We start from the raw sequence: 57671 nt of genomic DNA, 5'->3' as shown, positions 1-57671 counted from the left end.
CGATTCGTGAGCACGTGCTGAAGGCGGGGAAGTGGAGGGACTCCGTCGTGCACGCGATCATCGACCGAGAGTTCCGCTCCCGCTTCTGAACCGGCAGGCACAATAGCCGGCTTGTGAAGTCTGCCTCCGTACGAGCGGGGAGTTGCACACGCGCATCGCGTTCCCCCGGTATCGGTGCTCGCCCATCAGTCGGGCCCGGGTGCTCCCCGGCTCAGTCAGTCGTGCATGGCTACGCGGTACAGAGCCGCAAGCGCGTCGTCGATGGGATGGGGCTGCGGCCTGCCGGAGGAGTCGAGTCTGTTCCATCGCTGCAGGTTCACCGCGACGGCCAGCTGCCGCTTGCCGTCGGCGCGGGTCATGGCCAGCGCTCCACCACCCCAGACCGTGCCGCCATGGCCCCAGAAGGTGCCCTGCCCGGGAACCCGCAGCGGGTGCAGGCCGAGGCCGTAGTCGATCGTCTGCCCCTCTTGGGAGACGATCGGGACGGTGCGTTGCATCTGCTCCAGCGACGACGGGCTGATGATCTCCCCGGCCAGCAGCAGGTGGTAGAAGCGGTTGAGGTCCGCGACGGTTGATATCAGCGAGGCCGACGGCCCCACCCATGACATGTCGTAGACGCTGTAGTCGCGCGGCGGGTCGATCATGCCGAACCACGCCTCGTAGAGCTGCGAGTGCGGCCCGTCGACGTGCGGTCCGGCGGGGAGTTCGGTGTGCTGGAGCCCGGCGCGCTCGATGACGTTGCGGGTGATGTACCGCTCGGCCGTATCGCCGGTCACCTCTTGCAGGAGTTGGACGAGGAGGAGGTAGTTGGTGTTGGAGTACACGCCCGGAGTGCCGCCCGGAGTGCCGACGGCAGGTGCGGTGACCCCCATCTCGATCAGTTCGGCGGGGTCGAACCGTGTGAGCCGGTGGTCGTCCAGGCTCTGGGGTCCGGTGTCCGCGAGGGCGGGGAACGCCTTGAGCGAGGGGTAGGCGTACGGGAGGTACTCGGCGAGGCCGCTGGTGTGGTTGATCAGCATCCGGACCGTGATCGCATCACCTCGCTCTCCAGGGACCAGCTTCGGAAGGTACCGGCCGATCGATGTGTCGAGACCGATCCGACCGCTCTCGACCTGTTGCAGGACCGCTGCGGCGGTGAAGGTCTTGGTGATGCTGCCGACGCGGTGTCGCATGTCAGCAGTGACGGGGCGGCCGGTGGCGACATCGGCGACCCCGGCGGCACCGCGCCAGACCTCGTCGTCGTCGCGCACCTCGGCGAACAGGCCCGGCATCCCGGCGCGGTGGACGTTCTCGATGGCGGCGTTCAGCGCCGCGGAATCCAGTGGGTTCTTCACGTCATGCGTCCTTCCGTGTTCCCCGGGGTGAGCTGCGCAGCAGCCGCCTGACCCGGGCAACGGGGCACGAGTGGCGTGCCGGTCCGTCCGGCACGCTCATGTCCTCATTATGCACGCAGTGCGTGCAACACCAAGTGCATAGGTAGGATGAGGTCCGGCGAGAGGAGCAAGATGGCAGGCCGAAGGCGTTGGTCGACCGAAGAGATCCTGGATGCGGCGGCGGAGCTGCTGCGCACGAGCGACGCGGATTCGTTCAGCGTGCGCAAGCTGGCTGCGGCCCTCGGGACCGATTCCTCCAGCCTCTACCGGCACTTCCGCAGCAAGACCGAACTGCTGCGCGCGGTCGCCGACCGGATTCTCCTGGCCGCGATGGACGGCTACCGCCCCGAGGGCGACTGGAAGCAGCGCATCACGTCCCTGGCCCTGCGCGCGAGAGAAGCCTTCGGGCAGCAGCCCCAACTGGCCGCGGTCTGGGGACGTTACGCATCGAGCGGAACCGGCTCCCGGCTGGTCATGGAAGAGGTGCTGCAGGCGCTGCGCGCATCGGGACTGCCCGACGAGGAGATCCCGGCGAGCTACCACCGGATCGCGGTCCTCATCGCGGCGCTGATCGCCTCCGAGGCCGGGGTCAGCACGGTCACCCCGGAAGAGCACGAGCAGGGCATGGAGCTGTTTCGCGTGGCGGTTCTGGGCGCCGACCCCGAACGCTTCCCGGCCCTGGCCCACTTCGCCCGCGACGTCCGTCCCCTCGGGACGGATCGCCGCGCCGCGTTCGAAGAGATCCTCGCCGCCCAACTCGCCCACATCGAGGCTGCGATCCGCCCGAGCTAGGGCGCGTATCGAGTTGCGATCAAGGAGCATCGCAGCTTCCGGGCCGGGTACTCCGTCTGAGGTACGGGGCCGGCGATCTGCGGCTGCGCAGGGTGGGGCGCGAGTGACCGGAAGCGATGCCGCAGGCAGGCAGCGGGGCTTGAGGGCTCCGGCCGTGTGCTGTCCGGGACGGTGCGTCAGAGCATGGCGAGCCGGTTCACCAGCAGTTCCGTCCTGCGCGCGGTGTCCTCCGGGGGGAGCCGTCCCGCTCGGGTCAGGGTGGCCAGTCCGTGCAGGGAGGCCCAGAACGTCTCGGTGAACAGCTCCGGGCGCACGCCGTCCCCGGCGACCTCGCTGAGGCACTCCAGCAGTGCGGCGAAGGCGTCCTTCAACGGTTCGGGGGTGTCCTCCCGCGCGTACGCCAGGCCGCCGTCGAGTTGGAACAGGGCGTCGTAGACCGCCGGATGGCGTTCGGCGAAGGCGAGGTAGGCACGGGCCAGCGCGGTGACCCGGGCGCGGGGGCCGTCGGCGGCTGCGGTCGCGGCCCGCATCGCCACGGCCATCTCGGTAGCACCCTGCAGAGCGACGGCGCCGATGATCTCGCGCTTGCCGCGGAAGTGGCTGTAGAGGACGGGCTGGCTGTATTCGATGCGTTCGGCGAGCCGCCGGGTGGTGACCGCGTCCCAGCCCTGCTGCTCGGCGAGTTCGCGGGCCGTGGCCACGATGAGGCGCTCGCGACTGGCCCGTTCGCGCTGCTTGCGTTCCTGTACCGACATGGTTTGATCCTAGCACCGCTAGACAATCGAGCGACAGCAGTGCTAGCGTCGCGTCATCATCTAGCGGTGCTAGATCCCAGGAGGGGTCATCATGCTCAACGCACTCGAGGTCGTCACCATCGTGGTCGTCGGCGTGCTGGTGGGGGTGGAGTTCTCCGTCCCCTTCTTCAGCAACCCGATCCTCAACGCACTCCCCGGCGACAACGGCCTGCGCGGCCGCGTCCACGGGGCCCGGCTGGGCGGCGCAGTGATGCCGTTCTGGTACATCGGCTCGCTCGTGCTCGTCGGAGTCTGGGCCGTCGCCGGACAGGACGACGGTGGCACCGGCCTCGTCGTGACCGCCGCCGCGCTGCTGATCGTCAGCGTGCTCATGTCGATCCTGGTACTCGTCCCGATCAACAACCGGGTCAAGACGTGGACCGACGGCAGCCGGCCGGCCGACTGGAAGGAGCAGACGAGGCGCTGGGACCGCTGGCACTACGCCCGCGTCGCCGTCATCATCGCCGCCTTCGCCTGCCTGGCGACCGCCCTCACCTGAGCCCGCGGGCCGGGTGAGTTCTTTTGATCCAGATCACGAGGCACGCAGGTGAAGCCCGGCGAGGTAGCTTTCCGGGGTCTCCTCGCGACGTATCCACAACCCTGATCCTTGCGGCGTATCCACAGCCCCGCTCCTTGCGGCGGATCTTCTGCGCCGTCCGGTCGGAGGCGCGCGGAGTCTTCCGGCACGGGCCGGGACGCCTCGAAGGCCGCCCTGCCCGCGGGACGCGGTCGCGCTCCGATCCGCGCGTCGCCGGCCGCCTGACGGGCGGTCTGCGCGTGGGCTCCACGACGGACGCGTTCACCACGCTGCGTACCCCGGACCGCGATCCGGCATACGACGGCGCCGGGAACACCCCCGACGGTTGCACCACCCGACAGGTCGCGGTACGCCGAGGCCGGGGGACAAGTCACGCCAGTTCATGGAGAAGGCTGCCGATGCCGAAGGAAATCGTACGGCTGAGCCACGGGTGACGGGCCCCCGTTCGGCCGGTCAGGACCCTTCCGTTCCGCCAGACTCCTGGACAGGGACGCTCCGGTGGGGCATGCGCATGGGCGCTACGGGGTGGGCGTGACCGAGCACGGTAGGGCGACCGTGCCGCTGAGGTGAGACGGGGCTGGGTGTGAGGGAGCAGGGTGTCCAGCGCGTACGCGCGGCGACGGGGGACCGGCCGGGTGGGCGACAGGACAGCGACGAGCAGCGGCGGGTCGACGGGCCGGTGCGTGCGGTGCCGCGGCATGTGGCCTGCGTGATGGACGGCAACGGCCGTTGGGCTCAGCGGCGTTCGCTTCCCCGGACGGCGGGCCATCGGGCTGCGGAGACCACCGTCATCGACATCATCGAGGCCGCGAGGTCGGCCGGCGTCGAGTGGCTCAGCCTGTACGCCTTCTCCACCGAGAACTGGAACCGTCCAGGTTCCGAGGTCGACTACCTGATGCGCCTGGTCCGCCGGGTTGTGCGCAAGCACGCGCCGCTGCTGCTCGCCCGCGGCATCCGCTGCCGCTTCCTCGGGGCCGCGGACCCGCGCATCCCACGTGGACTGGCTCAGGATTTCGCGGATCTGGCGACGCTGACCGCCGACAGCCGGGCGATGACGCTGACCGTCGCCTTCGACCACGGCGGACGCCGGGACATCGTGGAGGCCGCCAGGTCGCTGATCCGAAGCGGGACACCCGCCGAGGAGGTGACCGAGCGGCTCTTCGCGGACCATCTGCCGTTCCCCGACACCCCCGACGTGGACCTCGTCATCCGCACCTCCGGCGAGCAGCGCATCTCGAACTTCATGCTCTGGCAGGTCGCCTACGCCGAGTGGGTCTTCCCCGAGGCACTCTGGCCGGATTTCCGGGCCCCGGACTTCCACGCCTGCCTGCACACCTACCGGCGCCGTGACCGCCGCTTCGGCGGCGTGCCGCCCCAGACGAACGGAGACCCGTCTTGACGACTGGAACCACCACAGCGGCCGACGAAACACCTCTGTCAGGGACGGAGTCGCAGTTCAGCGCCTTCTTCGACGACCCGCGCTGGGCGCTGGCCATGATCCGCGCCACCGTGCTGGAGGCCGCCCACCCGCAGATCGGTGCCGCACTCGTCGACAACTCCACCTTCGTCGCCCACCCCTGGCGCCGGCTGCGCAACACCTTCCTCAGCATGCGGCGCATGTTCGACGCCGATCCGGCGGTACGCGAACGGGAGGCCGCCCGGCTCAACCGGCTGCACGCCCGCATGAGCGGCTCCGACTCCCGCGGTCGCGCCTACGACGCCATGGACCGCGGGGCCCGGGCCTGGGTGGTCGCCACCCTCTTCGAGAGCGCCGTCACCATGTGCCGGCTGAGTGGCCAGCCGCTCGACCAGGACACCATGGAGCGCATGTACGCCGAGTACCGCGTGTTCCTCGCCGCGCTCGACGGCGACGCCGGAGGACTCCCCGAAGACCTGAACGACTTCTGGCGGTACTTCGACAGGGTCGTCGAGGACGAGCTGGAGAACACCGAGGCAGCCCGCGTCATCCTCTACCGGCTCTTCGACCACCTGCCCGCCCCCGCGCTGCTCGCCGGCGCGCCGACACTGTGGGCCGCCGGCCGGGCCGTCGTCGGTCCGCTTCTCGGGGCGATCACCGTCGCATCGCTTCCCGAGCCGTACCGGCGCAGGGCCGGCCTGCCCGAGATGCCTGGCGCCCCGACCCTCATGCAGGGCGCCTACCTGGCCGCAGGGCTCACCCGATTCCTGCCCGAGGGCTGGATCAACGCCGAAACCATCATCGAGGCCCTCTCCCTCTCACCCGACAGCGACGACCCCCGCGCCCGGACCGTGGCCGCGCTGCGCGCCCGCATGAAGCGGGCCTCCGCCCTGCTCCGCCTCCTCACACCACTGGGCGACGGAACCGTTCCCGACCCGGTCCCGGCCACCTCGCGGGGCACGGGAGAGGGCCGGCGCTCGGCGGAGGATTTCTTCCGCCAGGTGCTGGACCAGACCGGCGACGGCCACCTCGACTGGCCCGACCTCGCCGCCATGGCACGCGAACTGGCCACCCGCCTCGACCTGGACGAACCCGAGGAGACCCGCCTCTACGACGCCTTCGCCGCCTGGTGGCGCGAACTCCAGGCCACCCTCGACACGGACGGCGACGGCCGCGTCAGCGCCGACGAGTACGCTGCCGCCGTCCCTACCCTCGCCGGTCCCGCGCTCATCCGCGTTGCCGAGGTGCTCTTCGACGCCACCGACAAGGACGGCAGCGGGACCATCGACGCGGACGAGCACAGGACGCTCTTCCGCACCGCCTTCCAACGCGACCTCACCACCACCCACGGCACCTACGGCCGCAGCGCCTTCGTGGGCGACTTCCTCTCCTTCATGTCGGGCCGCCGCCCGAACACCCCGTACGACCCGCTCCTCGCCGACGCCTGACATCCGTGGGGAGTGCCGCCATCGGGTACCGGCACTCCGCCCACGACATACGGCGCAGAGCAAGGCTCGGTCACGATGTGGCCGAACGCGCCGGGGCCGGCGGAGGGCGACGGCGGTCTGGGGCCGGACACGGGCCAGGGGTCTCCCGTGCAGGGAGATCTCGTAGTGGATCCTGGCCGGTCCGGCGGTGGCAGAGCGGCTGGAGGCCGTGGGCAAGTTCCGGGCTGCGGTGTCCCAGCGGTTCTTTTGGTCCGTCAGCTCCGCGGCCGGGGAGGCCGCTGGGCGGTGTTCAGGAAGAACCGGTGCTCAGGAAGAACGTCGTCAGGGCTGTGGCGATGCCGGCGGGGTCCTTCTCGGGGCCGAAGTGGTCGAGCTTGGGGAAGAGGGTCAGTTCGGAGGCAGGCAGGACGTCGTGGAGGCGGGGGGCGGCACGCCCGGCTCCGGTGCTCTCGACTTCCTTGCCCGCCATCAGCAGCACCGGCTGCGTGAGCCGGCCGTACTCGGGGAAGGTGTTGTCCCTGGCCGCGATCTCGGCGTGTTCGCGCATCGCGGCGGGCAGCAGGGTGTGCTTCTGCAGCCGCTCGGGCTTCTTGATGGCCAGCGGGAGGATGAGGCGCAGCAGCCAGCGCGGGGCCTTGCCGCTGGTCTCCGGGTTGATGCCCTGGACGAACGTCAAGAACGCTTCGGCGGGCTTGCCGGCGTCGAGTTGGCGTCGGCACAGGTCGGCCCAGCCGATGGGAATCGAGCCGTCGATGGATACGCCGGGCTCGTAGAGGGCGATGCGTTCGAAGGCGGAGCCGGCCAGCGCGGCCTCCAGGGTGAGGAAGCCGCCGAAGCTGTGGCCGAACACGAAGCGGGCACCGGTGGCCGCGCGTACGGCTTCGATGTCCGCGCACTCGGCCGCCGCACCGTACGTGTCCCCTTGCGGGCCGCTGGCTCCGCGCCCGCGCCGCTCGATGGTGTGCACCGTGAACCGGTCTGCCAGCGCGGCGGAGAGAGCGTCGAAGTCCGCCGCGAGCGCGAACGCGCCGGGCACCACGACCAGCCCCGGGCCGGATCCGACACTGCGATAGCTGATCGTGGTGCCGTCGGCGGAGTACACCGACCGGACCACCACATCCCGCTCTTCGGTACGAGCAGCCATGCTGTCCCTCTGGTCAAATGATCAATAGAGCCGCGCGCAGAATACGCGCCAACAGCGGAATCGGACATGGTCACTTGGACCGACGGAACAGTCATGGAGCCGTGTGTGCCGGGACCGTCCGCCCTCGGTCACGGCACGCCCGGCGGCCGGCCTCCGGTGTTCACCACGACTGGCAGCCGGCGCGGCAGCGGGCCGCCTGCGCGGAGCGCACTACGTTGGTCGCAATTGCGGAGCATGCTGGAGTACAAGGCTCAGTGGTACGGCCGTGAGGTGATCGCGGTCGACCGGTGGTTCCCCTCCTCCAAACTGTGCTCCGCCTGCGGCAGGCTTCGGCAGAAGATGCCCCTGCACGTGCGTACCTGGACGTGCGACTGCGGGACGACCCATGACCGGGACGTGAACGCGGCGAAGAACATCCTGGCCGTCGGGCTGACGGCGTCTGTCTGTGGAGCTGGTGTAAGACCTCAACGGAAACTCCGGGCGGGCAGTCGGCGACGAAGCAGAAACCCCTACAGCGCGAGCCGTAGGAATCCCCCTCTTTCAGGAGGGGGAGGAAGTCAAGTCGATTCCCGTCTGCGAGGAAAGAGGGAGACGCTGCCATGGCCGCCAGGATCTGGAGCATCTGGCCACAGGCGAACGACGCCTCCCGGACCGCTCGAAACTACACACCTCAACCACAAACTTCACACTTTGTCGAACTTGGCCAGAATCGGCGCCCGGCTCAGCGACCCTTCCGTAGCCCCCGCTGCAGGAAGTTGTTCGCCCGGGTACCCGGGCGCCGGGACCTTCGCTGCAAGCACCACACGTAGGACACACAAGCGAGGTCAGTGGTCGACGGTCCCTGCGGGACGGCCCCGCCTGCGATGACGTGCAGTCTCGCCTCGGTGGATCAACTTGACTCGCGGACCACGAGTTCGTTCGGCATGATCACCGGGTCTGTGGGGCCGCCGTCGATGAGGCTGAGGAGCAGGTGGACGGCGGCGGTTGCCTGGTCGGCCATCGGGCTGCTGACGGAGGTGAGCGCCGGGGTGGTGTAGGAGGCGGCTTCTATGTCGTCGAAGCCGACGATGGCGACGTCTTCGGGGACGCGTCGTCCTGCTTGGTGGAGTGTGCGCAGGGCGCCGATCGCCATCAGGTCGTTGGCGGCGAACACGGCATCGAGGTCGGGGTCGTCCTCCAGGAGTTGGCGCATGGCTTCGGCGCCGGAGGCCCTGGTGAAGTCGCCCAGCGCCACGATGGAGCGCCGGCCGGTGTCGCGCAGCGTGTGGCGGTAGCCGTCGAGCCGCTCGCGTGCCTCGTGGAGTTCGAGCGGTCCGGTGATGGTGGCGATCCGGCGCCGGCCGCGTTCCAGGAGGTGGCGCACGGCCAGTGCTGCTCCGCCGGCATTGTCCAGGGCGACGTACGGGACGTCCTGTGCGGAGGTCCGGTTGAAGGAGACGACCGGCAAGCCCTGTCTGGCCAGTGCGGCCGGCAGCGGGTCCGTGCCGTGCAGGGCGACGAGCAGCACGCCGTCCACGTGTGCGCCGGCGATGTACTGCTCAACTCTGGTTCGGCTCTGGTCCGATTCGGCGAGCATGAGCACGAGCCGTTTTCCGGCGGTCTCGAGCTCTCTGCTGACGGCGCGGACCACGGCCGAGAAGAGGGGGTCGTCGGAGACGACTCCCTGGGGCGGGTCGGAGACGACCACGGCAAGGGTGTCCGTGCGACGGGTGACGAGGTTGCGTGCTGCCCCGTTGGGGACGTAGCCCAGTTCGTGTACGGCTTGCATGACGACGTCTCGGATCTGGGGGGCGACTGTCGTCTCGCCGTTGATGACGCGGGAGACGCTTGATTTCGACACGCCCGCCCGGGCGGCGACCACTTCGAGAGTGGGGCGCTTCATACCTGTCCATCCCCTGCGCGGCAGCCCGGGTTCGTGCTCGGGGAGGGGATTCTCATCAGGGCGACCTCCGGCTCTGCGTGACGATGCGAGCAGCGTATCCGCAGGCCGGGGCGACGTGAGGTGCCAGGGACTCCTTCTGCGTTTGCGCTACCACTGCGGTGTGCACGTGTCACGAGGCTGATGAGAAATCGCTCCCCGAGAATGACGGACCGTTTTGAGAGCTGATTTTCCGAGGTGGCAGGAGTCTTGACAGCTTTTACCTACCCCTCCATTCTCCTTTGAGGGAGCGCTCCCTCACCTCGCCCCCACCTGAGGAGTCGCCCGTGCAAACGCTGTTGCGTCGCTTTGGATTACTTCTGGCTGTCGCGGCCTCATCGCTCGCGTTCGTGGCTCTGCCCGTTCCCGCTGCTCAGGCAGCGGAGGTGTTGCTTTCCCAGGGGAAGACCGCCGTCGCCTCGAGCACGGAGGGAGTCTTCAGCGCCGGCAGCGCCGTCGACGGCGACGCCGGGACCCGGTGGTCCAGCGAGTTCGCCGATCCGCAGTGGATCCAGGTCGACCTCGGAGCCACGGCCGAGGTCAGCCGTGTCGCACTCAACTGGGAAGCCGCGTACGGCAAGGCGTTCAGGATCGAGGTGTCGAACGACGCCGAGAGGTGGGCCGTCGTTCACGAGACGGCCGCCGGTACAGGCGGCGTCCAGAGCCTGGCTGTCGCGGGAACGGGCCGCTATGTACGGCTGTACGGCACCCAGCGTGCCACTCCATACGGGTACTCGCTCTGGGAGTTCCAGGTGTTCGGCACTCCCGACGCCGGCGACCCGGGAGGTGACACCGACAGGCTGCTCTCCTACGGCAGGACGGGCGCGGCTTCTTCGTCACAGAGCGACCAGAACTGCTGGGAATGCACGCCGGCCAGGGCTTTCGACCGCGATCCGGCTTCGCGCTGGGCGACGAGCTCGACCACGGGTTGGGCCGATCCGGGCTGGATCTCCGTCGATCTCGGCGCGACGGCGCAGATCAACAAGGTCGTCCTGCAGTGGGATCCTGCCTATGCGAAATCATTCCAGATCCAGGTCTCGCCCAACGGAGTCGACTGGACACCGCTCTACTCGACAACGACCGGCGCGGGCTTCAGGCAGACGCTGACCGTCTCCGGCAAAGGCCGATACGTGCGCATGTACGGCACCGAGCGCGCCACTCCGTACGGCTACTCGCTGTGGGAGTTCCAGGTGTACGGAACCGGCGGTGATCCCATACCGGCCCCGCCCCTGCCGAGCGACCCCGCGAACCCGCCGCGACTGGTGTGGAGCGACGAGTTCGACGGCGCCGCCAACACCAAGCCCGATGCCTCGAAGTGGAGGTCCGATCCGGGCACGGGACCCAACAACGAGCTGGAGTACTACACCGATCACCGCAACGCCGCCCTGGACGGGGCCGGCCACCTGGTGATGGAAGCACGCAGGGAGGCCACCGCCGGATCGTCGTGCCCGCGCGATCCGCTGAGCGGCAGCGGCACGTGCCAGTACACGTCGGCGCGGATGAACACCGGTGCCGCGTTCCAGTTCACCTACGGCCGGGTCGAGGCACGCATCAAAGTGCCCAAGGGCAACGGCCTGTGGCCCGCCTTCTGGATGATGGGCGCCGACTTCCTGACAGGGCGGCCCTGGCCGTACAACGGCGAGATCGACATCGTCGAAGTCCTCGGCAAGGACGTGAAGACCGCCTACTCGACCGTCCACGCGCCGGCCTACAACGGCGGGGGCGGGATCGGCTCGCCGTACACGCTGCCCGGGAACGCCGACTTCTCCGACGACTTCCACACCTGGGCCGCCGACTGGAACAGCAAAGGCATCACCTACAGCCTGGACGGCCGGACCGTGTTCTCCCTCGACAAGGACGAGGTGGAGCGAACCCGCGGACCGTGGATCTTCGACCACCCGCACTACATGATCCTCAACCTGGCGGTAGGAGGGGACTGGCCAGGCCCGACAGACGCCACTACACCCTTCCCCTCCAGGATGCTCGTCGACTACGTGCGGGTCTACCAGTAGCCGCCCGGCTCCGCGGAGTTCCCGTGCCGCCCCGGCACCTGACCCACGGCCAGGGCACGTTCCTGATCCTGTTCTTTCCCACTGCTGTGCTCACAGGGAGCCAGTCGTTCCCCTTGATCCGACGCTCGTGAGGAAGTGAGATGCGCAGATATCCCATCCCTATGTACACGCTGTTGACGGGCGCCTTAGCGGTCGTGCTGGCAGCCGCCCTGAGTTTGACGGTCTCGGCTCAGCAGGCGCGTGCCGCCACGGTCACCGTCCAGGCCGAGTCCTACGCGGCCCAGTCCGGCGTCGCGTTGGAGGCGACCGCGGACACCGGCGGCGGTCAGAACGCGGCGTTCCTCGCCAACGGCGACTGGATGCGCTTCGACAACGTCGACCTCGGCGCGACCGGCCGCCTGACCGTCTCGGCCCGGATCGCTTCCGCGGCCGGCTCGGGCACAGTGGAGTTGCGCACCGCCGGCCTGACCGGCCCGCTGCTCGCAGTCGTACAGACCTCACCGACCGGCGGCTGGCAGAACTGGGTCACTCGGGCCACCGACATCGCCACCCATCCCACCGGACCGCAGACGGTGTTCGCCGTGCTGCGCGGCGCGACGAACGACGACTTCGTCAACATCAACTGGTTCTCCTTCGTCGGCGAGGGGGACGGCGCAGCGACGGGATGGGTCCCTGTCGACCAGGCCAAATGGAATGCTCAGCTGACGCAGTTCCGCGCGATGACGCCGGCCACAGTGCCCGCCGACGTGGTCCGGGTCCCGGAGTTCAACGCCACCTGCTCCTACAGTCACTCCAAGCCGGACGACCCCATCGTCCTGCCAGGGCTGCCCGGCGCGTCCCACATGCACAGCTTCTTCGGCAACAAGAGCACCGACGCGTTCTCCACGACCGAGTCACTGCTGACCAACACTCCCACCAGTTGCACGCCGGCCAACGATCTCTCGGCGTACTGGATCCCCACCCTGTACGAAGGCGGCAAGGCCGTCGAGGCCGAGGGAATGATCGTCTACTACGGTTCGCGGCTGCCCGACCCGTCGGCGACCGTGCCCTTCCCCCAGGGATTCCGCATGATCGCGGGCGATGCCAAGGCACAGACGCCCACACCCGCGGGATCGCCCGGCCAGTTCTGGTGCGCCGGCGAGGGCGGCGAGATCGGCCGCAGTACCGACGGCAACTGGCCGGTCTGCGCCCCGAAGGCCCACCTCACCCACCAACTCGTCTTCCCCGACTGCTGGGACGGCAAGAACCTGGACAGTCCCGACCACAAGTCGCACGTCGCGTTCACCTACGACGGCAAGTGCAGCGGCGCCTACCCCGTCGCCATCCCGAACGTCTCCTTCGTCATCAGCTATCCCACCAGCGGCAGCGAGGCAGGCTTCCGGCTGGCATCGGGCATGGCATCGTCCATCCACGGAGACTTCTTCAACGCCTGGGACAACGCCGCTCTCGGGCAGCGTGTGAAGGACTGCATCACCCAGAGGGCCAAGTGCAACTCCGCCGGCGCCTTCTGACCCTGCGGTCGGCATGCGCCATGACCATCGCGCTGCTGGCTGTCGGCTGCACCACGCAGCCGACAGCCGGCACAGCGCCGACAGCCGGAGCGTCACAGACGACGGCCTTCAACGCCACCGACACCGCATGGATCCAGTTGATGATCCCCATGAACGAGCGCGCACAGCTCCTGACCGACCTTGCTCCCTCACGCAAGACAGACCCCGCCATGGCGGCCCTGGTGACCGAGACCGGATCGAGACTGCGTGAAGACCTGCGACGCCTGCGCGCCTTGCTGCAACTCTCAGGCGTCCCCGACACCCGCCCTCACGAGGGGCACAACATGCCGGGCATGGTCAGCCTCACCACCATCGAGAAGGCATCCGCCACCACAGGGCCGGCGTTCGACAGGATCCTCACCGCCGCGCTGCATGCCCACTTCACCCACTCCCGGATGCTCTGCGCCAGCGAACGCACCCACGGCCAGGCCGGCCAGGCCAAGGAACTGGCCACCCACATCGCGACGAACACAGCCGAACAGATCTCCTGGCTGGACAGGCTGCGCCCGCCACAGCCTGCGCCAAACGGCACCATCGCGGCAACGCGCCCCTGAGCGCAGCAGGCTGGGCAAGACACCGACGCCAGAGTTGCCCACGTAGTGCACGGTGCGCGGTCCTCGTCGTCAGCCAACGGAGGCCTCGCCCATCGACACGACCCACCTGAGCGGAGACCGGCGAAGTAGCGCGGGGGTCGCGATAGCGCGTGGTGTGTGGGGCTTGGTGTGGTGAGGTGCGCTTGTGGCGGAGCAGGAAGATGATGCCTGCGCCGATGGCAGGGCTGCCGTGACCAGTCCGAGGGGGAGTGGCACGATTGCGCCGGTGGTGGCGAGGTCGTCGCTGGCCCCGCGGTCGGATGGGCCGGCGTCGCGGTGGGCGCCGGTGACTCGCCGCGTCGAACGCCCCGGACTCCCAGAGCGGCCCTGCCCCCAAGGTTTCCTGCCGAACGCCCGCACAGCACGTAGCCGGCGCCAACGGCATCCCGTACCGAGCGATACCGCTCCAGGACGCGCCGGTCGCTGCGCAGCCAGTGTCGGCCACGCGTCAACGACTCCGCCAGGTCATGGACCGTACGCCGTGTCAACTGCTCGACCGATTCGACAGCCCGCAGGTCACCGGCGGTCGCGCGGTGCTGCCTGCCCACGGCCGGGGCAAGGGCCGGGAAGAGCTCCATCGCCGGACCGGGCCGACCGTTCTTGGTCTGGCCGCGGCTGTCCCGCGCGGCGTCCCGATTGGTTCACGAAGTTGTCCCGGTTGGAATGCGGCGCGGCGTGGGGGGTGTGGCGGCGGTTAACGTTCCTGGTCGCGGGGGTGGGTGTCTGTGTGGCATCGGCCCGCGCGCATTTGTGATCCGACGGATCCAGATGAATGCGGAAATCCAGATGAATTCAGATGAACCCACGGGGGTACGGCGACATGGCCATGGGACGAGACAGCGTGCCGGGTGACAGATTCTCTCGGCGGCGCGCACTGCGGCTGGCCGGCGGCGGTCTCACGCTGGCGGCGCTGGCGGTGGGCGCGGCAGGCTGCCGCGAGGACGGCTCCGAGGTCGGCGGCTCAGGGGGCTCCGGCGACGGGGCATCCGGCGGCGACAAGGCGACCACGGGTGGCACCGGAAAGGACGGTGCCGGCAAGGACGGTGCCGGCAAGGACGGTGCCGGCAAGGACGGGCAGGCTCCCGAGCCGCTGTGGACGAAGACGACATCCGCGCTGACGTACGGCGACAACGACGAACTCGTGGCCGCGGGCGGCGTGGTGATCGCCAGCGGGGAACCACTGGCCGCGCTGAACGCGACGTCGGGCAAGGAACAGTGGTCGTTGAAGGACGGCGCGGTCCCCGGAGCACCGATGCTGCTCGGAAAGGGCACGCTGTACCTGGCCAGCGCCGGCTACGACGGCACGGTCGCCGGCTATGACCCGGCCTCGGGCAAGGAGACCTGGCGCAGCCACCTCGGCAAGGAGTACCGGCAGCCGAGGCCGATCGCGGCGGACGACGAGCAGTTGTACGTCGTCGCGGAGATCCTGGAGGCCGACGGCTCGTCCAAGACCAATGTGATCGCCGCGCTGAACAGCACCACGGGCCGTCTGGCGTGGAAGGAACAGCGCGACCGCGGCACCGAGGAGAACGGCATCCACGCCCAGGTCGAGGGCCGCCACCTCGTCTACACCGACTTCAAGAAGAACCTCACGGTGCGCGACACCGCCACCGGCAAGCAGGTGTGGACCCACCGGACCACCAAGACCAACTACGGCTTCTTCGCCGTGTACAAGGACCTGGTGATCGTTCCGCAGGGGCCGAAGCTGCAGGCTTTCAGCCTGGCCGACGGCTCGGCGAAGTGGTCGGTGGAGACGGCCGAGAGCTACGTCGCCTTCAAGGAACCGGCCGTCCTGGACGACGTGCTCTACATCGCCGACAGCGACCGTACGCTGCGGGCCCTCGACCCTCATACCGGCAAGAAGATCTGGCAGTCGGATTCGCTCGCCGACGCCAAGCTCACGGTGCCGCGGCAGTACGTGAAGGCGGGCGGTCTCCTGTACGCGGCCACGGACCTCGACGAGCAGGGTGGCGTGATCGCCATCGACCCGAAGACCGGCGCCGTGCGCTGGACGTTCAACGACAAGTCCGGTGACTATCACGCCTGGTTGGTGGCCACGGACGGCAAGCACGTGTTCGCCCTGCACGGCACGAAGCTGCACGCGCTGCCCGTCTGACACTCACCGGTGGCGCGGGCGGCACGCCGGCTGGGGGCGTTGTCAGTGGTGACCATTAGTTTGGAATCGATGGAGGTCGGCCGTTCCGGTCGGCCCGGGTCTTTCGGGGAGGGGTGCGCTGTGTCCGCTGCGCAGGCACGACAGTCGGGGAACACGACGTATCTGGAGCTGTCTCAGGAGAACGGCAGCGCCCACAAGTTCTACGAGGTGACCGTCGAGGGGACCAGCGTCTCCGTGCGGTACGGACGGATCGGTGTGGACGGGCAGCGTCAGACCTCCTCCTTCCCGACGGTCGAGAAGGCGCAGGCCGCGGCGGCGAAGAAGATCACCGAGAAGGTGCGCAAGGGGTACGCGCCGGCCATTCGGGGGCAGCGAGCGGCCCGGTCCGTGACGCGCCGCCAGGTGACGTCCGCCCCGTCCACGGCGCGGGCGACCGCCCCGGTGCTGTGGCGGTTCCGTACGGGCGCCTCGGCGTTCGGCATCCATGTGGACGAGGACCGCTGCTGGGTCGGCAACCAGCACGGCGACGTCTACAACCTGAGCCACGACGGTGAGGTGCTGGCCCACTACTCCCTGCCCGACGGTGTGAAGTGCCTGGTGGCGGACGACTTCTGGATCTACGCGGGCTGTGACGACGGCCGGGTGTACGACCTCTCGGCGAAGGTGCCGTTCGCCGCCTACGACATCGCCTCCGAGGTGGACATCTTCTGGCTGGACATCCACGCGGGCGTCCTGAACGTCTCCGACCGCAGTGGCGGTCTGACGGTCATCGACCACGAGGACGAGCTCCAGTGGTCGCGCAACTCGTCGGGGGAGCACGGATGGATGGTGCGGGCCGACGGCCGCGCCGTCTACCACGGGCATGGCGACGGTGTGACGGCCTACGCGGCGGACGGCGCCCGTCAGCTCTGGCACACCCGGACCAGCGGCGACGTGCTCTTCGGATGGCAGGAGGAGGACGCGGTCTACGCCGGGACGGCGCGGCAGGTCGTCCAGCGGCTCGCCAAGTCCACCGGGGTCGTCGAGGCTTCCTACCGGTGCGACGCCGCGGTGTACTCGTGCGCCACGTCCCCCGGCGGGCGGTACGTCTTCGCGGGTGACTCCGCCTCCTCCGTCTACTGCTTCACCGCCGACGGCACCCGGCTGTGGAAGCTGGGTACGGGGGGCGGCTCGGCGCTCTCCATGCAGTACCTCGACGACAGGCTGTACCTCGTCTCCACCGACGGTTCACTCGCCTGCGTCGACGCGAGCGAGGCCGCGATCAAGGCCGCTCAGTCGGGCACCGTTCCGGTTGCCGCGGACATCAAGTTGGCGGCGGCCCTGCCGACGTACGCGCCGTTGACCACGGCCGCCTCCGTCGCTACGGTCAGCGCTGTTCCCTCGGCGGGCGGCGGAGTCGTCGTGGAGTGCTTCGAGCAAGGAGGCCGCGTGCGGGTGCGGGTGGTCTCCGAGGGCTACGAGCCGAGTTGGAACGTCCAGTTCCCGCGGGCGATACGCCAGCCGGGCGAACGCTACGTGGTGGACGCGTTGCACTCCTCGGAGGGGGGCTTCTACCGGGTTCGCGGGGAGATCAGGCGTCTGGTCTGACGAGTGGCGCGGCGGCGGTCTACGGCCTGAACTCCGACGGTAGGTTCGCCACCGTCGCGACCGGCAAGGTCTCCGTGATGGACGTGACGTTCGACGCCGGAACGCAGCGGATCATCGCGACCTGCGACAACACGTGCGGCGTGACGCACACCCTCATGAAGATCAACACCAGCGGTGCCATCGTCCCCGACGTCACCTGCACCGACCCGGCCGTCATGCCGACCGACAACCTGGAGGGCTTCGCGCTCGCCCCGGCCTCGACCTGCGTCAACGGCTTCCGCGAAGCGCTGTGGAGCGACGACGGCAACTACGGCTTCGGCTCCGGAAGCTCCTCCTACGGCCACACCTTGTACAGCGGCACGTTCACCTGCTGATCCGCCGTCCGCCCGGGAGGAGCAGGCCGTCCTGCTGTCACTCCCGGGCGGACGGACAGGGGCTCAACCCCCGGCGCAGACGGTGCCGTTGAGACGGAAGACCGTCGGGTCGGGGTTGGGGCCGTCGTTGGCGCCGACGAAGCCGAACGAGGCCGTCGACGCGCCGTCCGGGGCCAGCGGCCCGGCGTTCTCGGGCGCGGTCACCCGTACATGGCGGCCGCTCTGGTGGAACGTGGCGTTCCAACCGGAGGACACCGACTGGCCGGCGGTGGGCCAGTCCCAGTCCACGGTCCACCCGGTGATCGGGGTGTCCGAGAGGTTCCGGACGCTCACCGTGGCCACGAAACCGTTGCCCCAGCTCGTGTCGCGGTGGTAGTCCACCGTGCAGGCTGCGTCCGCCGGCGTGCCGGTGGTGAACGTCAGCGGATCGGACGGGGCGGCGAGCCGTCCCGCGGCGTCGGACGCGAGCACGTTGACCGTGTGGGTGCTGCCCGGCGGCAGGTTCCTCAGGGTCACGGACGTGCCGGTGGTCTCGCCCACGAGGTAGGTGTGCGCGCCGTCGCGCTCCTGGACCAGGTAGCGGGCGGCACCGGTCGTGCCCGCCCAGGACAGGCGCGCGGTGGTGTCGGTCACCGCCTCCAGCCTCGGGGTGCCCGGGGTCCCGGCGGCCGAGGCACCGGACCCGGTACCGGACTTCGGGGTCAGGGTGACCGTGAGCATCCCGTACGGCGGCACGGTCACACGGGAGGCGGACGCCCCGCTGTCGGTCACGTCGGTGATGTCGCTGTCACCACGGGCGTAACGGCTGACCTCGGGTGCGGCGGCGGACGGGGAGAAGCCCGCGTAGGCGAGGTCCACGGTCCGTGCGGCGTCCGGGTTCTTGTTGATGAGCAGGACGCTCAGCCGCCCGTCGCGACGGTGTACGGCGTGTGCGGAGAGGTCCTGCGCGGAGGACGCGGCGGCGACCATGGTGTCCCCGGCGGTGCCCAGTTCGCCGGTCATCTTCATGCCGTAGTAGGGGTGGAACGGCGTGTTCGGCGCCGGCTGGCAGACGTCGCCGGTGCAGGCACCGCTGGCCAGCATGCCCATGTCGCCGTAGTCGGTCTCACCGTCGACGGTGGTGATCGCGCCGGGGCCGTTGTGCGTGTTCCACCAGTCGACGTTGAACACGCCGTTCTCCAGGGCCGTCATGAAGGCGTCGGCGGCGAACAGGCCGTTGGGGCGGGCGGTGAGCTGGGCGCCGCCGGTGTTGGTGTTGACCTCGGTGAGGGCGATGCCGATGCGCGGGGAGTCGGCGCCGGCGTACCGGTCGATCTGGGCACGCACCTCGCGCAGTTCGCCGGGCAGCCGGGTCAGGCGGCTCATGGCCGTGTCGGCGCTGGTGTCGGAGCCGCCCGCGTACCAGTGGACGGTCACGAAGTCGATGACGTCGGTGACCTGGGACAGCACCGTGTGGTTCCAGTCGCCCGGATCGCCCTCGCCGGTGATGCCGTCCGGCCAGTTGCCCGGCGCCGTGAGGACCGCGCCGATCTTGACGGTCGGGTCGACGGCCTTCATCGCGGCGGCGTAGGCGCGGACCTGGCGGGCGTACTCCCGCGGGCTCTTGTCGGCGTGATCGTCGTGCTCCCAGCCGCTGCCGTAGTGGCCGTTGCCGTAGATCTCGTTGCCGATCTCCCAGTACTTGGCGCCGTAGTCCTTGGTGACGTTCGCGTACCGGACCCAGCCGGCCGCCTCCTCGGGCGTGCCCGAGCCGTAGTTGGCGATCAGGATCGGCTGCGCCCCGGTGGCGCGGACGGTGCCCATGAAGGCGTCGAAGCCGGTGCCGGGGGCGACGTATCCGCCGGGCGCGGTGTGCGTCTCCCAGTGGTAGATGTCGGCGTACGAGCCGCCCGGATAGCGCATCGCCCCGACGTCGGCCGTCTTCATGAGGGCGGCGACCTCGGGGTCGTTCATGTGCGAGTCCCAGACGGCGGCGTTGACACCACGGGCGGTGTCGGACAACCGGCCGAGCGCCGCCTGCGTGTTGACGTGTACGTCGACGTCCGCGGCGGGCACCTCCTGCGCGGACGCGCCACCGGCGGCGACGAGTGGGGGCAGCAGGGCGAGCGTGGCGGCCAGGGCGGCCGTGGTGCGGGCGAGTCGACGGGGGCGGCCGGTGGGGGCCGGTCTACCGGGTCTGTGGAGCAAGGCCATGGGGGTCCTCCCTCGGGTGTCCGGCGGCACGGGCGGACCGGGCGGCGCCGGGCCGTACGACCGGACGGACGGGCGTGCGGGTGACCGGACGGACGGGCGTGCGGGTGTCGGCGCGGTGCCGGATCTCAGGCCGCCAGGATGGGCGGCCTGTGGGAGCGCTCCCATGATGGGAGGGAGGTGATGCCCTGTCAACCGCACGGGGTGGCGGAGTGTCCCGCCCGGCGCTGGTGACCCCTTCCGTGTCCAACGGGGGCCGGATGGTCGCGGGAGGCGCGGACTTCCCCTGCGGTGATCAAGGGCTCGACAGCTCGTGATCACCTGGGAGTCGTACCTGCATCGGTTCTGTCCCTGTCGATGAACTTCTCGCCCACTTAGGTCACCTGCCCCCGCACCAGGCCGGACAGGATCTCTGAACGACGCTGCGCCGAGCCCCGGCCCGAGCGTCCAAGGTCGGCCGCGTGAAACGTGGCCGCGCGGGGACCATCACGCGGAGGAGCGGGGGTGGTTCGCCTCGCGCCAGGCCCGAGGCGAGATCCCGTATGCCTGCTTGAACATTTTGCTGAAGTGGGTCGCGTCCACGAAGCCCCACCTTCGTCCTATCGCTGCGATGGTCCGCAGCCGGCCGTTCGGGCCGGCCAGCTCTCGCCTGCATTCGGCCAGGCGATGTGTACGGATCCAGTCGCCGAGACTGATGCCCGAGCGGGACAGCACCACGTAGAGGTGCCGTACGGAGATGTCGTTCGCGGCGGCGATCCGTGCCGCCGTCAGATCGGGATCAGCCAGGTGTGCCCGGATGTAATGAGTGATCCGCAGGCTGAGTGTCGCCTCCAACGGTGCTCTGGCCAGGCCGGAGTTGCCGTGCTGGGACGTGAGGGCGGCGCGGAGCAGTTCGATGCTGGGTTCCACGATGGCGTCGGGGTACACACCCTGGTGCAACTCGTCGGTGACGGCCAGTTGAGAGAAGTACGTGAAGGCGAGGCGCGCAACGGGGTTGTCGGATCCCAGCGGGACCGCGGTGATGTCGCGGAGTAACCGGTCGGGGAGCGCGAGTGCCGCGCGGGGGAAACGGATGAAGCGGTAGTCGACTCCCTCGTCGAAGAGGTGCGTGTAGGGAGCGATCGATTCGTAGACGGCGAATTGCCCCGGCCGCAGCAGGCATTCGCGACCGTTCTGCACCATCACGCTGCTGCCCGTCGTCTGAACTCCGAGGGTGACGGCCGGCTCCTCGTCCTCCCGGGCGAGCCGCTCCGTGCGACGGAGGGTGACCGCAGTCGCCTGCGCCGAACAGATCCTGATGGGCCCCGCGCTGCCGAGTCCGATGCGAACGGATATGTCCTCAGCCGCGGGACGGTGGTCGATATCGACCGCCACCATCGATTTCCACACCGCGTTGCGGACCACTTCCTCTCGATCGCGCGGCGGTATGAACGCGGTGTCCAGGACCGGGCTCATGATGCAGACCTTCGTCTGCGTCGGTCGCAGAGCCGGCCTGGCAGTAGCTCGGCCCGTTCCCCCACAAGTCCCCCTCGACATGGATGGTTCCCGACATCAGTCTGGCGGGGTTTCCGCTCACTGCGCAACGGCTTCCACGGGCGCACACAGGGACCTCACCGGATGCGGCGCCACCTGGAGGCGGTGCACTGCAGACCAAGCTCCCTGCACGGATGACAAAGTCCGATGCCCACGATGACTCTGAAGTCCATGGGCGAGGCCAGGGAAAAGGGGCGCTGCGCACCCGCATCACGGGCTTTGTCGAGTTCATCATCTGCCTGCACCACCTATCTCGGACCAAGGATGGAAGAGGCTCACCGTGATCACGGGGCGCAAGAAAGAGGAAATACTTCCGACGTGTTCGGTCTGTCGTTGCCGCCTTTTATTCATGCAATTCCACGCCGGCTGCCCCATCGAGGCAAGGCTCGATGGGGCACATGGTGCGGCGCAAGAAGGCGTGAGGATCAGTCGGGTGTGCAGGCGAGGGCGATGACCTTCTCTCTGATGGCGTCCGCCCGCCGCGTCCGAGTACCCGTGGCCACCGGCGCGAGCTGCCCCGGCGGTGTAGGTGCCCACCTCTCCGGCCGTCTGAGGACGAACTTCACACGCGCGGCGAAGGCGGGCCATCTGCACGGTTGAGGGACTGGCCTTTCCCGCCAACGAAGTGGCAGCAGGGCGGCTGTCGGACGGCGCAACCAGAACGCCCGCCACCCCGACGTTCTGGCCGCCCAACGACGCGAACGTGCCCGAATCCGCAGCGGAGGTAGCCTCCGCTGGGGGTGGCAGACCCCTACCCGCGGGGGCCTGACCACTGAACCCGGTGAACCTTCCCGGTAACAGCACGAGCCGCGGGCCGGAACGTGACGGAGCCCGGGAGCATGTCCAGCTCCCGGGCTCCAGCTTGCCACCCATTTGCGCACACCGGCGGCGTTTAAGAGCCGCGGGTCATATTGAGATCGACGTGTTCTGCCTTTGAACTACAGCGCCACGAAAGAGGCGCCGAGGGGACTTGAACCCCCATCCGTCGATGTTCGCCCACGCTCGGTCGATCCGGTGTTCGGCGGCGAATACGGAGACTGGAGCGAGAATCTGAGTTTCACGGGGCCGCCTCTGCCAGGCTTGGGCCACCCCCGCACGTGGTGCGGGGAGAGGGATTCGAACCCCCAACTGACACCCCTTCATCAGCTTCAACATCAGTTTCAGCTTGCGCTCATCGCGCACCCTCCGCTCGCGACGGAGGGCGTGTGTGGGGCTACCGGAAGAGGTAGCCGAATACCGCGTCGCCGACCCGCTGGTCGGTGACCTCTGTGTTGTTCGCCTCCTCGCGAGCGAACTTGACGGACTGCTGGAGCTTTTCGACGCGGTCGAGGAGCTCGTTGACCCGCCGGGCCGGCAGCGCGCCGGAGAACTTCACCGTGGTCCAGTAGCCGACCGGGACGTCCTCGTAGTACACCTCGACCTGCGCCGGGTGCTTCTCCGTGGCCTCAGCCTTCACGTGGTTGCGCGGAACCTTCTTCGTGCGGATGGTCCGCACCGGGTCCGTCTTCCACGAGTCCGTCGAGGGGTCCAGGTTCCACGACTCCGAGGCGTCGAGCACTGGCAGCTTGCGCACGAACGTGTGCAGGTCGGTGAGTTGCTTCTCCAGGAACAACAGGTACGGGACGGGCACCTGGGGCAGCAGCACCGCACCGTCGACCACCACGTCCGCGACCGCGGACCGGTTCGCCCAGTCCTTCGTCGCGGTCACGTCGAAGAGCCGCGTCAGCGTCCCGGCGGTCGCCCGCAGAGCGTCCTCGGCCTTGATCTGCACCCGCGTGGACTCGGGCGGCAACTGCTCGCCCTCCTCGTCCTTGGGCTGATAAGTCCGGGAGATGCCGGCCAGCAGAGCGGGCTTCTGCACGTCCTGGTGAGCCTGGGTGAGCTCCTGAAGAGCCTTGGACTTGACGCCCTTTTCGACTGCGATGATCTGATTCAACTTCGGCACACAGTGAACCTAGCAACCCCGCGCCGCACGCACATCCGATTAAACGTCTACTCCGTCACTTCCGGCCGAGAGGGCGGGGCGGCGAGTGTGAGCCCGGGTGGGGGTCCGAAGGTCACCAACCATAAGGAGGCCGCCCGGCAGGCGGCCCGTGCGGTGCCTCGAAAGGCGGAGGGCCACGTCTCCTACCGGGCCTACCTCGGTGGTCTGACAACGCGTCGAGGCGCCGTGCCAGCCGTCGCGACACCGGAAACTCAGTCCGGGTTGAGCCAGACACGCAGGGGCCGCCGTCGGGACGAGAGGCCCCTGTCGTCCTCGTGGGCGTCGCTGCGGGGAACTCTGAGTGTGGTGTAGCCGTCGGGACGCCTCTCCGGCTTGGCCGCGTAAGGGTTGAGTGGCCCGTCCACGTCGAGGAACAGCAGCGGTCGGTTCACTCGGAAAGACGTCGTCGCCGAACAGGCGGATCGCCGGCCGACGGACGCACCGGTGATGCCCTCCAAGTCGTCGGTGGCGCGCTCCTCAGTCTCAACCAAGGGCAGCCTGCCGGTTTGCCGCTAACTCAGGGCCTGCCGCGTCCGCGCAAGAAGCAGTCGCCCCGATCACTACGGACCCTGCAGTTCTACTGATCGCTCGATCAGTCGGCCGGCTCGGAATCGTCGGCCGGCGTGGACCGTTCGATCTCGTCGCTGGTCGCGGCCCAGCTGTCCAGCAGGTTGAGGGCGTCCTGCGAGGGTGATGAGGGCTCGGCGGTGTAGGTGAGAAGGAACTGGCTGGGGGCACCGCCCACCGGAAAGGTCTCGAACGGTAGGTCGAGGTCGCCGACGACCGGGTGGTGCAGAAGCTTCACGCCGGTGGTGTGCATCCGGACGTTGTGGGCGGCCCAGCGGTGGCGGAATTCCTCGCTGCGGGTGGACAGTTCGCCGATCAGGTCCGTCAGCCGCCGGTCGTAGAGATCGCGGCCGGCCTCGGCGCGCAGCATGGCGACGGCGTCGCCTGCGACCTGGTCCCAGTCGCGGAAGAACTCGGTCGCGTGCGCGTTGAGGAAGATGAACCGGGCGTTGTTGGGAGGCCGCGCCGGGTCGGCGTAGACCGGGGTGAACAGGGCGCGTCCGAGGTGGTTGGCGGCCAGGATGTCCCCGCGTCCGTTGAGGATGAAGGCGGGTGTGCCGGTCATGGAGTCGAGGACGCGCTGTACCGCGGGCCGGATGCGCTGCTGGGCAGGCCGACGGCGGGGCGGGCGGGTGGTGCCGGCGCCGTGCAGGAGGTCGTTCAGGTGGATTCGTTCGGCTTCGTCGAGCTGCAGAGCTTGCGCGATGCCGTCGATGACGCTCTCGGAGACGCCGGTGGCGTTGCCGCGCTCCAGCCGGGTGTAGTACTCGCTGGAGATGCCCGCGAGGAGGGCGACCTCCTCGCGGCGCAGCCCGGTGACCCGTCGGCGCTCTCCGCCGTACAGGGGCAGTCCTGCCTGCTCGGGGGTGACCCTGGCCCGTCGGGTGCCGAGGAATTCCCGGATCTGCGCGCGGAAATCATCACGAATGTCCCGATCAGGGCCAAAAGGGGCGTTTATTCCTGGCATGTGCTCCACTCTACGAGCGCTTCCTCACGCGTGGGGGTCCCTGTCAGTGACCCCCTCATCAGGGACTCCCACACTCCCGTGACAAGCGGTTTTGTTGGTGGTGCGCCGTCCCACGACGGCGTGAACGGCCCGGATACGGCGGTGCTTGTGCCGCCTGTGTCCAGACCCTTCGCGGCGCCGCCGGCGCCGTGATCACCGGAGTCATAAGGACGATCATGCGTCGATACACGAGGCCGGCCCTCGTAGTCACCACGCTGGGAGCGCTGAGCCTCGCGGCCTTCGGAACAGGAGCCGCGGCCGATACGGCCGACGGCAACACCGGTTCCGGGTCGCCGTCTCGCGCCACGGCGGAATCCGTCTCCTGGAACCACGGCACCGCTCAGGTGAACAAGCGCGTCATGGAGCGCTACACCAGTGAGTATCTGCCCGGTCGCAACCCCGCCCTGGCGAGCGAGTTCGTCAGCCCGGACATCGTCGTGCACTCCGGTGGCCAGACGTGGCAGGGCCGGGACACCTATCTCGGCATCGTCGCGGCCAACCTGCGGGCGTTCCCCGACCTGAAGTGGACGGTGCAGGACATGCGGGCCGAGGGTGACACCGTGGCCGTCCGCTACACCATGACGGGCACCCACGAGGGGCCCTTCGCCGGAGTCGAGGCCACGGGCAGGGCGATCCGCTCGGAGAGCATGGCGTTCTACCGCCTCTCCCACGGCAAGATCGTCGAGGAGCGTGCCCAGCTCGACATGCTCGGCATCCTTCGGCAGATGGGCGCCGTCCCCGCCGCATAGCAGCGCAGCGCGGTACGCGGCCCCGCCACGCCTCCATGGCCGAGCTGCGGATCATGCCCACCGAACAAGGCTGACGCAGTCCGGCCCGTCCGGCCAGCTCGGCCGTTCCTCACCCGGTCGGCCGACGGGAAGGCACGACGTATCACCATCGCACACACCAGATGCCGGATACGGCGCCTGAAAGGAAATCTCTTATGAGCAAGGTCATTCTCGTCACCGGTGCCGGACGCGGGCTGGGCACGGACATCGCCCGCGAGGCCTTGGCCGCCGGTCACCAGGTCGTCGCCACCGGCCGCCGCCCCGAGGAGGTCGAGAAGAGTCTGGGCGGGCCGCAGGTCAACCTGCTGGTCACCAAGCTGGACGTCACGAGCCCGGATGATGCCGAGGGCGCTGCGCTGGCCGCCGTCGACCGCTTCGGCCGCATCGACGTCCTGATCAACAACGCCGGGAACCTGTTCACCGGCTACTTCGAGGAGATCTCGCCCGCGCAGATGCGCCGGCAGTTCGAGACCAACCTCTTCGGCCCGATGAACGTCACCCGCGCCGTCCTGCCGATCATGCGCAGGCAGCGCGCCGGGCACGTCATCACCATCACCTCGACCGCAGGCCTGGTCGGCATGGAGTTCACCTCCGCCTACGCCGCCTCCAAGTTCGCGGAAGAGGGCTGGATGGAGTCCCTGCGCTACGACGTCGAGCCGTACGGCATCCACACCACCATCGTGGAGCCCGGCTACTTCCGCACCGAACTCCTCGTGGACGGCTCCACCAACTGGCCCGAGCTGTCGATCGACGACTACGCCCCGCGCACCGCCCCGCGGATCGAGGGCATGAAGGGCATGAACGGCAAGCAGCCCGGCGACCCCGCCAAGCTCGCCCGCGCCCTGCTCACCATCGCCGACCAGGACAAGCCGTTGCAGCGTTTTGTCGCCGGCACGGATGCAATCGAGGCCGCCGAGGCCAAGGCGAAGGAACTGCTCGCCCAGGCCGAAGCCTCTCGAGAACTGGGCGACAGCCTCGCCCACGACGACACCACCGTCTGAGAGGGACACCATGCCTCTGAAAGGCGAGTACGAGCCGAGCACGGCGCGGTTCGTGGGTGACCAGGTCGAGCTGTACGAAAGCTCCGGCGGTACGCAAGGAACGACGCTGGGTGTCCTGGTGACACGGGAAGAAGACGAGGAACTGGAGGACGTCCCCGTCGTCATCCTGACCACGCTGGGCGCGAAGAGCGGCAAGATCCGCAAGTCCCCGCTCATCCGGGTGGAGCACGACGGCAACTACGCCGTGGTCGCCTCCGCCGGAGGAGCCCCCAAGGACCCGGTCTGGTACCACAACGCGGTGGCAGACCCCCGCGTCGAGCTCCAGGACGGCCCGGCTCGCCAGGACATGCTGGCACGCGAGGTGGCCGGGGACGAGAAGGCCGTGTGGTGGGCCCGAGCCGTCAAGGTGTTCCCGCCCTATGCCGAATACCAGAGGAACACGGACCGAGAGATCCCGGTCTTCGTTCTGGAGCCGGCGGTCAAGGAGCACTGACCCGGCCCAGCCGACTCAGCCCACGGATCCTCACCGCCTGTCACCGGCACACCGGTCGGGCATACGTCAACCCTGCGCCCTGAGCAACACACAACCCACAGTCCCATGCGTGCCGACCGGTGGCGCACCGCATTCATCGCGACCGCCCACCGGGCCTGACGGCCGCCACGACAAGGAGTACCTGATGAAGCACGTATCCCTGGGCGGGCTCGATGTCTCGCGTATCGGCCTGGGAGCCATGACCATGGCCGGCGTCTACACCACGGGCGGAGGGCTCGATGACTCCGAGTCGATCCGCACCATCCACCGGGCCCTGGACCTCGGGGTCACCCACATCGACACCGCCGAGATCTACGGCCCCTTCCACAGCGAGGAACTCGTCGGCAAGGCCATCAAGGGCCGCCGGGACGACGTCGTCGTGGCGACGAAGTTCGGTCTCGTCTCCCACGCCGGTGACGGCCCCGGCGTGATCGACAGCAGCGCCGGCAACGTGAGGGCCGCGGTCGAAGGTTCACTCCTGCGGCTCGGTACCGACCGCATCGACCTCTACTACCAGCACCGCGTCGACCCCAACACACCCATCGAAGAAACGGTCGGTGCGCTGGCCGAGCTGGTCGCCGAGGGCAAGGTGCGCCACATCGGCCTCTCGGAGGCCGGCCCCGACACGATCCGCCGGGCACACGCTGTGCATCCGGTGGCCGCGCTGCAGACCGAATACTCGCTGTGGACCCGCGATGTCGAGGCCGAGATCCTCCCGCTGCTTCGCCGGCTCGGCATCGGGTTCGTTCCCTACTCTCCGCTCGGCCACGGCCTGCTGACCGGCAAGATCCGCACCGTTGACGACTTCGCCGACGACGACTGGCGCAAGACCAACCCGCGGTTCACCGGCGAGAACTTCCAGCGCAACCTGCGCATCGTCGACGAAGTGCGGGCCATCGGCGCCGAGATCGGCGCCACCCCGGCGCAGACCGCGCTGGCGTGGCTGCTGACCCGCGGCGACGACATCGCCCCCATCCCCGGAACTCGCCGGGTCTCGCGCGTCGAGGAGAACACCGCCGCCGACAGCATCGAACTCACCCCCACGCAGCTCGACCGCCTCAACAACCTCACACCCGCCGCGGGCGAACGTCACGACGAGGCCAACATGGCCAGCGTCGACCGCTGATCACTGATCCCTTATCACTGAAAAGGTTTCTCATCATGCCCAAGGTTCTTCTTGTCGTAGGCCACCCCGACCTGTCCCGGTCGAAGGCCAACGCGGCGCTCGTGGACGCCGTCCGCGATCTGGCCCACGTCACCGTGCACGACCTCTATACCACCTACCCCGACTTCCGGATCGACGTCGCCGCAGAGCAGGCGCTGCTGGCCGACCACGATGTGATCGTCTTCCAGCACCCGGTGTTCTGGTACAACACCACCCCGCTGTTCAAGCAGTGGCAGGACAAGGTTTTCACCCTCGGCTGGGCCTTCACCATGGACGGCTCTCCCTCGCAACTGGCCGGCAAGAAGGCCGTCGTCGCCGTCACCACCGGCGTCCCCGGGGAGCACTACACCCCCGAAGGCGCGAACAAGGCCACGATCGAGACCCTCCTCAGCAACTGGCACGCGACCCTGCGGCTGTGCCAGTTCGACGTGCAGCAGCCGATGGTCAAGGTGTACGGCACTGCCTTCGGCCTCTCCGACGAGGACCTGGCCACAGCCGCCAAGCAGTACAACGAACTGCTTGCCTCCTACGCCGCCTGACGCGCTCACCACCGCGTCACCTTGCCCTCAAGGGGACGACGACTCGTTCAACCGGTGCCCGTGCCGCGGCGAGGGCCCGGTTGACGGTCTTCTCGGTGGGGGTGAGTTCCTGCAGGGGCCTGGGTTTGATGCCCGTGGTCAGCCAGGGGCCACGGCCTTGGTAGGCGAGATCCGCCATGAGGGGAACGCCCTGGCGCTCACAGATCCGGATGATCCGGTGGGTGCGGGCGGCGGTCAGGTCATGGGTACGGCCCGGCAGGGCGGGCGAGAGCCACAGCAGTCGGCCGCCAGGGTCCGTGACCACCTGCACGTTCACACCTTGGCGCCCGTGTTTGGGGGAGTGGTCGGCCCGGCCGTCGCCGACCCGGTCGCAGTCGGCGAGGGTGCCGTTGAGCACGACGAAGTCGGGTTCGTGCTCGCACAGCGTCTTCAACAGGCCCGGTGCACGTTCGGCGAGCAGGTCGACGACCGCGCTGGTGCAGGCGTGGGCAGTGGACTCGCTGATCCCGAATCCAGCGGCGATCCTCGCGAGAGTGGCGTGTTCGCGCAGATACACCAGTGCCACCATCGCGCGCTGGGACGGGCGGAGCTTGCGGCGTCGGTCGCCCTCACGAGTGATGATCGGCGTCGGCATGGTGACGCACCCCACGAGGGCATGCGGAAGGTCGAGTGCGGCACGATGGACGACCAACGAGGCCCCCGAGCATCGTGATGGAGACGTCAGACATCTCGATCAACGGCCCGGGGCTCGCTCGCGCTTCACGGCCCATCACCCGATCGGTGGCCAACTCGAAGAAGCTCAGTAAACCTCTTTCATCCTGGGTCTGAGGAGTGAAACAAGCTGGTCAGGTGGGGTGACGTGGCGAAGCCCCTCGTCGTTGGTGTGGTGATCTCACTCAACACGCCGACGGCCGGGGGCTTCGTTGGTTCCGTATCCTTCCACGCTCGACGGCCCGCACGAGCTGGTCGAGCATGTCTCCTGGCTCATCTACACCCGAAGGCGTGAACTTCGCTCGCCGTGGCGGAAGTTGAGCTGCTTCAAGCAAGCCCTGCTCACATTGGCTCACTTGCGGAAGAACGAGACGTTCGCACAGGTCGGCGCCGGGTTCGGGGTGTCGGAGGCGACGGCATGGCGCTACGTCGACGAGACGCTCGAAGTCCTGGCCGCCTGGGCGCCGGGCCTGCACGAGGCCCTGGTGGGCCTGGGCGAGGGGGACTTCGTCATCGTCGACGGGACGCTCATCCCGACCGACCGCATCAAGGCGGACGAGCCGTACTACTCGCAGAAACACAAGCAGCACGGCATGAACGTACAGGTCATCGCAGCCCCGGACGGCACACCACTGTGGTTCTCACGCGCGACACCGGGACGGACCCACGACCTCACCGCGGCCCGCGCCCACGGCATCCTCCAAGCGTGCCTGACCCGGCAGATCCTCGTGCTCGCCGACCGGGCCTACCAGGGTGCCGGCGCCACCGTCCGTACCCCCTACTACCACCACCACGAACAGCCCGAGCACTACCAGCAGTTCAACCGCGACCACGCCCGGCTGCGGGCTCCCGGCGAACGCGCCTTCGCACAGCCGAAGTCCTGGCGACTGTTACGGCGAGCCCGATGTTCAACCCGGCGTATCAGCACCGTCGTACAAGCCATCCACACGCTCTTAACCTCGCGCTTTCATGAGGCGGGCTGTCCGACGGGTGGTCAGGAAAGCAGAAAGTGCTTCTGACCAGCAAGAATGAGGATTGTCGAGGTCCTTGTTCCTGCCACTGTCGGAGGCACTTCCCAGGTGAGTCAACGTAGCGGGTTGTACCCGCGTGTCCGGGTCTCGGGTGGCGTTGCGGGGTGGTTTCCCAGGCCGGCGGGGTGTTGCTGGTGGAGACGGCCCGCAGGTCAGGACTCGACGCCGCGATGTCCGACGCGCTCGCGCCGTGGCGCAAGCCCAGGGCGGTCCACGATCCGGGCAAGATCCTGCTGGATGTCGCACTCGCCGTGGCCCTGGGCGGGGGCTGCCTGGCCGATGTCGCGATGCTTCGGCCGAGCCCGCCGTGTTCGGGCCGGTGGCCTCCGACCCGACCGTCTCCCGCCTGGTCGACACCCTGGCCACCACCGGGCCGCGGGCGCTCGCGGCGATCCGGCGCGTACGGGCCGAAGTCCGCGAGCGGGTCTGGCGGTTGGCCGGCACCGCGGCGCCCCGACGCGGGCGACGAGGTGATCGTGGACATCGACGGCGTGCTGGTCCTGGCGCACTCCGAGAAGGAGCACGCCACCAAGACCTGGAAGAAGACCTTCGGTCACCACCCGCTGTTCGCGTTCGTCGACCACGGCCGAGAGGGCTCCGGGGAACCGGTCGCCGGCCTGCTGCGGCCGGGGAACGCGGGCAGCAACACCGCCGCCGACCACGTCGAGGCCGCCCGCCTGGCGCTGGACCAGCTTCCGAGGAAGTACCGGCGCGGACGGCGCACGCTGATCCGCACCGACTCCGGCGGGGGCACCCACAAGTTCCTCACCTGGATCACCGCACGCGGCCGATGGCTGTCCTACTCGGTCGGGATGACCATCACCGACGCGATTCACTAGGCCGTGCTCCTGATCCCGGCCTCGACCTGGACCCCCGCCATCGAACCGGACGGCGAGGTCCGCGACGGCGCCTGGGTTGCCGAACTCTCCGGTGACGTCCTGGAGGGCTGGCCGAAGGGGATGCGGCTGATCGTCCGCAAGGAACGGCCGCACCCCGGCGCCCAGTTGCGCTTCACGGACGCCGACGGGATGCGGCTGACCTGCTTGGCCACCAACACCACCGGCACCCCGATCGCCCAGTTGGAGCTGCGGCACCGCCGGCGCGCCCGGGCGGAGGACCGCATCCGCGCCGCCCGCGGCACCGGCCTGCGCAACCTCCCCCTGCACCAGGCCGCGCAGAACCAGGTCTGGCTGGAGATCGTCCAGCTCGCGCTCGACCTGCTGGCCTGGATGCCCATGCTGGCCCTCACCGGGCTGGCCCGCCGCTGGGAGCCCAAAGCGCCTGCGGCTGCGGTTGCTCTCCGCGGCCGCCCAGCTCGTCACCACCGGACGCCGCCGCTACCTCCGGCTCGCCCTCCACTGGCCCTGACCGACGTGATCACGGCCGCGTTCGACCGCCTGCAAGCCCTGCCGAACCCCGGCTGACCAGCAGCGACGGCCTGTCCCGACGAGTAAGCTTCACTCCCGGAGCCGTGGAACCCGGCGCACACCCGACGCGAAGCCGGGCCACCAGCCTGCCCACATCACCCGCACAAGCCGAAACGGCCCGCCGGAACCGACGGACCGCCACGAAAGATCGAGGCTAACGCCCGAATCCCGTCACCGGACCGCGATGCCGCGGCTCAGCGTTTGCGAACACAGCGGCTCTGCGATACCACAGTGAGTAGGCCCCCCGTAGATCTGTGCACCGACAGCAACGATGCAGCAGAACCGTGCCGACGGTGAACCGCGGAGCATGCCACTGCTGAGCCCGAGTCGCGGGCGCCTATCGGGTAGGCGATTCCATCCCGTAATCCGGTGGGAAACCGGTGAGGACCAAGCGTGGGATCGCCTCGCCTGCCGGACGAAGGGCCGCATCCTGACACGCTCCGATGATCCGGTGAATGTGAGGAGCCATGGTCACGACCACCACGGCACCCGAACGCAACACTCTACAGAGAGCCGCCGGAGCGCCGGCGACGCCGTTACAGGTGAACATCTCGCAGGTGCTCAGCCACGATCTGGTCACCGCGGACACGATCCCGGTCGACACCACCAGCGCATCTCCGGTGGGGGTCTTCGTCAATCCCATAGGCAGTGGCGTACTGGGCAACAACCGGACCGAGGCACTGGCCGTCGTCGCCGTCCAGGACTCGCAGACACCGCAGTTCGCGCACATCGCCGGCGACCCTTCGACGGACACCGGCTGGACGATGCGGACACCGTTCGGCGGGCTCGAAGCGGCCGAGGTCGCCGCCGGGGTCGCCTACCCGGACAGCCCGCAGGCCGCGGTCTTCGGATTTCTCTCCGACGGCGCCACGCTCCACACCAGCCGACTGCAGTCGGACGGCCTCACCTGGAGCGATCCGCAACCGGTCGGCGGTTCGTCGGTGTCCAACCTGCACACCGCCTACACGCCTGCTGGCCGTCTCGTGCTGTACGGGGCAGACCCGGACGGCAACCTGGCCACCTGCTACCAGCCCACGCCCGGCGGCACGTTCACCACGACCGTGTGCACCCTTCCCAGCAGCCTGGCCGGGGACTTCCAGCTCGTCCTGAGCGACGAGTCCAGCTGGACCCTGGTCGCCGACCTCGGTGGCGAACCCATGCTGGTGGTCGGCGTGCTGGGAGACCCCGAGGCCCGCCAGTCCTCGCTGCCGGAGTACCAGGGCACGCTGAAGCAGGTCGTGGTCGGCTTCTGGAGCGCCGCGGTCAACACCGCCGTCTTCGCCCTCGTCGACACCGACGACACCCTGAACCTGTGGGCCCAGTCCCCGTCCGTCACCGTGGTGCAGCCGCTCGCCGGACCCGCCCTGTCCACCGCCTCGGCCGTCGGGCACGTCTCCACCGACGGCACGCTGCACATCTACGTGCAGGACACCTCGCTCAACCTCTGGGTACTCCACCAGGACCCGGAGGTACCGTGGAACGACGACGGCACGCCCAACTGGTCGCCGCCCATCCCCTTGGACAACGGGATAGCCGGCGTGGCCAGTTCGGGCAGTCCCGCCGACGCACCGAGCCTGTTCGCCATCGACGCGGCCGTCGGGTCGCTGCGGCTGCACATGCAGGATCCGCAGACCCAGATGTGGCGCAGCGGCACGGTGCTGACCTCGTCCCCGAACGCCTACGAGGTCACCCGCTACCGCACCGAGGTCACCGTCATGGACGCCAACGGCGCGCCGGTGCCGCAGTACCCGGTGACCCTCGCGGCGGCGCAGGGCAGTTCGGCGTGCGAGCTGTCCTGTGGGGGCGTCACCGTGACCGTGGGCAGTGACCCGGTGGACCTGACCACCGACGCACTGGGCAAGGTCACCCTCGCCATGCTCACCACGGCAGGACTGGCCGCCCCCAGGTTGTCGCTGGCCGCCGAGGGACTCGCCGAGGCGGCCGTCGTGCAGCCCGGCTCGGGAGTGCTGACCTATCTGTCCGGGCAGGGCACGCTCAATCCGACGAATCCCGGCGGGCCGCTCCCGCAGTTCGACGCCGACGGGGCCACGCTGGCGGCGGCGCAGGTCGACGGTGCGCAACTGGCGCCGGGCGCCACTGGCAGCACAGCCGGGGCCGCGGCGGCGGCCATCCGGAACACCGCCATGAGCGGTCTGGGCACCACGCCCTCCGGGGTGGCGGGATACCGGCTGCAGACCACAAGCCCGGGCGGCGGGGACGCGGGGCCCCGATTCACCATGCTGCACACCCCGGAGGAACTCGCCCGGGCACTGGCCGAGGAGGGCGGCAGGCCAGGCAGTTTCTGGAACGACATCGAACGGTGGACCGGAGACGTCTGGGAGGGCATCAAGAACGGCCTGATCAAGATCGCCGACGTCGTGGTGAGCGCCATCGACCAGGTCGCCCGGTTCACCCTGCAGATAGGCGAAGAGATCGCCGCGGGCATCACCCTGGCGGTGGCCGGGCTGGAACAGGCCGCGCACTTCATATCCGGCGTGTTCGCCTGGGTGGAGGCCGAGATCGACAAGGTGGTCAAGTGGCTCCGGGCACTGTTCGACTTCGGTGCCATCTGGCGCAGCAAGCTGGCGATCGAGAGCGCCATGAGTCAGATACCGTCCCTGGTGAAGCAGTTCACGGCGCACTACCAGAGCGCCGCCGACACATGGTTCGCCGAACAGAAGGAGGCGGTCGCGCAGGCGTTCGGCGCCGCCAAGGGCGCCGCGGGCCAGACGCCGTACGGCCAACTCCCTGCCTACCAGCAGCCGCCCCCGAGCACCACCACCGTCGTCGCGGGCGGAGCCACACCGGCCGACTTCTCCCAGAACGTCCATCACAACTGGCTCCAGGACAAGGTCGGGGCCCAGGCCCCTGATGACCCCGGCGTGGCCGCCTATCAGCCCGCGCAGGGCCCGTGGCAAGCCTTCGCAACGCAACTGTCGGACGCTCAGGGTGACTTCACCGGCGCGATGGCGGACCTCGCTGGCGCGCTGGAGACCCTGATCGAGCATCCGGAGCAGTTCGCCGGCCAAGGGATCGGCGACCTGCTGGCCGCGGTCGAGGGACTCGCCTTCACCGGGCTGGACCTCGCCGACGCGACGGCGGACGCATTCGCCGGCCTCTGCGACGCCGCGATGGACGGGCTGAGCGATTTGCTCTCCCAGGAGCTGCGCTGGGGCCCGCTCAACACGCTGTGGCAGTGGATGGCCAAGGCCGCCGGGTACCCCGAGGACGGGCAGCTGACCGTCGGGGCGCTGACCGCGCTGCTCGCGGCGTTCCCCACGACCGTGCTGTACAAGCTGATCGAGGGCGTGGACACCGAACCCTTCCCGAGCGGCACCTTCTCCCCGGACGGCATCCTCGCCGGCACCGTGCCCCAGAGCTACCAGATCGCCGGGGGAATCCTCCAGGCCCTCTTCTTCCTCCCGTCCCTGGTGGCCGATCTGCTGGGACCCGACACCCCCTGGTGGCTCGGCCTGATCAGGATGACCTGGGCCGGCGCGATCTGGGCACTGTTCAACGGGCTGCCGTTCACCCAGATGTTGGAAGGCGGGGCGATCGCACTCGTCGCGCTGGTCCTCGTCATGCGGGCGGTGCCCATGGCCACGATCCAGCTGCTCCAGAAAGAGGTCGGGCCCAACGCCAGGGACATCGGTGCGGTCGTGATGACCCTGGTCGGCCTCGGGCGGCTGTGCGTCGGCGCGTACCAGATCCTCGAGGACGACCTCGACAGCGAGCAGATCGCCATCGTGGACCTCCTGCCGTTGCCCGGCATCTTCTCGTTCCTGAATTTCAGCGCCATTCGCAACAGTGCGATCGGACCGTACTGCGTGACCGCGAAATGCCTCATCGACTACGTGGGATACGTGGGCGGCGGATCACTAGAGCTCCTGGAAGCGACGGGACCATGACTCAGACGGCGAAGCGGAAAGCTGCACGGCCGCGGCAACCCGGCCCGCGGGGCGACGGCGGGCAACCCGATCTGCTGGGCTGGGACGCGGTGTGCGCCATGAACGCGGTGCAGATCTCGGCCGTGTTCCGTCAGCAGTACCTCGCGGAGGGGCCGACGAGCCCCGTACGCCCGATCCGGGTGGCGTTCCCCGACGGCGACGACCTCATGGTCGTCGACACCGTCCTTGGGCCGCCGGACTTCTCCTTCTCCGACGACGGCGACGAGCCGCAGTGCGAGTTGTCGATGTTCCTGGTGACGGGCAGGGTCCTGCGCGTCGACCCCGCCGCAGGAGTGGTGCGCAACGTCCTGCCGCTCGAACCGAGATCCTCGTGGCTGAACGGCCCCGTCACGCTCACCGGCATGCAGGGCACCGTCGACGACTCGCTCGGCCGAGTGGGGATCGACCTCGGCGCGGCCGCCTTCCAGCCCGTCATCGGTGGGATCGATCCCGAATCCGAAGTGCTCACCGAGATGAGTACCGCCCTGCAGACCTACTTCAGGACCCAGAGCACCAGCTACCCCCTCGGCGAGATCCAGAAGGGCCCGGACGGGCTGTCCGGCTGCCTGGCACCGTCCGAGTTCGACTTCGTCGTCCAGCAGAACCCCGACCTGCCCGGCGACGGCGCCGTCCTGCTGCTCATCAGGACCACTGGCAGCGGCGGAACCGTCGGCCCCCTGTCCACCTACCCCCTTCCCGAGGGCGACACCGCTGCGCTACTGGTGTCCGGAGACCTCCTGTTCACCTCGTTGATCGCCCCCACCCTCACCCAGGAATTCAAGAACATCGGCACGACGTTCACCGCCGAGCAGCAGAGCGACGGCAGCTACCGGATCAACGGCTCGGGAGGCACCCTGGACCTGGGCGGCTTCCCGAATCCCTGGCCCGGCCAGCCCGACATCCCCTACACATCGAACGACAGCGCCGACTACGACGACGTCACCCTTCAGCCGGCAACCTTCACCCTGGTCAGCGACGGCACCGATCTCGTGTCGACCTTCACCTGCTCGTTCGAGCAGTACTTCTCCATGGCCCTGAACCCCCCGGCCCCGCCGAACGGGGACCCGGCCGAAGAGGTCGGCAAGATCGTGCCCGGATTCTCGGTCAACCACTGCAACCTCGACGGGACGGTCACGACGTCATACACAGCGAATGCCGACCCCACCACCGGCATCGTGAGCTTCGTCGGGCAGACCAAGTGCACGCTGACGCCGGACAACACGGGAAGCGGGTGGAGCAGCTTCTGGAGCGGCACCACGGACTTCCTGCCCGACGACATCCAGAGTTCCCTGGGGTCGGCCCTGCAGTCCGTCCTCCAGCAGGTGACCCTGCCCGACGTCGGCACCTTCGCCCTGCAGAACCTGCTCTTCCCCTCCGAGCAGGCCCTGCAGCTCACGGCCGTGGCCGTCCCCGGTGACCTGACCCTGACCGGCCAGGTGGAGTCCGTCCTCACCGTCAGCCCGCCCACCGTCACCCTCACCCCGACCGGGCAGCAGCAGTTCGGCGCCACCGTCGCCGGATCGACCACTGCGGTCGACTGGGAGGTCCAGCCACCGCTCGGCGCGATCGACCCGACCGGCTTGTACCAGGCACCCGACAGCGTGCAGCAGCCCGGCGTGGTGATCGTGACCGCGATCGACCAGGCGGACGGCTCTCGGGTGGGGCGCGCCATGGTGCTGCTGGCCCCGGCGCCGCCCTCATCAGACCGGATCGTCACGCCGACGGCGCTGACCCTCACCGCCGGACAGGGCTACGACTTCGTGGTCGTGGACTCCGACGGCAATCCGGTGGATGGCGCGGTCTGCACGCTCTCCCCGTCGGGCGTGGGCACCCTGGAGCAGGGCTGGGGCACCGGCCGGTGGATCTACACCGCGCCGGATTCCGTGACGCAGTCCCAGACGGTGACCATCAGCACCGGCCCGTCCGGCGTGGCGGCGACCGTGCAGCTCGCCACCACGACGACCGTCACGGTCACGGCGTCAAGTACGACGGTGAGCGCCGGCGACACCGTGACCCTCACCGCGGCCTCCGACGATCTCGACCGCTTCACCTGGTGCGTCTACCCCACCGGCATGGGCACGGTCGCCTTCAGCGAAGGCACCACCACGGCCGTCTACACCGCACCGGCGACCGTCCAGGACGACCAGTCGGTCACCCTCCTGGCCTGGGGATCGGACAACGCGGTCGGCTGCGGTTGGTGCAGACTGACCCTAACCTCCAGCTGAGTCCGGCGCCGGCTGCAAAGTGTTCAGCCGCCCAGGGCTGCTGGCTGCGACGGGCTAGCCTCGCGCTTTCACGAAAGCGGGCTGTCCGGCAGGGTGATCGACAAAGCAAAAAGTGCCTCTGACCTGCGAGAATGAGGACTGTCTAGCCCTTCTTCTCGCGCCCGTCGGAGGCACTTTCCAGGTGAGCAAGCGTATCGGGTCGTACCCGCGTGTGCGGGTGTCGGGTGGCGGCAGCGGGGTGGTCTCCCAGGCCGGCGGGGTCCTGCTGGTGGAAACAGCGCGCCGCACGGGCCTGGCCGCCGGGCTGTCGGCGGCGCTCGCGCCGTGGCGCAAGCCCAGCGCGGTGCACGACCCGGGCAAGATCCTGCTGGACCTCGCGCTCGCCGTGGCGCTGGGCGGTGACTGCCTGGCGGACATCGGCCTGCTGCGATCGGAGCCCGGCGTGTTCGGACCGGTGGCCTCGGATCCGACGGTCTCCCGACTGGTCGACGCTCTTGCCGCAGCCGGCCCCCAGGGCACTGCGGCGATCCGGCGGGCACGGGCCGAAGTCCGCGAGCGGGTCTGGCGGTTGGCCGGCCAGGACGCACCGGACGCGGACGGCCACGTGGTCGTGGACATCGACGGCGTCCTGGTCCTGGCCCACTCCGAGAAGCAGGGCGCCGCCGCGACCTGGAAGCGGACGTTCGGCCACCATCCGCTGTTCGCTTTCGTCGACCACGGCCGTGAAGGGTCCGGAGAGCCGGTCGTCGGCCTGCTGCGACCGGGAAGCGCGGGCAGCAACACCGCCGCCGACCACATCGCCGCCGCCCGGCTGGCACTGGCCCAGCTGCCGAAGAAGCACCGGCGCGGTCGGCGGACCCTCATCCGCACCGACTCCGGCGGCGGCACCCATGATTTCCTCAACTGGCCGACAGCGCGCGGCCGGTGGCTGTCCTATTCGATCGGGATGACCATCACGGAGGCAATCCACCAGGCCGTGCTGCTGGTGCCGGCCTCGGCTTGGACGCCCGCCGTCGAACCGGACGGCCAGGTCCGCGACGGCGCCTGGGTCGCCGAGTTCGGCGGCGACGTCCTCAAGGGCTGGCCGAGAGGTATGCGGCTGATCGTGCGCAAAGAACGCCCGCACCCCGGAGCGCAGTTGCGCTTCACCGACGTCGACGGGATGCGGCTGACCTGCTTCGCCACCAGCACCACCACCGTCCCGATCGCCGCCCTGGAGCTGCGGCACCGCCAGCGCGCCCGCGCCGAGGACCGCATCCGCGCCGCCCGCGACACCGGCCTGCGCACGAGGGAGGATCGTGCAAGACGAAGCGAGGATAGTTCTACTATTCCCGCAGGTCAGAGCGATTCAGTGGGATTGCTGGTTCTTCCGCGGGGCAGGGAAATGCCTGTCCTTCCGCGGATCCCACTACATCCCAAGGATCACCGCATGAAGACAGTTCTGATCACTGGTGCCTCATCCGGATACGGACGGGAGACCGCCCTGTACTTCCACTCGCAGGGGTGGAACGTCATCGCCACGATGCGCACAGCGAGTGCGGGCGTCCTGCCCGAGTCGGACCGGCTCCGCGTCGTCGAGCTCGACGTGACCAAGCCCCAGACCATCACCGCCGCGTTCGAGGCGGCCGGGCCCATCGACGTCCTGGTCGACAACGCGGGCGTCTCATCGATCAGCGTGTTCGAGGGCACCCCCATGGCCCGAGTGCGGGAAGTCTTCGAAACCAACACGTTCGGCGTGATGGCGACGACGCAGGCGTGCTGCCCCAGTTCCGCGAGCGCGGCTCCGGCGTGGTGGTCAACGTGACCTCCAGCGTGGTGCTGGACCACATGCTGCTCTCGGCCGTCTACAAGGCAAGCAAGATGGCCATCGAGGGGTCGGGCCGGCCGGGGGCGAAACATCGATTTCAGGTCTGTCGTGCCACTCGACCCGCATGTGACGTTCCGTTGTCAAGGCGACACTGTGGGTGTCACTGCTCCTCGATGGAAGGTAGCCAGAAATGCCCGAGCGGAAGCAGATCCGCGGGAACCTCATAGCGATCGCTGCTGGGTCCCGGACGAACGTGTGGGGCGTCAACGCCGCCGGCAACATCTACAAGTTCTCCGGCTACGACGACCTCGCCTCCAGCCCGTGGATCCAGATCCCCGGCAGCCTCTCCGACATGGGGCCGGCGCCGACGGCACCGTCTGGGGCGTCAACGCGGCGGGGAACATCTACCGCTACGCCGGCGACCAGGAGGAGAGCGCCGACCAGTGGGTCCAGATCCCCGGCAACCTGACCCGCATCGCGGTCGGGTCGCGCACGAACGTGTGGGGCGTCAACGCCTCGGGGGACATCTACAAGTTCGCCGGCTTCGACTTCCTCACCCCGAGCCCCTGGGTCAAGATCCCGGGCAGCCTCTCCGACATCGGGGCAGCGGCCGACGGCACCGTCTGGGGCGTCAACGCAGCGGGCAAGATCTACCGTTACGCCGGCGACCAGAACGACAAGAACCACTGGTCCGAGATCTCCGGCAACCTGACCCGCATCGCAGCCGGATCACGGACGAACGTGTGGGGCGTCAACTCGGGAGGCAGTATCTTCAGCTTCTCCGGCTACGACGAGCGCACCTCCAGCCCCTGGAACCAGATCACCGGCAGTCTCACCGACATCGGGGCAGCGGCCGACGGCACCGTCTGGGGTGTCAACGTGGCCGGCAACATCTACCGCTACACCGGCGACCGACAGGACTGACCGAGTCGGCAACGTGACGTGGGGCCCCCGACTGCTGTGCAGGCGAGGGCCCCACGGTTTTCCTCCCATCAGGCCCAGTCGTGTCCTCAGCGGCAGACCGTGCGGGTGCCATCAGCGCCAGGGCGTCGACGAACGACGCAGACCAGCGGCCTTCCAGGACGAACCTCCCGGAAGGCCGCCTGTGCTAGTGATCGTCTTCGCATGGGTGTGTCCCCACTGCAGGGAACCGCGAGTGACGTCGACCACAATCTCCCCGTGATTGAGGGCGTACGGGGTTGTTGCCATCTCCTGATCGGCCTTGATGATTGCGAGCGCGGACCCAGCGACCGATCAACCTCAGTGCGATTCTTGCAACCGACTTACGCCACCGTGAATCGGTGGCTAGTCTGTATTCATGTCTGTTACCACCATGACTCTGCGCATCCCCGATGAGCTGGCTCCCTCGATCAAGGCGGCTGCCTTGGAGGCTGGCCTGAGCGTGAACGCCTACGTGGTGCGCGCGGCCCGTCGTGCCGCGACTCTCGACGCCGCGCAGCAGCTCGCCGCGCTCGGCCTCGGTGACGACCTGGCGGGCGAGGGCGACGCCCTGTGAGGCGGGGTGAGATCTGGACTCTGTCCGATGGCCGCAGCGTCCTGGTCGTCTCCCTGACCGGCCTGGAGGAGGCTCATGGGGCGGTGCTCGCGATCGTGCTGCATCCCTCCGGCCGCTATCCCGACACCGCCATGTCCGTCGTGATCGGCGACCCGCTCGCGTGCACCGCGGTCGCCGTCAACCTTCAGCAGCTCAGGGCCGCCCGCTTCGACGGCGGGAAACTCCTCGGCGAGGTCGACCCCGCGGCGATGGCCCGCGTGGACCAGGCGCTGCGCGCCGTCCTCGACCTGTAGCCCGCAGGCAGACGGGGCGCCGAAGTGAAGTGACCTTTGGCAGGCTCGAGTGACCGAGTTAGCCGTTCAAGGGCATCGACCTGCTGAGTGCGGATAGCAGCCAGCTCGGCTGATGACGTCATCACAGGCCCTCGAGCCTGTTCCGGAATCCGCGGCGGATTAATGGCCTTGTGTCGCAAATCGAGCGCCCGGTTTAGGTGAGGCTCACGAAGATCGGCCGGCACGGTGGCGTTCACGAGGGCAATGACGAAGCTGGAACCAGGGATCCTGCCGCTGAGATACACACTGATCTGCGAACTTGGCATGTTCACCAGCGGCTCCAAGGCCTTGAGCGTCATGCCGCTGCGCTCGACCTGCTCCCGCAGGAACACGGTCAACTTTTCCGCGTACCGATTTGGGCGCCACGACCGGCCTCCACGGTCGGCCGCCCTTCTTTTGAGGTGGCGCCAAGAAACTCATCCTCCGCTGATTCATCCGGCGTCCCGGACAACCTTCCTGCCATCCTGAACTTACCTGCGATGTTCGGTTGGGGAGGTCCGGACAACCCAACTGCCCTGCACTGTTGCCCCCAGTGGTCGCCAGTCGGAGCGGCCTGACGCAAGGCGTTCCTACGCATGAGGCAGTCTCACTTGCCGCTGACACCCTCTCGATCGTTGGCCTTCTGCTCACCCTGAAGCTGGAGGGCATCCGCGCACGGCGTGAGAGGCGCGCCAAGAAGAAGCAGTCAGATGGCGACGCGGTGACCTGAACATAGTCATCGCGCACTGGCAGATGACCGAGCGCGCCCAACAGCGGTGAAACATGCGCCGCTCGCACGACGCTCAGAACGTCTGCGCCCCGCCATCGTCCACCGCGCCGCATGGCTCGCGGGCCCTTCAAGCCAGGCCGCGGCGACAGTCACCGTCCGCGCGGACCCGTTGATCGTTGTCCATGCCGAGGGTGTCGTACGGTCCGTCCCCGAGTGGGTCTTGTTGTCAGTGCTACCTGGCATGGTGTGGATCATGTTTGACGGACTTCATGGCATCGACTGGGCTTCGATGGAGCACGCGTACGGTTCGGCCGAGGAGGTGCCGGCGCTGCTGTGGGCGCTGCGTTCCCCGGACACCGAGGAACGCCACACGGCCCTCGACCGCTTCTACGGCGCGGTTCACCACCAGGGCAGCGTGTACCCGGCGACGGCGGCCAGCGTGCCCTTCCTGTTCGAGTTGGCCGCCGACGGCGCCACGCCTGAGCGGGCCGCTGTCGTCGCGCTGCTGGTCAGCATTGGCCGGGAGGCCTTGGAGGTGGGCTTCGAGGACGACGGCACCGAGATCGAGTACTACCCGCCGATGGGCTGCGCGCAGGCCGTCGCCTTTCTGCGCGAGCGGGGTGGGCAGTTCGCCGAACTCGCCTTCGATCCCGACCTGGACGTGCGCCTGGCCGCGATTCCCGGGCTCGGGCTCTTCCTCGATGACGCCTGCCGAGCCGCCGCGGTGCTGCGCGAGCGGCTGGCCGCCGAGGAAGGTATCGCGGCGCGGCTGCGGATCGTGGAGGCGGCGGCCACCCTGGCACTGCGCCTCCCGGCGGCCACGCAACCGGTGACGGGCTGGCTCGCCGGGCTCGCCGCCGACCAGGCTCAGGGCCCGGCGATCCGGCTCGCGGCCCTGGTCCAGCGGGCCCGCTGCGTCCCGGAGATCGGCGAGGATGCCGTGCCGGCTGCCGTCGGCCTGCTGCGCCAGAGTGCCCGCACCCTACCCGTGCGGCCCGTCGCACCGGCCCCCAGCCGCCCGGCGGCACCCACGGACACAGTTGCGCCCCAGACCGTCGCCGCCTTCGAAGAACTCGACCGGCATACGCGCGTGCACGCACCGACCACGGCCCTGCTGCGGACGTTCCACGAAGTCCTGGGCGCCCGGGTGCCCGAGCGCACTGCGCTGCTGGCCGAGCAGCTGAGCAGCCCCGACCCCGGCTCGCGCCTGGACGCGGTCCGGATGAGCGGGGAACTGATACGCACCTGGCGCGGGGACCACACCCGGCTCCTCCTGCTGCTCGCCGACCAGCTCACCACAGCCGACCAGGAGGTTGCCGCCGAGACCGCAGCTGTTCTGGAGTCCTGCCACCCGATCGCCGCCCCGGCCCGGGAGGCACTCGCCGCGCACATCGACGCCCAACGAGCGGCGCACGGCCCCCACGTATGGGCGGCCCCCGAGGCGCTGCTGTGCAGAAGCCACCAGGAGGCCGTGAAGGCCTTGGCGCGCCTCGGCGACGTACGCGCGCTGCCGAGTCTGCTGGCCGCGCTGGACGACGACGTCGACGCCTGGCGTGCGATCCAGGTCGCAGGGCATCTGCCGCAGGCGGCCGACCAGTTGGTGCCCCGGCTCTGCGACCATTTGCGCCGCATTGATCTCTCCCAGCAGTGGAACGAGATGAGCGCCAACGCGATTCTTGCCGCCCTGACTGCGCTCGGTGACCCGGCCGCGGTTCCCGTGGTGGTGGCTACGCTCGGCGCCGCGGTGCGTCATGAACAGCACAGCGTCACGCGATCAGCCCTGAAGGCACTGGGTGCGTTCGGCCCGGCGGCAACCGGCGCAAGGGACACGATCCGGTCGCTGACCACCGCCATCGACGCGCACGTCCGTCCTGCCGCTGTAGCCGCGCTGTGGGCCGTCGACGGCGACCTGGCCGAGGTCCTACCCCTCCTCCTCCACCTCCTCGACGACCGCATCACCTTCCGGATCAGTGATGCGGCTGATCTGCTCGGCGAGATCGGCCCGCCCGCCTCCATCGCACTGCCGCGACTGCGTAACCTCCTGACGCACGCATACGAATGGGTCCGGGTGCACTGCGCAGCCGCGCTCTGGGAGGTCGGCGGCGAGGCCGAGGCACCGGCCGTCCTGAACGCCCAGCTGCAGGCCATGGCCGAGAACTCGGCGACGGCCAATCACGTTGTGGCCTGTCTGGACCGCATGGGTCCACTCGCGGCACCGGCCCTGCCCCTGCTCCGCGAGCAACTGGCCCAGCCCCGACGCGGCGGCAGGTTCCAGAGCATCGACCACGACGAGGAAGTCCAGCGGGTCTGCCGTACCCTCATCGCACGGCTCGATCCTCCAGCCCCGAGGGCCCCTGCCCCGCGAACGGCTTGAGGCTGCGCGACCCCTCCGGCATCGACCGGTATCCCGTCCACGAGAGATGCAGCCACACTCCCGGATTCCCGGCCGCCGACCGGACCAGCGGGGGCCCTGCGCGACTGTCTGGGCCTGTCGGCATCGAGGTCCGTTCTTTCCCCGGAACGTCCGCCTTCAACGGCGGGCTGAACGTGGCTTGCCTCCCATCACCTGACGGCTCCACGAATGTGTTCAGCACGTCACGTGCGCGCTGTCGAGCCGTCGGTGCACCATCCACAGCGTGGTCAGCAGTTCCAGCAACTCCTCGTTGGCGACCGTGCAGTGAAGCCGCGGTTCATGCGCGGCCGGGTTGCGGTACATGCTGAACAAGCCCTTGACCGGGTTCGCCAGCCCCTTGTGCTCATCCAGCTCGGGCCCCCGTGGGGTGGCACGGCGAAGCGTTCTCGGCGACGGGAAGGCCGAGGGAGCGGCCGGACTTGCTGACGGACGTCGGCTACGGAGTTTCCCTACGGAAGAGGGACAGCAGGGTTTGTGCCGGCAGGGCCACCGGGTCGAAGAACTGCGTGGCCAGAGCGGGCGGCACCGCCGCTCCCTGCATGCGGACCTCGTGGCAGGTGAAGCAGAACGCTGCCTCGAACAGCGCCAGATCGAGAGAGTCGTCGTAGGCCCGGACGCTCCAGCCCGGCGAGAAGCCGCAGCGGTGCTGTTCACTGCCGGGCAGGCTCTCGATCAAGGCCAGGGCGGCGTCGGCCTCGCTCCCGGCCCAGTGGGCAACCGCCGTGCCGGGGTACGGGACGTCCCGCCTGGTGGGAAGGGCGGAGATCCGTACAACCTCGATCAGCACGGTGGCGGTGACGGCTTCGGCGGGCAGTTGCATGAGCGCAGTCTGCCGGTCAGGTGCGGAGGCGGGTAAGGGGAACAGACGCCTTGGGCGCGGTGGAGTCGACGTTCAGGTCCCAGCCGATCGCGCCCTTCGCATCGGCCAGGGACTGGAGCGGGATGAGGATCCGGTGCCAGGTGCCATCCCGCTGCCACCGGCGGAAACAAGTCGTGGATCCGGGCCCAGAGCCCGTACTCGACGGGTACGTCATGTCACGGAACACCGGTCCGGACCGGGAACCGTATGCCGTCAGTCAGCTGCCGCCGCGGCTGGACATGCGCGCCCAGCCTTTGCTCCGGAGGCAAGAACGGTTCCAGGCCTACGTCTTTGGTGCCGGTCCACCCGGGCCCGAAGTCCGATCCGCCGCGCCCCGGACAACGGTTAGCGTCCCACCATGCGCTTAGGACTACTTGGCACCGGCAACGTTGCCCGAGCACTGGCCCACGGCTGGAGTGCCGCAGGACACGACGTGCTCCTCGGTTCCCGTCAGCCCAAGGAACGAACAGACCTCGGTTTCCCAGTGGGGAGCCTGAATGAAACAGCCGTCCACGCCGAGGTACTCGTCAACGCCACCCCGGGGAATGTCTCTGTAGGACTGCTGCACTCCGTCGGGGCGCCGGCGCTGGCCGGCATCCTGCTGATCGATGTCGGGGTCGGCCTCTCCGACGACTTCACCGAACTCTCGCATCCCAACAGCAGCCTCGGCGAACAGATTCAGGAAGCCTTCCCCCTGACCCCCGTCGTCAAGACTCTGTGCACCATGGACTCCACCGTGATGATCGCCCCGGACGGTCTGGACGGCCCGAGCACCGTCTTCCTCTCCGGCAACGATGCCGAAGCCAAACGGACCACCAGCCGACTGCTCACCGACCTCGGCTGGCCCTCGTCGTCCCAGCTGGACATGGGCGACATCACCACCGCACGCGGCCAGGAGCACTTCGCCTTGCTCTTCATGGGCATCGCGAGTGGTCTGGGGGCCCACACGTTCAACATCAACGTGGTCACCCGCCCCTCTGCCTAGAGCGCGGCGTCCATAGTCACCGGAAAGTCGTCTTGTGTCTTCGCGGCTACCCCCTTGGGGTCCGCAGCTCCTGCTTGTACACGATCTTCGTGGTGGCCGGCTGGGGGAGGATCGTCGGTCCATGGATCTGTGCTCCTCTCCCGCCCCCGCCGATGCACCCTCATAGTCGAGACTGCCGGGCGCGCCCGGCCCCTGCGGCGAAGGAGAGAACCGCCGAGGCCAACGGCGCCTGCGACCAGGCGCCGGCCATGCTGGGCGGCGCCAAGGCCTGATCACGCCGGTGAAGCGATGGTTGCGGGTGGCCTGGCGGCCAGTGATGATCACCGGGTCATCGGGATCGTCGTGCAGGCCGACGAAGCCGAGGTCGGCCAGGGCCCCGAGCCCGGCCTCGCGCAGATGGCCGGTGATCTTGTTGTGGCGGGCCACAGTGATCTCGCCGGACCGGCCGGGCTTGGCCGCGGAGATCCGGACCAGGTTGCCCTTCTCATCGGTCAGCGCGAGAAAGCGGGCCATGGGCTTTGTGCTTGCCGGAGAAGTTCTTCCGGTTGACCGCCCCGGCGCGACGGCGAGTGCGCACGAGGGTGCCGTGCAGGGTGGTGGCCTTGGTGACGCCGGGTGCGCTGAACTCCACCAGCGACAGTCCGGTGGAGTAGGTGGTCTCGGCACTGCTGCCCGCGGTGCGCCGAGCTCGCTAGTAGAAGTCGTCGAGGGGGAGAGCCGGGTGGTAGCCGAGGATCTTCAGCACCGGCCTGCCCGGGATACGGGTGAGGAGTTCCCCGGCGGTGCCGACCGGTTCGGCGGCCTCCCACCGAACGACCAGGTCGGGTAGCCGGTTCGTGGCCGAAGTCCCCGTCGTGCTCGACGGCGAAGGCGGCGCCGGGCAGGGCCTGCGCACGCGGGTGATGAGGAGGGTGGCCGCCAGGGGCCGGATCGGGGACACGTGCGCCAGGGTTCCGTAAGGGGCGTGGACGGCCGCGCCGTTGGCGGCGATGACGAAATGCGGTCCGATGGTGGCCGGCAACTCCGGTACGGAGCGCGGCGGGCGGCCCGTGACCAGTACCACGCGGATTTCGGCCTGCTCGGCTGCCGTCAGGGCGGCCCGGGTACGGTCCGACAGCGTTCCGTCGCTGCGCAGCAGCGTGCCGCCAAGGTCCGTCGCGATCAGCTTGGGAGGGACCAGAGGGACAACAGGAGGCAGGGTGGGCGCGGTTTCATGGCGGCAGCCTTCTGGATCGATGGACTGAACAGGTGTGGTCCGGTGCCCTGTGGAACAGGGGTGCCTCACTCCGGTCGATGGCCCCTGGCACCGCGCCATCGACGGAGCCGCGCCGGGAGGGATGTGCGAAGGTCTCGGCGCCGGAGCACGGGGCGGCACCGGCGCTGGTGCCGCCCCGTGGTGTCGGTCCGGCCAGCCCCTTACATCCCGGGGGTGGTCTCGTTGGGGACGGGGGTGTTGAGGAGCTGCATCTCCCAGGCGAACGCCACACCGGAGCCGCCGGAGTAGCCCATGAGCTCCGCCAGGTCCTCGGGCGCGACGATGTCCGTGCGGGCCCAGTCGCGCTGCAGCTCGGCGAGGACGGCCATCCACGTGATCGGGGTGATGCCTGCCTGGACCATGCGGCGTACGGCCATGTCGTGGGCCTCGGCCGACACGCCTCCGGAGGCGTCGGTGACGACGTAGACGTCGAAGCCCTCGCCGGCAGCCTGCAGGGCGGGGAAGGCCACGCAGATCTCGGTGTACAGGCCGGCGATGATCAGCTTCTTGCGCCCGGTCGCCTTGACGGCGTCCACCACGCGCTGGTCCTCCCAGCTGTTGAGGGTCGTCCTGTTGATCGGCTTCTGGTCGGGGAAGACGTCCTGGAGGCCCTGGATGATGAGGCCGCCGCGCTCCTCCATGACCGTGGTCAGGATCGTCGGGACGCCGTACGCCTTGGCAGTCTTGGCCAGCCCGACGACGTTGTTGACGATCATCGTCGGCTCGTGGCTGTGCAGGTTGGCGAACTGGAACGGCTGGTGGTCGATCAGCACCAGGACGCTCTCCTCGGGGGTCAGCAGGGCGCCCAGGCCGGTCTTAGGGAACTCGCTCATGGGATCTCCTCCAGTGTGTGGAACGCGAGGTACTTGTTGTGCCGCGTTCCGTTGATGTTTCAACTATTACGCATCATTGTTGATGCGTCAACTACTGGCCAGATTGAGTTCGCATGGAAGAGGAACGTGCTGGCTCAGCCCGTCGGAACAGCGCGCCTGGCGCGCCTTCGTCGACGTACATCGAAAACTTCCCAGCAGGCCGGCATGCAGGCTGCAGGCCACGGGGAACCTGGTCCATCGCCGACTACGTCGTCCTCGTGGCCCTCACCGGTGCGCCCCATGGGCGGCAGCACTTCCAGGAGCCGGTCCAAGCGGTGGACGGGGAACGCAGCCGCATGTCCCACCACCTCCGCCGCATGGCCAAACGCGGCTTGCTCCGTCGCACCCCCTACTCGAGCCACGGCTAACGGGCGGTGTCCTTGCCCGCGTGGTCCGGGTCCAGGTGGACGAAGAGGCGGTGGATGTGGCCGTCATGGATCTGGAACACGTCGCACCAGCGTCCGCCGCCCCGCTCCGGCGAGCCCGACCCCAGGACCCGTCGCGATGGACACCGTGGCTGGTGCCTTCTGCCACCAGGACATCGCCACCGGTCCCAACCCAGTTGATGTCTGCCAGGTCATGGCTGATCGAGTGGATGGTCGGGCCCACGTCCACCAGTACGTCGGCGATCTCCGCCCTGCCGTGGGCCGCGCCCCATTTGGGAAAGCAGACCTGGGCGTCATCGGCGAACAGATCGAGGACACTGCCGCCGCTGCTCGTGGTGCCGCCGTCCTCGAAGGCCTGCAGGAAGGCCAGGGCGAGCGCCTTGCGCTGTTCATCGGCCGGCGTGGTCGCCGGGGTCAGCTCCATTGCCGATCCTCCTCTGTCTGGTGCGTTCGACGGACAACTCGGCGTAGACGTCGAGGAGTTCGGGCCGGTCGATGCTGCCCGTGTTGACCGCTGATCCTCTTGGTGTGCCGAGCAGGATCTTCTTGATGGGCACTTCCAGGCGTTTGCCGGTGAGGGTGTGCGGAATAGCCGGCACCTGGACGATCTCGTCCGGTACGTGGCGGGGCGATGCCTGTTTCCGGATGACGTCCCTGATCCGCGCGCGCAGGTCGTCGTCGAGGCGCGCCTCCGGTGCGAGGGCCACGAACATGGGCATCCAGTAGCCGCCGTCGGGTTCCTCGACTCCGACGACGAGCGAGTCCTGGATCTCGGGCAGTGACTCGACCGCCTGGTAGATCTCGGCGCTGCCGAGTCGGACGCCCATACGGTTCAGGGTCGCGTCGGAACGCCCGTGTACGACGACGCCGCCACGAGAAGTGACGGTGATCCAGTCGCCGTGGCGCCAGACCCCTGGGTAGGCGCCGAAGTAGGCGTCGCGGTAGCGGGTTCCGCCGGAGTCGTTCCAGAAGCGGAGAGGCATGGAGGGCATGGGTTCAGTGATCACCAGCTCTCCGACCTGGTCCACCACCGGATGTCCGGCCTCGTCCCAGGCTGCCACGGCGGCGCCGAGACAGGGTGCCGGGATCTCGCCCGCATGGACGGGGAGCCAGGGGGCGCCGCCCACGAACGCCGAGCACATGTCGGTGCCACCGCTCGCGGACACCACCGGGACGACGGAGCTGACATTGTCGTACACCCACCGGTAGCCCGACTCCGGCAACGGCGAGCCGGTCGAGTTCACCGATCGCAGAGCGGTGAGCCGGTAGTCGCGCGCCGGCCGAACACCGTTCTTCTCGCAGGTCGTCAGGTATCCCGCACTCATGCCCAGGACCGACACCTCGCAGGCGTCGGCCACCTGCCAGAGCCTGTCGGTGTCCGGGTGGGCCGGGCTGCCGTCGTAGAGCACGATCGTGGCGCCGGAGAGCAGGCCGGCCACCAGGACGTTCCACACCATCCAGGTGGTGGTCGTGTACCAGAGGAACCGGTCATCGGGCCCCAGGTCCAGGTGCAGGACGGTGTACTTGAGGTGTTCCAGCAGGATGCCGCCGTGGCCGTGGACGATCCCTTTGGGGATACCGGTGGTGCCGGAGGAGAACAGCACCCAGAGCGGGTGGTCGAAGCCCACCGGTTCGCAGACCAGTTCGGCTTCGCCGCCGGTGGCTTCCTCCCAGCCGACGGTGCCGTCAGCGGGATCGTGCGGCAGCCCGAGGCTGTCGACGAGCACCGTCCCGCGCAGTGTCGGCAGCCCTCGCCGGAGATCGTCGACGGCGGTTCGGCGGTCCTGCCGCCGGCCGCCGTACACGTATCCGTTCGCGGTGATCAGTACGACGGGTTCGAGCTGGGCGAAGCGGTCGACCGCGCTCGCCGGGGCGAAGTCCTGGCCGCAGGAGGACCAGACGGCGCCGATGCTCGCCGTTGCGAGGAAGGCGACGACGGCGTGCGGGACGTTCGGGAGGTAGCCGACGACCCGGTCGCCGGGCTGGACACCGAGCCTGCGCAGGTGCGCCGCGAATCCCGCCGTCCGCTGCCGCAGCTCGGCCCATGACCACTCGGTCCGGCGGTCGTCCTCGTCGATGGCGACGATGGCGGGGCGTTCGGGGTCAGCTGCCCGGAAGACGTGTTCGACGTAGTTGAGCCGGGCGCCGGGAAACCAGGTGGCACCGGGCATCGCCCGGTCGGCGAGCACGGCCTGCGGTGGTGCCGAGGCCTGGATGTCGAAGTACTCCCAGAGCGCGCCCCAAAACCCCTCCAGGTCGTCGACCGACCAACGCCACAACTGCTGGTAGCCGTCCACCTGAATGCCACGATGGGTACGCAGCCACCGCGCGAACGCCGTCAGATTGGACGCGGCGACGACGTCGTCGCTCGGCTCCCACAGGAGATCCTGCGCGGGCATCTGCCGTCACTCTCCTCTTACTGCTCTACAAGTCGTGCTCACTGTCCGGACTGCTTGCCCCACGGGCCGCCAGGAGCGCGTCCGTCGTACGGCGGATGTGCGCGGTGAGTTCCGCGACGGCGCGATCGGCGTCGTGGGCGAGGGCGGCGTCGAGGATGCGGCGGTGTTCGCCCACGATGTCCCGGCCGTCGCCTTCGGCAGAGGTACACGACCAGCAGCGGTAGACCTCGGCGACGGCACGCAGGGAGTCGGCGAGCCCGCGCAGCCGTCCGTTCGGACACCCTTCGTTGAGCGTCGAGTGGAACTGGGCGTGCACCTCCAGCCACTCCTCGTTGATGGCACCCGTCGGGTCGGTCGTCGGTGTGGCCGCCAGGATGTGGTGGACGGCTACGAGGCGTGACTGCCACGCCAGGTCGCCCTGCTCGACGGACTGCTGGAGAGCCTGGGACTCGATGGTGATTCTGACCTCGGTGAGGTGACACAGGTCTTCCTCGGACACCGGGATGACACAGAACCCGAACTGCCGCTCGGACACCACCAGGCCCTGTTCGACCAGCCGTGGAAGGACTTCCCGGAGTACACCCGTGCTCGCCTGGTACCGCTCGCCGAGCTGGGCGAACGGGAGTCGCTCCCCAGGACCCAGGCGCCCGTTGAGGATGTCGCTACGGAGCTCGGCGTAGACCTTCTCCGCTCGCGTCGGTGCCCCGGAACGGCCGGCCTGCGACGGTGCGTGACTCAGCATGCTCCGCATTAAAGCAGAGAATCAGCAATATCGGAATGGCTGATGGATTTCGAAAACGCATTGACATGCCGAAGCTGTTGGCGGATGTTGATGACAGACACAGCACCGCCGATGCGGCTTGAGGAGCGAACATGCGCATTGCGACCGTGGCGGACCGCCTCACCGTCCTCACCGCCGAGGGAAGCGGCGTGGACGTCGCCCGACTCAGCGCCGACAGGTTCTCGTCCGACCCTCAAGCCGTCTACGACCGATGGGAGGAGTTCCGCGACTGGGCTGCCGGTGCCATCCCCATGACAGGCGGGCCGGCCGATTCCGCCATCACTGCGGACGCGCTCGGGCCTCCCGCTCCGACGCCCCGCCAGGTCTTCGCGATCGGCCTGAACTACACCGATCACGCCAAGGAAGCGGGGCTGGCACTGCCCGAGGCGCCGCCGACGTTCACCAAGTTCCCCAGCTGCGTCACCGGCCCGTACGGGGAACTCCGGCTCCCGAGCAGGGTGGTGGACTGGGAGGCGGAACTCGTCGTGGTCATCGGCCGGCGTGCGCACCACGTCACGCAGGAGCACGCCTGGGAGTACGTCGCCGGGCTGACCGTCGGGCAGGACTTCTCCGAGCGGGACGTACAGCTCGCGGGCCCGGCTCCGCAGTTCTCGCTGGGCAAGTCCTTCCCCGGATTCGGCCCCACCGGTCCGTGGCTGGTCACGCCGGACGAGTTCGACGACCCGGACGACCTGGAGCTCAGCTGCACGATCAACGGTGAGCAGGTCCAGAAGGCCCGTACCTCGCAGATGGTCTTCCCCGTCCCCGAGTTGATCGCCCGGCTGTCGGCGGTGTGCCCGCTGCTCCCCGGGGACCTGATCTTCACCGGTACGCCCGCCGGCGTCGGCGGAGCGCGCACCCCTCGCCGGTTCCTGTCACCCGCAGACGTCGTCGTCAGCCGCGTCGAGGGGATCGGAGAGATCCGCCAGCACTGCGCCGGCTGACCCACACCCCCGGGTCACCACCCACTCAGCCTCACCTCTCAGCTCAACGACGAGTCCACGAGGAACAGAACATGGCCCTTCACCGTATGGCGTCGGTCACCATCGGGGTGCCCAACGTCGCCGAAACCACCGCCTACTACGCGGAATTCGGTCTCACCGAGACCGCACCCGGCCGGTTCGCCACCCAGGACGGCGGTGAACAGCTCATCCTGCGCCACGCACCCACCCGCCAACTCCTCGCCATCGAAGTCGGCATCGACGACGAGGACGACCTCGGCCGCACGGCGGAGTCCCTGACCAAGCTCGACCTGGCGGTATCCAAGAGCGCGGACGCACTCTCGGTACGGGAGCCCATCAGCGGCTTCGACGTCACCCTGCGGGTCATGCCGCGGCTCGTCCAGCCGGTACAGCCTCCGACCCCGTACAACGGGCCCGGTCGCGTGGAACGCCCCGACACCCGGGCCCCCGGCATCCTGCGGGAGGGACCGGTCCGGCCCCGCAAGCTCGGGCACATCGTGGTCGGTTCCGTGGACAAGGAGGCCACCCAGCGGTTCTTCACCGAGGGACTCGGCTTCAAGGTCACCGACGAGGCCAAGGGCCTCGCCGCCTTTATGCGCTGTTCGACCGACCACCACAACTTCCTCGTCCAGCAGTCCCCGCTGAACTTCCTGCACCACACCTCGTGGCAGGTCGACGACGTCGACGAGGTGGGCCGCGGAGCCACGGCCATGCTGGAAGACCATCCCGAACGGCACATCTGGGGCTTGGGCCGTCATCACGTCGGATCGAACTTCTTCTGGTACCTCAAAGACCCGGCCGGCAACTTCTCCGAGTACTACAGCGACCTCGACTGCGTCCTCGACGACCAGGTCTGGAAGCCGGGGATGTTCGAAGGAATCAAGGGCCTCTACAGCTGGGGACCGCCACCCCCGCCTTCGTTCCTCCAGCCGGAGGACCTCGCCGCCCTGATGACCGGCACCCACGCCGCGCGCTGAGGAGAATCGCCATGACCGTTGCCAGTCCCCGTCTGCCCGACGAGGTGGACGTTCTCATCGTCGGCGGCGGCGCCGCCGGACTGACCTCTTCGATCCTCCTGTCCAGGCTCGGCGTCCGGAGCCTGCTGGTGGAGCGCCACGCCAACTGCTCCCAGCTGCCGAAGGCGCACATCCTCAACCAGCGGACCATGGAGATCTTCCGCGAGCTGGGAGTAGCCGACGACGTCTACAAGCAGGGCTGTCCGCGCGACAACATGTCCACCGTCGCCTGGTCGACCTCGCTGACCGGCCCCCGCCCCGAACACGGCAGACTCATCGGCCGTGTGGACAGCTGGGGCGGCGGGGCTGCTGTGGCTGCCTACGAACAGGCCAGCCCCTGCGTCTCGACGAACCTCCCGCAGCTGCGGCTCGAACCCTTGCTGCGCCAGCACGCGGAGGCACTCGCGCCGGACCGCGTCCTGTTCCAGCACGAGGTCGTCGACTTCACCCAGGACACCGAAGCTGTGACCGCCACCGTCGTATGCCGACAGGACGGCACACGCCACACAGTCCGCGCGCGCTACCTCGTCGGCGCGGACGCCGGACACACCGTCGGGCCTGCCGTGGGCATCCAGTTCGGCGGGCTGAAAGACGTGGTGGACATGGTCAGCGCGCACATCAGCGCGGACCTGTCGGCGTACATCGACGACCCGAGCGTCGTCATCCACTTCTTCGTCAACCCGGACGGCAGCGGCTCGCTGGGCAGCGGCGTCCTGGTCAAGATGGGACCGCAACACTGGGACCAGCACTCCGAGGAGTGGGCCTTCCACGCCCTGGTGCCGCCCGGATCCGCCGCCCAGTACGAGGACGACTTCATGCCGGACCTGATCCGGCGCTCACTCGGCGTTCCCGATCTCCCCCTGACGATCCATCACACCTCGCACTGGCGGCAGGAGGCGTCACTGGCCGACCGCTACCGGGTGGGGCGGGTGTTCGTGGCCGGGGACGCGGCGCACCGGCACTTCCCGACCACCGCCCTGGGCCTCAACTCGGCCGTCCAGGACGCCCACAACCTGGCGTGGAAGCTGCACGCAGTCCTCTCCGGCCACGCCGACGCATCACTGCTCGACACCTACCAGGAGGAACGCCGCCCGGTGGGCCGCCGCAACATCGAGCAGGCCACCACGGCGGCCTTCACCCACCGCAACATCGACGCGGCCATCGGGCTGACACCCCAGATGTCCCCGGATCAGGCCTGGGCCCGGTTCACCGAACTGTTCTCCGGTACGCGGGACACGGCCGCGCTGCGTGAGCGGGTCGCGGCCGCCATAGCCCACGAGCGCCACGAAGTGGGCGCCCACAACATCGAGATCGGCTACACGTACACCTCGTCAGCCGTCGTGCACGACGGCACGGCCTCACACGTCTATGCCGATCCGGTAGTGGACTTCCACCCCCAGACCCGGCCGGGACACCGCGTCCCGCACGCCTGGCTGAGCCGTGGCGGCCGGCAGCGGTCGGTCTACGACCTCACCGGGCGCGGCCGGTTCGTCCTGATCGTCGACGCCTCCGATCCGGGAGGGGCCGCGTGGGCCCAGGCCGCGTCCGACTGCGCCGACCGCCTCGGCGTCCCGCTCGATGTCCTGCGCATCGGCAGCGTGGACAGTGCCGACGACACCAGGTGGACCGACACGACCGCCGGCTGGCAGGCGCAACGTGAAGTCGGCCCCGACGGCGCGGTACTGGTCCGTCCCGACCAGCACGTCGGATGGCGCAGCATGACCGGGCATCCGGATCCCGGGCCGGTCCTGGAGAGGGCGTTGCGCTACATCCTGGGGCGGCCGGCTGAAGCGACGTGACATGGCGTCCGGCTGGGCCGCTCCCGTCCAGGGTAGAGCCGACACACGTCCCAGGCAGAAGCGGATCCGTATGAGTGACGAGATGAAGATAACCGGCGGTATCCGCATCACCCGCGAGGATGCCGTACTGCAGGTGCTGCTGTCCCGACCCGAACGGCTCAACGCCCCCGCGATCGAGCACCGAGCACCGAACATGGTTGGCGCGTCAACGACCTATCGGGGTGGGTTCGTTCCGCCACCCGCTCGCCCTCCATTGATGGGCCGAGTGCGGCAACCCTCGGGGTGCGGGTTACTCCTGTACGGGGCCAATGCGAAGCCGGATGGCGGCATGCAGTCCGCTCGATCGAGAGGTTGACACATGCCCAGGCCCGGTCGGGGCGGGGTTGTTTGTTCAGCGGTGCCCGAGCTGACAAAAGCCCGGCTGCCGGGAACCGGCCCTTGTACCAAGAATCCGTCGGCTGGGCCTGCCGGGCAAACCGGTGAAGGCACCGTCGAATACGTATGGAGGAGAACACAATGCGCGACATCACGAAGCTGGTTGAGGCACATCTGCATGTGTGGGCGGTCTCCGATCCACGCGAACGGGGCGAGCAGATCGCCCGGGTCTACACCGAAAATGTCACCGTCGTCGAACCCGACGGGATCGTGCACGGCAGGGAAGCGCTCAACGTACGCATCGGGCGACTACAGGAACACTTCTCCGGGCTCGAATTCTCGGTCACCGGCCCGATCCAGCATCACCACGACTACGCCATGTACCAGTGGAACCAACCCACCGAAATCCGGCCGGAGGACGTCACCGGCTGGGACGTACTCCATTTCGACGGCGACCTGATCGACACAGCGGTCATGTTCATTTCCGGATTCGATCTGCTCGAGGTGCCGGGTCACGACGTTTCGCAATGAGAAGTTTTCAACCTGATTGCGCAGGTCACGGGGCTGGTGTGGGCGGGAGTGATGTACTCATGCCGGTCGGGGCGTGATCGTCTCGGGGAGGTCGTCCGTCACCTGTGGACCTCGGTGTTCGCCAGGACGAGGAGGGCCCGCAGGAGGGTGGTCGCGTGCCGGGTGTTCATGCGGACCTTGGTGAGGATGCGCCAGGATTTGAGGTTCGCGAAGCCGTGCTCGACGGCGGCGCGTTCGCGGCTGAGCAGGCGGTTCGCCTCCTTCTCCGCGTCGGTGAGTTGGTGGTTCCGGGTGGCCTTGCGGCCGGTGATGATCACCGGGTTGTCGTCGGGGTCGCCCGTCCAGGCCGACGAAGCCGAGGTCGGCCAGGGC

Annotated in this window: 44 protein-coding genes and 7 pseudogenes (1 of these 51 running past the window's edge); 34 read left to right on the top strand and 17 right to left on the bottom strand. The window is 68.8% G+C overall.

The annotated features are described in order from the left end of the window. Nucleotides 1-89, top strand: the 3' portion of a protein-coding gene (locus BZL64_RS06265; protein WP_086766952.1) for a GNAT family N-acetyltransferase. 463 nt of this gene lie to the left of the window's left edge; the window shows 89 of its 552 coding nt (coding positions 464-552); its start codon lies off the left edge, out of view; the stop codon is at nucleotides 87-89. 126 nt (nucleotides 90-215) lie between these two features. On the opposite strand, the gene BZL64_RS06260 is transcribed toward BZL64_RS06265, so the two are convergent. Next, the gene (locus tag BZL64_RS06260) at nucleotides 216-1334 is read right to left on the bottom strand and encodes a serine hydrolase domain-containing protein (protein WP_167396096.1); all 1119 of its coding nucleotides are present in this window, start codon (nucleotides 1332-1334) and stop codon (nucleotides 216-218) included. Nucleotides 1335-1505: 171 nt separating this feature from the next. Here BZL64_RS06260 and BZL64_RS06255 point away from each other — a divergent pair, with 171 nt between their 5' ends. Further along, nucleotides 1506-2165, top strand: coding sequence for a TetR/AcrR family transcriptional regulator (locus BZL64_RS06255; protein ID WP_086766947.1), 660 nt, complete (start codon nucleotides 1506-1508; stop codon nucleotides 2163-2165). 176 nt (nucleotides 2166-2341) lie between these two features. On the opposite strand, the gene BZL64_RS06250 is transcribed toward BZL64_RS06255, so the two are convergent. Beyond that, complete coding sequence (locus BZL64_RS06250; protein ID WP_086766946.1) at nucleotides 2342-2920, bottom strand: TetR/AcrR family transcriptional regulator; 579 nt, start codon at nucleotides 2918-2920, stop codon at nucleotides 2342-2344. Between the two features lie 91 nt (nucleotides 2921-3011). Here BZL64_RS06250 and BZL64_RS06245 point away from each other — a divergent pair, with 91 nt between their 5' ends. The 3 genes from BZL64_RS06245 (at nucleotide 3012) to BZL64_RS06235 (ending at nucleotide 6362) form a co-directional block, all read left to right on the top strand. Next, nucleotides 3012-3458, top strand: a complete 447-nt coding sequence (locus tag BZL64_RS06245; RefSeq protein WP_086766944.1) for an anthrone oxygenase family protein — start codon at nucleotides 3012-3014, stop codon at nucleotides 3456-3458. A gap of 718 nt (nucleotides 3459-4176) precedes the next feature. After that, nucleotides 4177-4896, top strand: a complete 720-nt coding sequence (gene uppS / locus BZL64_RS06240; RefSeq protein ID WP_086766942.1) for a polyprenyl diphosphate synthase — start codon at nucleotides 4177-4179, stop codon at nucleotides 4894-4896. Beyond that, nucleotides 4893-6362, top strand: coding sequence for an oxygenase MpaB family protein (locus BZL64_RS06235; protein WP_086766940.1), 1470 nt, complete (start codon nucleotides 4893-4895; stop codon nucleotides 6360-6362). The genes uppS and BZL64_RS06235 overlap by 4 nt, the downstream gene beginning before the upstream one ends. 289 nt (nucleotides 6363-6651) lie before the next feature. On the opposite strand, the gene BZL64_RS06230 is transcribed toward BZL64_RS06235, so the two are convergent. Next, nucleotides 6652-7506, bottom strand: coding sequence for an alpha/beta fold hydrolase (locus BZL64_RS06230; protein WP_086766938.1), 855 nt, complete (start codon nucleotides 7504-7506; stop codon nucleotides 6652-6654). 216 nt (nucleotides 7507-7722) lie between these two features. On the opposite strand from BZL64_RS06230, the pseudogene BZL64_RS40520 reads away from it, so the two are divergent. Beyond that, nucleotides 7723-8033: pseudogene (locus BZL64_RS40520) on the top strand (zinc ribbon domain-containing protein); the annotation flags it as partial. A 362-nt stretch (nucleotides 8034-8395) separates the two neighbouring features. Here the strand turns inward: BZL64_RS40520 and BZL64_RS06220 are convergent. Then, a complete protein-coding gene (locus tag BZL64_RS06220) occupies nucleotides 8396-9388 on the bottom strand; it encodes a LacI family DNA-binding transcriptional regulator (protein ID WP_086766936.1) in 993 nt (330 codons plus the stop codon). Between the two features lie 323 nt (nucleotides 9389-9711). Between BZL64_RS06220 and BZL64_RS06215 the strand changes: the two genes are divergently transcribed. From BZL64_RS06215 to BZL64_RS06190, 6 genes are all read left to right on the top strand, one after another. After that, a complete protein-coding gene (locus BZL64_RS06215) occupies nucleotides 9712-11436 on the top strand; it encodes a discoidin domain-containing protein (RefSeq protein ID WP_086766934.1) in 1725 nt (574 codons plus the stop codon). A 140-nt stretch (nucleotides 11437-11576) separates the two neighbouring features. Beyond that, a complete protein-coding gene (locus BZL64_RS06210) occupies nucleotides 11577-12947 on the top strand; it encodes a DUF1996 domain-containing protein (protein WP_086766932.1) in 1371 nt (456 codons plus the stop codon). Between the two features lie 20 nt (nucleotides 12948-12967). Beyond that, nucleotides 12968-13540 (top strand): DUF305 domain-containing protein, encoded by a 573-nt coding sequence (locus BZL64_RS06205; RefSeq protein ID WP_143663009.1) that lies wholly within the window; start codon nucleotides 12968-12970, stop codon nucleotides 13538-13540. 859 nt (nucleotides 13541-14399) lie between these two features. Beyond that, nucleotides 14400-15695: a PQQ-binding-like beta-propeller repeat protein gene (locus tag BZL64_RS06200; RefSeq protein WP_086766972.1), complete on the top strand. Its 1296-nt coding sequence runs from the start codon at nucleotides 14400-14402 to the stop codon at nucleotides 15693-15695. A 120-nt stretch (nucleotides 15696-15815) separates the two neighbouring features. Continuing rightward, a complete protein-coding gene (locus BZL64_RS06195; RefSeq protein ID WP_086766927.1) occupies nucleotides 15816-17282 on the top strand; it encodes a WGR domain-containing protein in 1467 nt (488 codons plus the stop codon). 77 nt (nucleotides 17283-17359) lie between these two features. Next, a complete protein-coding gene (locus BZL64_RS06190) occupies nucleotides 17360-17656 on the top strand; it encodes a hypothetical protein (RefSeq protein WP_244205230.1) in 297 nt (98 codons plus the stop codon). A gap of 63 nt (nucleotides 17657-17719) precedes the next feature. Here the strand turns inward: BZL64_RS06190 and BZL64_RS06185 are convergent, their stop codons facing one another. From BZL64_RS06185 to BZL64_RS06160, 5 genes are all read right to left on the bottom strand, one after another. After that, entirely contained in the window at nucleotides 17720-19849 is a 2130-nt protein-coding gene (locus BZL64_RS06185; RefSeq protein ID WP_086766925.1) for a cellulose binding domain-containing protein, read from the bottom strand. A gap of 483 nt (nucleotides 19850-20332) precedes the next feature. Next, a complete protein-coding gene (locus tag BZL64_RS06180) occupies nucleotides 20333-21301 on the bottom strand; it encodes an AraC-like ligand-binding domain-containing protein (RefSeq protein WP_086766922.1) in 969 nt (322 codons plus the stop codon). A 1291-nt stretch (nucleotides 21302-22592) separates the two neighbouring features. Next, complete coding sequence (locus BZL64_RS06170; protein ID WP_086766921.1) at nucleotides 22593-23324, bottom strand: DUF7873 family protein; 732 nt, start codon at nucleotides 23322-23324, stop codon at nucleotides 22593-22595. A 251-nt stretch (nucleotides 23325-23575) separates the two neighbouring features. Continuing rightward, nucleotides 23576-23755, bottom strand: coding sequence for a hypothetical protein (locus tag BZL64_RS06165; protein WP_107430220.1), 180 nt, complete (start codon nucleotides 23753-23755; stop codon nucleotides 23576-23578). A 200-nt stretch (nucleotides 23756-23955) separates the two neighbouring features. Beyond that, complete coding sequence (locus tag BZL64_RS06160; RefSeq protein ID WP_086766970.1) at nucleotides 23956-24897, bottom strand: helix-turn-helix domain-containing protein; 942 nt, start codon at nucleotides 24895-24897, stop codon at nucleotides 23956-23958. A gap of 215 nt (nucleotides 24898-25112) precedes the next feature. On the opposite strand from BZL64_RS06160, the gene BZL64_RS06155 reads away from it, so the two are divergent. From BZL64_RS06155 to BZL64_RS06135, 5 genes are all read left to right on the top strand, one after another. Next, nucleotides 25113-25685, top strand: coding sequence for an ester cyclase (locus BZL64_RS06155; RefSeq protein WP_086766919.1), 573 nt, complete (start codon nucleotides 25113-25115; stop codon nucleotides 25683-25685). Between the two features lie 194 nt (nucleotides 25686-25879). Then, on the top strand, nucleotides 25880-26725 hold the full coding sequence (locus tag BZL64_RS06150) for an SDR family oxidoreductase (RefSeq protein ID WP_086766917.1): 846 nt from the start codon (nucleotides 25880-25882) through the stop codon (nucleotides 26723-26725). A gap of 10 nt (nucleotides 26726-26735) precedes the next feature. Then, a complete protein-coding gene (locus tag BZL64_RS06145; protein ID WP_086766915.1) occupies nucleotides 26736-27218 on the top strand; it encodes a nitroreductase family deazaflavin-dependent oxidoreductase in 483 nt (160 codons plus the stop codon). Nucleotides 27219-27402: 184 nt separating this feature from the next. After that, nucleotides 27403-28383 (top strand): aldo/keto reductase, encoded by a 981-nt coding sequence (locus BZL64_RS06140; protein ID WP_086766913.1) that lies wholly within the window; start codon nucleotides 27403-27405, stop codon nucleotides 28381-28383. A gap of 35 nt (nucleotides 28384-28418) precedes the next feature. Next, nucleotides 28419-28961, top strand: a complete 543-nt coding sequence (locus tag BZL64_RS06135; protein ID WP_086766912.1) for an NAD(P)H-dependent oxidoreductase — start codon at nucleotides 28419-28421, stop codon at nucleotides 28959-28961. A gap of 22 nt (nucleotides 28962-28983) precedes the next feature. On the opposite strand, the pseudogene BZL64_RS06130 reads toward BZL64_RS06135, so the two are convergent. Then, nucleotides 28984-29652, bottom strand: a pseudogene (locus tag BZL64_RS06130) (transposase); the annotation flags it as partial. 192 nt (nucleotides 29653-29844) lie between these two features. On the opposite strand from BZL64_RS06130, the pseudogene BZL64_RS06125 reads away from it, so the two are divergent. The 11 genes and pseudogenes from BZL64_RS06125 (at nucleotide 29845) to BZL64_RS06080 (ending at nucleotide 45040) form a co-directional block, all read left to right on the top strand. After that, nucleotides 29845-30691: pseudogene (locus tag BZL64_RS06125) on the top strand (transposase family protein). Between the two features lie 60 nt (nucleotides 30692-30751). Beyond that, nucleotides 30752-32127, top strand: a pseudogene (locus BZL64_RS06120) (IS1380 family transposase). A 545-nt stretch (nucleotides 32128-32672) separates the two neighbouring features. Next, complete coding sequence (locus tag BZL64_RS06115) at nucleotides 32673-36038, top strand: PLL family lectin (RefSeq protein ID WP_086766911.1); 3366 nt, start codon at nucleotides 32673-32675, stop codon at nucleotides 36036-36038. Then, a complete protein-coding gene (locus BZL64_RS06110) occupies nucleotides 36035-38302 on the top strand; it encodes a hypothetical protein (RefSeq protein ID WP_143663007.1) in 2268 nt (755 codons plus the stop codon). Before BZL64_RS06115 ends, BZL64_RS06110 begins: the two co-directional genes overlap by 4 nt. Before the next feature lie 181 nt (nucleotides 38303-38483). After that, a pseudogene (locus BZL64_RS06105) lies at nucleotides 38484-39587 on the top strand (IS1380 family transposase); the annotation flags it as partial. Between the two features lie 144 nt (nucleotides 39588-39731). Then, nucleotides 39732-40177: pseudogene (locus BZL64_RS40965) on the top strand (SDR family NAD(P)-dependent oxidoreductase); the annotation flags it as partial. Nucleotides 40178-40299: 122 nt separating this feature from the next. Beyond that, a pseudogene (locus tag BZL64_RS42340) lies at nucleotides 40300-40598 on the top strand (tectonin domain-containing protein); the annotation flags it as partial. Nucleotides 40599-40607: 9 nt separating this feature from the next. After that, nucleotides 40608-41033 (top strand): tectonin domain-containing protein, encoded by a 426-nt coding sequence (locus tag BZL64_RS40955; RefSeq protein ID WP_244205232.1) that lies wholly within the window; start codon nucleotides 40608-40610, stop codon nucleotides 41031-41033. Between the two features lie 394 nt (nucleotides 41034-41427). Then, nucleotides 41428-41625 carry a YlcI/YnfO family protein gene (locus BZL64_RS06090; RefSeq protein WP_229895029.1) on the top strand — a complete coding sequence of 66 codons (198 nt, stop codon included), beginning with the start codon at nucleotides 41428-41430 and terminating at the stop codon, nucleotides 41623-41625. Beyond that, nucleotides 41622-41918, top strand: a complete 297-nt coding sequence (locus tag BZL64_RS06085) for a type II toxin-antitoxin system PemK/MazF family toxin (RefSeq protein ID WP_086766907.1) — start codon at nucleotides 41622-41624, stop codon at nucleotides 41916-41918. The genes BZL64_RS06090 and BZL64_RS06085 overlap by 4 nt, the downstream gene beginning before the upstream one ends. A 1001-nt stretch (nucleotides 41919-42919) precedes the next feature. Continuing rightward, nucleotides 42920-45040, top strand: a complete 2121-nt coding sequence (locus BZL64_RS06080; protein ID WP_244205229.1) for a HEAT repeat domain-containing protein — start codon at nucleotides 42920-42922, stop codon at nucleotides 45038-45040. A gap of 213 nt (nucleotides 45041-45253) precedes the next feature. Here the strand turns inward: BZL64_RS06080 and BZL64_RS06075 are convergent, their stop codons facing one another. Both BZL64_RS06075 and BZL64_RS06070 read right to left on the bottom strand, forming a co-directional pair. Further along, nucleotides 45254-45430, bottom strand: coding sequence for a TIGR02391 family protein (locus tag BZL64_RS06075; protein ID WP_086766966.1), 177 nt, complete (start codon nucleotides 45428-45430; stop codon nucleotides 45254-45256). 85 nt (nucleotides 45431-45515) lie between these two features. Next, nucleotides 45516-45899, bottom strand: a complete 384-nt coding sequence (locus tag BZL64_RS06070) for a hypothetical protein (protein WP_086766903.1) — start codon at nucleotides 45897-45899, stop codon at nucleotides 45516-45518. Nucleotides 45900-46296: 397 nt separating this feature from the next. On the opposite strand from BZL64_RS06070, the gene BZL64_RS06060 reads away from it, so the two are divergent. Together BZL64_RS06060 and BZL64_RS40165 are read left to right on the top strand one after the other, a co-directional pair. Next, nucleotides 46297-46923, top strand: coding sequence for an NADPH-dependent F420 reductase (locus tag BZL64_RS06060; RefSeq protein WP_086766901.1), 627 nt, complete (start codon nucleotides 46297-46299; stop codon nucleotides 46921-46923). Between the two features lie 288 nt (nucleotides 46924-47211). Beyond that, nucleotides 47212-47472 (top strand): hypothetical protein, encoded by a 261-nt coding sequence (locus tag BZL64_RS40165; protein ID WP_167396095.1) that lies wholly within the window; start codon nucleotides 47212-47214, stop codon nucleotides 47470-47472. A gap of 142 nt (nucleotides 47473-47614) precedes the next feature. Here the strand turns inward: BZL64_RS40165 and BZL64_RS06055 are convergent, their stop codons facing one another. The 4 genes from BZL64_RS06055 to BZL64_RS06035 all read right to left on the bottom strand — a co-directional run bounded on the left by BZL64_RS06055 (nucleotide 47615) and on the right by BZL64_RS06035 (nucleotide 52577). Beyond that, a complete protein-coding gene (locus tag BZL64_RS06055) occupies nucleotides 47615-48238 on the bottom strand; it encodes an HAD family hydrolase (RefSeq protein WP_244205227.1) in 624 nt (207 codons plus the stop codon). A gap of 101 nt (nucleotides 48239-48339) precedes the next feature. Then, nucleotides 48340-49011, bottom strand: coding sequence for a hydrolase (locus BZL64_RS06050; RefSeq protein WP_086766899.1), 672 nt, complete (start codon nucleotides 49009-49011; stop codon nucleotides 48340-48342). 814 nt (nucleotides 49012-49825) lie between these two features. After that, nucleotides 49826-51835: an acetoacetate--CoA ligase gene (locus BZL64_RS06040; RefSeq protein WP_086766897.1), complete on the bottom strand. Its 2010-nt coding sequence runs from the start codon at nucleotides 51833-51835 to the stop codon at nucleotides 49826-49828. Nucleotides 51836-51860: 25 nt separating this feature from the next. After that, entirely contained in the window at nucleotides 51861-52577 is a 717-nt protein-coding gene (locus BZL64_RS06035) for a GntR family transcriptional regulator (protein ID WP_086766895.1), read from the bottom strand. 131 nt (nucleotides 52578-52708) lie between these two features. Here BZL64_RS06035 and BZL64_RS06030 point away from each other — a divergent pair, with 131 nt between their 5' ends. The 4 genes from BZL64_RS06030 (at nucleotide 52709) to BZL64_RS06015 (ending at nucleotide 57299) form a co-directional block, all read left to right on the top strand. Beyond that, nucleotides 52709-53560 carry a fumarylacetoacetate hydrolase family protein gene (locus BZL64_RS06030; RefSeq protein WP_086766893.1) on the top strand — a complete coding sequence of 284 codons (852 nt, stop codon included), beginning with the start codon at nucleotides 52709-52711 and terminating at the stop codon, nucleotides 53558-53560. Nucleotides 53561-53631: 71 nt separating this feature from the next. Beyond that, nucleotides 53632-54555 carry a VOC family protein gene (locus BZL64_RS06025; protein WP_086766892.1) on the top strand — a complete coding sequence of 308 codons (924 nt, stop codon included), beginning with the start codon at nucleotides 53632-53634 and terminating at the stop codon, nucleotides 54553-54555. A gap of 11 nt (nucleotides 54556-54566) precedes the next feature. Then, nucleotides 54567-56393, top strand: coding sequence for an FAD-dependent monooxygenase (locus BZL64_RS06020; RefSeq protein WP_086766890.1), 1827 nt, complete (start codon nucleotides 54567-54569; stop codon nucleotides 56391-56393). 516 nt (nucleotides 56394-56909) lie between these two features. Continuing rightward, the gene (locus BZL64_RS06015) at nucleotides 56910-57299 is read left to right on the top strand and encodes a nuclear transport factor 2 family protein (RefSeq protein ID WP_086766888.1); all 390 of its coding nucleotides are present in this window, start codon (nucleotides 56910-56912) and stop codon (nucleotides 57297-57299) included. A 98-nt stretch (nucleotides 57300-57397) separates the two neighbouring features. Here BZL64_RS06015 and BZL64_RS06010 read toward each other — a convergent pair. Beyond that, the coding region (locus BZL64_RS06010; RefSeq protein ID WP_244205226.1) for a transposase family protein at nucleotides 57398-57671 on the bottom strand (274 nt) is incomplete at its 5' end.

The organism is Streptomyces bobili, assembly GCF_002154575.1.
Classification (GTDB): domain Bacteria; phylum Actinomycetota; class Actinomycetes; order Streptomycetales; family Streptomycetaceae; genus Streptomyces; species Streptomyces bobili.
Note: the sequence above shows the minus strand (reverse complement) of the source record. Positions and strands in the feature narration are given on the sequence as shown.

Bases quoted from the DNA above. Each gene is read 5' to 3' on its own strand.
- BZL64_RS06255 (WP_086766947.1), top strand. From the start codon at position 1,506: ATGGCAGGCCGAAGGCGTTGGTCGACCGAAGAGATCCTGGATGCGGCG.
- BZL64_RS06250 (WP_086766946.1), bottom strand. From the start codon at position 2,920: ATGTCGGTACAGGAACGCAAGCAGCGCGAACGGGCCAGTCGCGAGCGC.
- BZL64_RS06245 (WP_086766944.1), top strand. From the start codon at position 3,012: ATGCTCAACGCACTCGAGGTCGTCACCATCGTGGTCGTCGGCGTGCTG.
- BZL64_RS06230 (WP_086766938.1), bottom strand. From the start codon at position 7,506: ATGGCTGCTCGTACCGAAGAGCGGGATGTGGTGGTCCGGTCGGTGTAC.
- BZL64_RS06220 (WP_086766936.1), bottom strand. From the start codon at position 9,388: ATGAAGCGCCCCACTCTCGAAGTGGTCGCCGCCCGGGCGGGCGTGTCG.
- BZL64_RS06210 (WP_086766932.1), top strand. From the start codon at position 11,577: ATGCGCAGATATCCCATCCCTATGTACACGCTGTTGACGGGCGCCTTA.
- BZL64_RS06205 (WP_143663009.1), top strand. From the start codon at position 12,968: ATGACCATCGCGCTGCTGGCTGTCGGCTGCACCACGCAGCCGACAGCC.
- BZL64_RS06200 (WP_086766972.1), top strand. From the start codon at position 14,400: ATGGCCATGGGACGAGACAGCGTGCCGGGTGACAGATTCTCTCGGCGG.
- BZL64_RS06190 (WP_244205230.1), top strand. From the start codon at position 17,360: ATGGACGTGACGTTCGACGCCGGAACGCAGCGGATCATCGCGACCTGC.
- BZL64_RS06185 (WP_086766925.1), bottom strand. From the start codon at position 19,849: ATGGCCTTGCTCCACAGACCCGGTAGACCGGCCCCCACCGGCCGCCCC.
- BZL64_RS06180 (WP_086766922.1), bottom strand. From the start codon at position 21,301: ATGAGCCCGGTCCTGGACACCGCGTTCATACCGCCGCGCGATCGAGAG.
- BZL64_RS06160 (WP_086766970.1), bottom strand. From the start codon at position 24,897: ATGCCAGGAATAAACGCCCCTTTTGGCCCTGATCGGGACATTCGTGAT.
- BZL64_RS06155 (WP_086766919.1), top strand. From the start codon at position 25,113: ATGCGTCGATACACGAGGCCGGCCCTCGTAGTCACCACGCTGGGAGCG.
- BZL64_RS06150 (WP_086766917.1), top strand. From the start codon at position 25,880: ATGAGCAAGGTCATTCTCGTCACCGGTGCCGGACGCGGGCTGGGCACG.
- BZL64_RS06145 (WP_086766915.1), top strand. From the start codon at position 26,736: ATGCCTCTGAAAGGCGAGTACGAGCCGAGCACGGCGCGGTTCGTGGGT.
- BZL64_RS06140 (WP_086766913.1), top strand. From the start codon at position 27,403: ATGAAGCACGTATCCCTGGGCGGGCTCGATGTCTCGCGTATCGGCCTG.
- BZL64_RS06135 (WP_086766912.1), top strand. From the start codon at position 28,419: ATGCCCAAGGTTCTTCTTGTCGTAGGCCACCCCGACCTGTCCCGGTCG.
- BZL64_RS06110 (WP_143663007.1), top strand. From the start codon at position 36,035: ATGACTCAGACGGCGAAGCGGAAAGCTGCACGGCCGCGGCAACCCGGC.
- BZL64_RS06090 (WP_229895029.1), top strand. From the start codon at position 41,428: ATGTCTGTTACCACCATGACTCTGCGCATCCCCGATGAGCTGGCTCCC.
- BZL64_RS06080 (WP_244205229.1), top strand. From the start codon at position 42,920: ATGTTTGACGGACTTCATGGCATCGACTGGGCTTCGATGGAGCACGCG.
- BZL64_RS06070 (WP_086766903.1), bottom strand. From the start codon at position 45,899: ATGCAACTGCCCGCCGAAGCCGTCACCGCCACCGTGCTGATCGAGGTT.
- BZL64_RS06060 (WP_086766901.1), top strand. From the start codon at position 46,297: ATGCGCTTAGGACTACTTGGCACCGGCAACGTTGCCCGAGCACTGGCC.
- BZL64_RS40165 (WP_167396095.1), top strand. From the start codon at position 47,212: ATGGTTGCGGGTGGCCTGGCGGCCAGTGATGATCACCGGGTCATCGGG.
- BZL64_RS06055 (WP_244205227.1), bottom strand. From the start codon at position 48,238: ATGGCGCGGTGCCAGGGGCCATCGACCGGAGTGAGGCACCCCTGTTCC.
- BZL64_RS06050 (WP_086766899.1), bottom strand. From the start codon at position 49,011: ATGAGCGAGTTCCCTAAGACCGGCCTGGGCGCCCTGCTGACCCCCGAG.
- BZL64_RS06040 (WP_086766897.1), bottom strand. From the start codon at position 51,835: ATGCCCGCGCAGGATCTCCTGTGGGAGCCGAGCGACGACGTCGTCGCC.
- BZL64_RS06035 (WP_086766895.1), bottom strand. From the start codon at position 52,577: ATGCTGAGTCACGCACCGTCGCAGGCCGGCCGTTCCGGGGCACCGACG.
- BZL64_RS06030 (WP_086766893.1), top strand. From the start codon at position 52,709: ATGCGCATTGCGACCGTGGCGGACCGCCTCACCGTCCTCACCGCCGAG.
- BZL64_RS06025 (WP_086766892.1), top strand. From the start codon at position 53,632: ATGGCCCTTCACCGTATGGCGTCGGTCACCATCGGGGTGCCCAACGTC.
- BZL64_RS06020 (WP_086766890.1), top strand. From the start codon at position 54,567: ATGACCGTTGCCAGTCCCCGTCTGCCCGACGAGGTGGACGTTCTCATC.
- BZL64_RS06015 (WP_086766888.1), top strand. From the start codon at position 56,910: ATGCGCGACATCACGAAGCTGGTTGAGGCACATCTGCATGTGTGGGCG.